Here is a 56,464-nt window from a genome sequence, read left to right as displayed (position 1 = left end):
CGGCGGCGGCCCGGTCGGAGGCCTCGCGCAGCGCCTCCTCGGCGGGGGTCCAGCCGGTGACGAGGAAGGCCTCGTCCTTCAGCGCGTCCTCGGCGGCCGAGGTATCCTCCCGGCTGGCCGGGGTGTAGGCGGAGACGATGACCAGTTTCGCGCCGCTGTCCGCGGCCACCCCGGCTGCGCGCTCGACGGCCGCGAACGACGTCGACGAGCCGTCGGTGCCGACGACGATGGTCTTGTATGCGGACACAGGTGCCTCCCGGGGAACGGTCGCGCGTCGCCGGTCCTGCGGCCGGCGTCACCGCGTGCGACGACGTTACTACGTGGTATCCGATCAACTTGTCCTGAGCCCCTCCCGTCATCGCCCTTTCGAGTGAAATGCGGCGGCTGATCGCAGCATGTGCGCTCGTACGGGTGGCGGAGCGGCCCGGAACACCCCGGCCATCCCGGCGAGGGTGCCGGTCAGGTCGTCGCGGCCGGTGAGGAACGCGCGACCGCTGCGGCCGGCGAAGAACGCGTCGAAGAAGTCCGGCACCAGCCGCGGCGGCATCTCCAGCACGGTGCGCAGACCGTGGCGGCGCAGGCGGTGCACCGCGCGGGCCGACCGGGGCCAGAGCAGCCGGCGGGCCGCCGTCGTCGCGGCGGCCGGGTCGTGCGGCAGGTGCCGGGCCAGCTCGGCGGCCAGCTTCGGGGCCAGCCCGAGCGCGGGGGCGACGCTGAACCCGGTCGCGGGGTGCACCAGCGGGGTCGCCGCCCCGAACCCGACGGGGTGCCGTGGGCCGCGCGGGGTGTCGACCGGGAAGCGGACGCGCTCGACGGGGGCGGTGTCGGGCACGTCGACGCCCGCCCCGGCGAGCCGGGCCGCGAGCCGGTCGCGCAGCTCGGGCAGCCCCAGCCCCGGCCGTCGTGCCAGGGAGGTCTCCTCCAGCAGGACGGTGCCGTCGCCGTAGGGGACGGCGTAGAGGAACGTCGGCCAGTCCGTCCACCCCGGGCGGTGCGGGCCGGGGGAGCGCCAGTCCATGAAGACGGCCTCGCCGGGCCCCACCACCGGCGCGGCCACCCGCTCGTCGACGACGATGCCCCACGCGGTCTGTTCGGTCCCGCCCGCCGGGCCGGGGCGCAGCCGCGACGGTGCCCCGGTGGCATCGACGACCAGGGCGGCGTCGACGACGCGTGCCGTGTCGTCCCGCGGGGCCCCGCCGTCACCGGGGCCGCCGCTCCCGCCCCGGCCGCCCGGAGGGTGCAGCCGCACCCGGTACCGGTGCCCGTCGGGCCGGACGTCGCCGGCGGCGGCGCGCCCGGGCAGCACCGTGACCCCGGCGAGCCGGGCGTCGAGGTGGGCGCGCAGCCCGGCGGTGTCGAGCACCGCGTACGGGCCCAGCGCGCGGGTGCCACCGCCGGGCAGCACGGCCACCGCCTCCGGCCGGGTCGCGACCATCGCCGCGGGCAGGTGCGGGGGGAGCTCCTCGGGCCACGCGCAGTAGGTGGCCGTCCACGCCCGCTCCGGGGCGGGGTCGGCGAGCGTGGTGCGCAGCCCGGCCTCCGCGCACGCCGCCGCGAGCGCCCGCCCGGCCGGACCACCGCCGAGCACCAGCACGTCGGCCACCGTCGTTCCGGGGGCACCCGACCGGCTCGACGACGCCGTCCCGCTCCTCGTCCCCGTCATCGCGGGCCCGGCCGGTGCCGGCCGGCGGACAGGCTGCCGCCGTCGATCCGCAGGGTGGCCCCGGTGACCCAGGACGCGGCGTCGGAGACGAGGAACGCCACCGCCTCGGCGACGTCCGCGGGCTCGCCGAGGCGCCCCAGCGGGTAGCCCGCGACGACGGACGCCTCGTCGTGGGCGTAGAGCGCCTCGGCGAACCTCGTCCGCACCACGGCGGGGGCGACGGCGTTGACCCGGACGCCGGGGCCGAGCTGGCCGGCCAGCTCCTCGGTCAGGGTGAGCAGCGCGGCTTTCGACGCGCCGTAGGCCCCGATGACGCCGGTGGGCCGCAACGCCGCGACCGAGGCGACGTTGACGACGGCGCCGCCGTGCGCGCCCATCCACACCCGGTGCGCCTGCTGGACGAACCCGAGCGCGGCGACCACGTTGACGTCGAGGACCCTGCGGACGGCGTCGAGGTCGGCCTCGACCAGCGGCCCGTGCTGGGGGTTGATCCCGGCGTTGTTGACCAGCACGTCCAGCGAGCCGAACGCGGCCACCGTCGCCTCCGCCGCGGCGGCCCGGTGCGCCGCGTCCCCGACGTTGCCGGCGACGGCGAGCACCCGGCCGGTGCCGACCCCCGCGCCCGCCGCGAGCCCCGACGCCGCCGCGTCGAGCTCCGGGGCGCGCCGGCCGGTGATCGTCACCGACGCGCCGCGCGCCAGCAGCGCGGCGGCGACGCCGTACCCGATGCCCCGCGAGGCGCCGGTGACCAGTGCCGCCCGACCGGCCAGGGAGGTGAGATCGGTCATGGGGCCCGACCCTACGTGGGGAATCCGGTGGACCCGGCCGGTACTGTGGACCCGTGATCCTGATCGAGTAGACCGGCGCACCCGGGCACCGCCGTGCCCGCACCCCGGTCCTCTCAGCGTCACTCCTCGTCCTCCGTCTGGAGCTCCTCCACGTGATCACCACGACCGACCTCGAACTGCGCGCCGGATCCCGCATCCTGCTCTCCGGTGCCACCCTGCGGGTGCAGCCCGGCGACCGGATCGGTCTGGTCGGGCGCAACGGCGCCGGCAAGACCACCTCGATGCGGGTGCTGGCCGGCGAGGGCGAGCCGTACTCCGGGCAGCGGAGCGCGAACTCCCCGGTCGGCTACCTGCCGCAGGACCCGCGCGAGGGCGACCTGTCGGTCACGGCCAAGGACCGGGTGCTCTCGGCCCGCGGCCTGGACGTGCTGCTGGCGAAGATGGAGAAGGCGCAGACGGCGATGGCCGAGCTGGCCGACCCGGCCGCGAACGACAAGGCGGTGCGCGAGTACGGGCGGCTCGAGGAACGGTTCTCCGCCCTCGGCGGCTACGCCGCGGAGTCCGAGGCCGCGCGGATCTGTACCCACCTGGGGCTGCCCGAGCGGGTGCTGGCCCAGCCGATGCGCACGCTCTCGGGCGGTCAGCGCCGGCGCGTGGAGCTGGCCCGGATCCTGTTCGCCGCCTCCGACGGCGGGTCGCAGTCGGCGACCACGCTGCTGCTCGACGAGCCCACCAACCACCTCGACGCCGACTCGATCACCTGGCTGCGCGGGTTCCTGCAGCAGCACGAGGGCGGTCTGGTCGTCATCAGTCACGACACCGACCTGCTGGCCGCGGTGGTGAACAAGGTCTGGTTCCTCGACGCGACCCGCGGCGAGGCCGACCAGTACAACATGGACTGGAAGCGCTACCTGGAGGCGCGCTCCACCGACGAGAAGCGTCGTCGCCGCGAGCGGGCCAACGCCGAGAAGAAGGCGTCCGCGCTGCACGTCCAGGCCGCCAAGATGGGCGCGAAGGCCACCAAGGCCGTCGCCGCCAAGAACATGGCCCGCCGGGCCGACGCCCTGCTCGCCGGTCTCGACGACGAGCGTCAGGCCGACCGCGTCGCGCACATCCGGTTCCCGACCCCGGCGCCCTGCGGGCGCACCCCGCTCACCGCGGAGAACCTGTCCAAGGCCTACGGGTCGCTGGAGGTGTTCACCGGGGTGGACCTCGCGGTGGACCGCGGGTCGAAGGTCGTGGTGCTGGGCTTCAACGGCGCCGGCAAGACCACGCTGCTGCGGATCCTGGCCGGCACCGAGGAGTCCGACTCCGGCGGGGTCGTGCCCGGCCACGGGCTGCGACGGGGCTACTTCGCCCAGGAGCACGACACGCTCGACATGGACGCCTCGGTCTGGGACAACATCCGCCACGCCAGCCCGGACGCCGCCGAGCAGCAGCTGCGGACCCTGCTCGGGTCGTTCATGTTCTCCGGGGAGCAGCTCCAGCAGCCCGCCGGGACGCTGTCCGGCGGTGAGCGGACCCGGCTCGCCCTGGCCGGTCTGGTGTCCTCGGCGGCGAACGTGCTGCTGCTCGACGAGCCGACGAACAACCTGGACCCGGCCAGCCGCGAGCAGGTGCTCGACGCGCTGCGCCGCTTCGAGGGCGCCGTCGTGCTCGTCACCCACGACCCGGGTGCGGTCGAGGCGCTGGAGCCGGACCGGGTGATCGTCCTGCCCGACGGCACCGAGGACCACTGGTCGGCCGACTACCTGGAACTGGTCCAGCTCGCGTGACCGGTCACCGCACGCAGCGGTGATCACCCGACCGGACCACCAAGATCATTGGAAGTGTCCGGGCCGTACCGCGTGTGGCTCCCGGAATCGTGCACTACCCGTTCCGACGGGGTAATCCTCTGCGCTGCTCGACGGATGACGATTCCGAACGGTACGCGCGGTGCTGCGCCGTTCGGGGTAACCGTTCGCCGATCGCATTTTCCGCGTTCTGGTCATAAATGGTCAACTGGATCATCATGGCCTGATCGTCGCGCCAGATGCGGCGGTCCGCGGGGGCATCCGCGGAGGGGATGAGGAGGGCCGATGGCCGAGCTGAAGAAGGGCGCCCGGATCACCGGGACGCAGCGGGGCAAACTCGCCGCCGACCTGAAGAAGAAGTACGAGAAGGGCGCCAGCATCCGTTCGCTGGCCGAGCAGACCGGGCGGTCGTACGGCTTCGTCCACCGGGTCCTGTCCGAGACGGGTGTGACGTTGCGCGGGCGTGGCGGCGCCACCCGTACCAAGAAGAAGTAGTCCTCTCGTCGGCGCCGCCGACCGGGTCGAGCAGCGAGCCCGGGGCGGCGTCGTCGTGTGTCCGGGGTGTGTCGTGGGGCGCCGCGCGCGGGACCACCGCGCCCGCCCGCCGTACGCGCCGTAACGTGAACCCTCGCCGTCCACCACCGGCGAAGGGGAACACCGTTGGATCGCCCGCTCGCTCTGATGCGCGGGGTCATCCGGGGGGCGGACTCGACGTCCATCCGCCGTGGCTCCATCGCGCGGGGCACCTGGCCCCGGATCTGGGGCTTCGTCCGGCCCTACCGCCGCTGGCTGCTGTCCTACCTGGCCCTGACCACCGTCACCGCCGTGATCGGCGTCGCGACGCCGGTGCTGGCCGGGCGCGTGGTCAACACGATCGTCGCGGCGAACGAGCTGCCCGACGCCGCCCGCGTCGTGATGGTGATCGCCGGGGCGATCGCCGGGATGGCCGTCCTGGAGGCGTTGGTCGGGCTCGCCGGCCGCTGGTTCTCCGCGCGGCTCGGCGAGGGACTCATCGAGGACCTGCGGGTGGCGGTGTTCCGTCACGTCCAGTCGATGCCGCTGGCGTTCTTCGCCCGCACCCGGACCGGGGCGCTGGTCAGCAGGCTCAACAACGACGTGATCGGCGCCCAGACCGCCATCACCGGCACCCTGTCCACGGTGCTGTCCAACAGCATCCAGCTCGTGCTGGCCATCGCGGTCATGATCGGTCTGGCCTGGCAGGTCACCGTGCTGGCGATGCTGCTGCTGCCGGTGTTCGTGCTCCCGGCCCGGCGGATGGGGACCTGGCTCGCGGAGCTGCGCCGCGAGGCCGCCGAGCTCAACGCCACCATGGGCAACCAGATGACCGAGCGCTTCTCCGCGCCCGGCGCCACCCTGGTGAAGCTGTTCGGCGACCCCGACTCCGAGGCCGCCGTCTTCCGTGGCCAGGTGTCGCGGGTGCGCGACATCGGTGTCCGGTCGGCGATGGTGTCGCGGTTGTTCGTCACCGCGCTGCAGCTGGTGTCGGCACTGGCCCAGGCGATGATCTACGGCCTCGGCGGCTACCTCGCGGTGACCGGGGCGATCCCGGCGGGCACCGTCGTCGCGCTCGGGCTGCTGCTGACCCGGCTCTACACCCCGATGACGGCGCTGGCCAACGCCCGCGTCGACGTGATGACCGCGCTGGTCGCCTTCGAGCGGGTCTTCGAGGTGCTCGACCTGCGCCCGATGCTGACCGAGCGGCCCGACCCGGCCGTGCTGCCCGACGGCCCCGTCGACGTCGCCCTGCGCGGGGTCCGGTTCACCTACCCCAGCGCCACCGACGTCTCCCTGGCCTCGTTGGAGGAGGTCGCGGTGCTCGACCAGCGGGTCAACACCGAGGTGCTGCACGGCGTCGACCTGCACGTCCACGGCGGCGGGCTGCTGGCCCTGGTCGGGTCGTCCGGGGCCGGGAAGTCCACGCTCGCCTCGCTGGTCCCCCGTCTCTACGACGTCGACGCCGGCTCGGTCGAGTTGTCCGGGGTGGACGTGCGGGACCTGTCGTTCGCCACGCTGCGCGGCGCCGTCGGGATGGTCACCCAGGACGGGCACCTGTTCCACGACACCATCGCCGGCAACCTGCGCTATGCCTCGCCCGACGCCACCGACGACGAGATGATCGACGCACTGCGCCGCGCCCGGCTCGGCGACCTGCTCGACACGCTGCCCGACGGCCTCGACACGGTGGTGGGGGAGCGCGGCTACCGTCTGTCCGGCGGTGAGCGCCAGCGCCTGACCATCGCCCGGCTGCTGCTGGCCCGCCCGCGGGTGGTGATCCTCGACGAGGCCACCGCGCACCTCGACTCCGAGTCCGAGGCCGCGGTGCAGGAGGCGCTGGCCGAGGCGCTGGTCGGGCGGACCGCGATCGTCATCGCGCACCGGCTGTCCACCGTGCGGGCGGCCGACCGGATCGCGGTGCTGGAGGGCGGGCAGGTCGTCGAGTCCGGCACCCACGACGAGCTGCTGGCCGCCGACGGCCGCTACGCCACGCTCTACCGGACCCAGTTCCTCCCGGCGGCGACGACCGCGGGCTGAGCCACGCCGGCTGGCCCGGCGCTCAGGCCAGGCCCGCCAGCGGGTCCGCCACCTCGGCACCGGGCTCGGCCACCGCGGCGACGGCGGCGAACAGCAGCGCGACGCCGACCGCGCCGGGATCCGGCGCGCCCTTCGCGCGCTCGCCGACGTAGGACGCGCGGCCGTGCCGGGCCGCGAGCTCCGCGGTCCGCTCGGCGCCGTCGAGGGCCGCGGCCGCCGCGGCGGCGTACCCCGAACGGTCGAGCGCGGTCACGGCCGGGGCCAGCGCGTCGACCATCGTCCGGTCGCCCACCTCGGCCTCGCCGACCCGCTGGATCGCGGTCAGCCCGGCCCGGGCGCCCGCGGCGAACGCGGCCGCGTCGGCCGAGCCGTAGGACAGCGCGCGGGCGATCTCGGAGAACAGCAGGCCCAGCAGCGGGCCGCTGGTGCCGCCGACCTCGTCGAGGAAGACCTCGCCGAGCGCGCCGAACCCGCGCTGTGGTCCGCGCCCGGCCGACGCGACGGCCAGCCGGACCCCGGCGCGCAGGTTGTCGCCGTAGTCGCCGTCGCCGGAGTGCTGGTCGAGGTCGGTGAGCACGCCGTGGCCGTCCTCGACGGCCCGGGCGAAGCGGGCCAGCACGGCGTCCTGGTCGAGGGGGTGGCCGGTCATGAGGTCTCCGTCCGGGGGAAGGCGGCCGTCTGCGCCGGCGCGGCCCACAGGGCCGTCCACTCCGGGCGCATCCGGGTCAGGGTGAGCGAGAACCCGGCCATGTCCAGGGCGGGGACGAACGTGCCGACGAGCAGGCCCACCCGCTCCAGCCCGCGCGCCTCCAGCCCGGCGGCGGCCAGCTCGGCGAGCACGTAGAGCTCCAGCAGTGCCGTGCCCCCCATGCCGTTGACGACCAGGACGACCTGGTCGGGGCCGTCGGGCAGGCCCGCGACGACCTCGTCGAGCATCCGGTCGACGAGCTCCTCGGTGGGCGGCCGGTCGACCGAGTGCCGGGCCCGCTCGCCGTGGATGCCGACGCCGTAGTCGAGCTGACCGTCGAGGGCGAACGCGGGCTCCCCGGTGCGCATCGAGGTCTGCGCGCGGGAGGCGACGGCGAGGCTGCGCGAGGCGGCGGCGACGTCCGCACCGAGCGTCGCGAGCTCGGCCAGCCCGGCGCCGGTGTCCGCGGCGGCGCCGAGGATCTTCTCGACGACGACGGTCGCCGCGGTCCCGCGCCGCCCGGTCGCGGTGTCGAGCCCGTCGGTGGCGAGGTCGTCGTCGACGAGGACGCGGGCGACGTCGACGCCCTCCATCCGCAGCCGCTCCGCGGCGATGCCGAAGTTGATCCGGTCGCCGGTGTAGTTCTTGACGATGTGGATCACCCCGTCCGGGCCCGCCGCGGCCCGGGACGCGTACAGCACGGCCTTGTTGTGCGGGGAGGTGAACACCGGCCCGGGGGCGACGGCGTCGAGCATCCCGCGGCCGAGGAACCCGGCGTGCAGCGGCTCGTGGCCGGACCCCCCGCCGGAGACCAGCCCGACCCGCCTGCCGGGTGCCCGGTGGCGCGCGAGGAGGTGGATCGGGTCCTCGTGCAGCGCGACGAGGTCGGGGTGGGCCCGGGCGAACCCGCGGACGGCGGCCGGGACGGGGTCGTCGCCCGCCGGGTGGAAGGGGAACGGCATGGCGCCGATCATGCTGGCCGGGGGCGGTCAGCGCATCAACGGCGCGCGGACGGCGTTCTCCACGAGGTCGAGCACCGGGCCGAGGTCGTCGGCGGGCAGCCCCATCGCCAGGTGCGAGACCAGCCCCTCCAGCACCAGCTCCAGGTACTGGGCGAGCACCGGCACCGGCACGTCGTCGCGCAGCGCGCCGGCCGCGGCCTGGCGTTCCAGCCGGGCCCGGGTCGCGGCGGTCAGCGCGCCGGAGTGCTCCTGCCAGCGGGCCCGGAACTCCGGCTCGGTGCGCAGCCGTCGGGAGACCTCCAGGCGGGTGCCCAGCCAGCTGCGGTCCGAGCCGCCGCGCAGCAGGTCGCGCATCACCTGCACCAGGCCCTGCTCGGCGACGACGTCGGCCATCCGGGTGGCGTCCTGCTCGGCCAGGGCCAGGAACAGCGCCTCCTTGTCCCGGAAGTAGTGGAAGATCGCGCCACGGGACAGCCCGGTGTACTCCTCGAGCCGCCGGACGGTGGCGCCCTCGTAGCCGTGGTCGGCGAAGCAGGTCCGGGCACCGGTGAGGATCTGCTGCCGGCGTGCGGCGAGCTGGTCGGTGCTGACACGGGGCATGCCCCCAGTATTCCGTACGCTTGTCCTGCATGTGGGCACGGTCGTGTCGCCGGTCACCGGCGGTGCCGACGACGATGATTTCATCGCGTGCGGGTGTCACACGGCGGGGGTAGCGTCGACGTGGTGACCCTGGACGACCAGAGCACCGACGGTGTGCTCCGCAGCGTGGGGGAGGCCGAGGCCTACGTGGCCTCGGTCTGCTTCAAACACGGCCCCCCGACCCTGGCCGGTGTCGAGATCGAATGGATGCTCCACCGACCCGGTCGTCCGGCCGACCCGGTCGACCTCGACGCCGTGCGTGCCGCGCTCGGCCCGCACTGCCCGGCCTCCCTGGACCCCGCCTCGCACGCGGCCCCGCTCCCCGCGGGCGGCACCGTGACCGTCGAGCCGGGCGGCCAGATCGAGATCTCCAGCGCTCCCGCTGACTCGCTCGAGGCCCTCCTCGGCGCCCTCGGCGCCGACTCGGCCCACCTCCACGGTCTGCTCGCCGCGCACGGCCTGCGCCCGCACGACCGCGCCGCCGACCCGGTCCGGCCCGCCCGGCGGCTGCTGGACCTGCCGCGCTACGCGGCCATGGAGTGCGTGTTCGACGGCGTCGGCCCGCACGGACGCAGCGGGATGTGCTCCACGGCCGCGGTCCAGGTCAGCCTGGACGCCGGCCCGGCCGCCGGGATCGCCGACCGCTGGGCGGTCCTGCACGAGCTGGGCCCGGTGCTGCTCGCAGCGTTCGCGAACTCGCCGGTGCAGCACGGCCGCCGGACCGGCTGGAAGTCCTCCCGGCAGGCGTGCTGGCTCAGCCTCGACCCCGCGCGGACCGCGCCGCCGCCCACCGCGACGCCCGGGACCGACCCGGCCGCCGCCTGGGCGCGCCGGGTGGTCACCACCCCGCTGCTGTGCGTGCGCGGCACCGGGACCTGGTCGGTGCCGGCCGGGGTCACCTTCGCCGACTGGGTGTCCGGCCGCGCCCGCGCCGGGGTCCTCGACCGGCCCCCGACACTGGCCGACCTCGACTACCACGTCTCGACCCTCTTCCCGCCGGTCCGCCCGCACGGCCACCTCGAGGTGCGCTACGTCGACGGTCAGGCCGGCGACGACTGGGCGCTGCCGGCCGCGGTGCTGCTGGCGCTCACCTCCTCCGGTGCGGTCGTCGACCGGGCCAGGGAGCTGTGCGAGCCGGTCCGCGACGAGTGGGTCGCCGCCGCCCGCCACGGGCTGGACCACCCGGGTCTGGCCGCCGCGGCCGCCGGCCTGTTCCCGCTGGCCTGCGACGTGCTGGCCGCCGCGGACCATCCGCTGACCACCGCGCCGGGCCCGGTGCCGGCCCGGCTGCGCGAGGTCACCGAGCGGCGCGTGCTGCAGGGGCGCTGCCCCGCCGATGACACCGACCCCGCCGAGCAGGGTGCGGGCCCGACCGCCGATCCGTTCCCGGCGGGGCTCCATCTGGGTTCCGCCCTGCCCGGCGCGCCGGCCGCACGAGAGGTGACCGGTCGAGAACCCGGCCGGTCCGCCGTCGACACCGCCGACCAAGCTGCCCAGGAGGACGTGGCATGACCGCCGATCCCGCCGTTCCCGCCGGACCGCTGACCGGCCCCGCGACCCCGGGGGAGAGCCCGGAGACGATGCGTACCCGCGTCGCCGCCCTGCTGGGCCGCTCCCGCGATCGCAGCACCGCGCTCACCGCCCTCGACGACGGCGAGCTGGCCGCCCAGCACTCGCCGCTGATGTCGCCGCTGGTCTGGGACCTCGCGCACATCGGGTCGATGGAGGAGCTGTGGCTCGTCCGCGACGTGGGCGGCCGCGAGCCGCTGCGCCCGGAGATCGACGGCCTCTACGACGCGTTCCAGCACTCCCGTTCCTCGCGGGTCGAGCTGCCGCTGCTCACCCCGGCCGAGGCCCGCGGCTACGTCGCCGAGGTGCGGGACAAGGCGCTCGACGCGCTGCACCGCAGCCCGCTGCGCGGTCGCCGGTTGGAGGCCGAGGGCTTCGCGTTCGGGATGATCGTGCAGCACGAGCAGCAGCACGACGAGACCATGCTCGCCACCCACCAGCTGCGCTCCGGGGGGCCGGTGCTCGACGCCGCCCCGCCGCCCCGCCCGGCCGGTGCGGTCGACCCGGCCGCGGAGGTGCTCGTCCCGGCGGGCCCGTTCGAGATGGGGACCTCGGCCGAGCCGTGGGCGCTGGACAACGAGCGGCCCGCGCACGTCGTGGACCTGCCCGCGTTCCGGATCGACGTGCACCCGGTGACCAACGGCGCGTTCGCGGCGTTCGTCGACGCGGGCGGCTACGACGACCCGCGGCTGTGGACCGACGCCGGGTGGGCGCACCGCACCGAGGAGGGACTGGTCGCGCCGCGGTTCTGGTCCCGCGACAGCGACGGCACCTGGTGGCGGCGCCGGTTCGGCGTCGTCGAGCGGGTGCCCGACGACGAGCCCGTCGTGCACGTGTCCTTCCACGAGGCGCAGGCCTACGCCCGCTGGGCCGGCAAGCGCCTGCCCACCGAGGCGGAGTGGGAGAAGGCCGCCCGCCACGACCCGGCGACCGGCCGCTCGCGGCGCTTCCCCTGGGGCGACGACGAGCCGCGCGCCGATCACGCCAACCTCGGACAGCGCCACCTCCAGCCCGCCCCGATCGGCTCCTACCCGGCGGGCGCGTCCGCGTTCGGCGTGCAGCAGATGGTCGGCGACGTCTGGGAGTGGTGCGACTCCGGCTGGCACCCCTACCCGGGGTTCAGTGTGTTCCCGTACCCCGAGTACTCCGAGGTGTTCTTCGGCGGGGACTACGCGGTACTGCGCGGCGGGTCGTTCGGCACCGACCCGGCGGCGATCCGGGCGACGTTCCGCAACTGGGACCACCCGATCCGCCGGCAGATCTTCGCCGGGTTCCGGCTGGTCCGCGACGCCGGTGTGTAGGCACCTCGCGTACCTGGGGGAGCCGGCCACACTGGCGTCGCTGGTCCTGGAGCCGGAGCACGGGCTGCTCGCGCAGTCCTACGCCCCGGCCGACATGCGCGGCGGCGGCACGATCAACGCCGACGGCCACGGCACCGGCTGGTACCCGCCCGGCAGCACGACGCCGGTGCGCGTCCGGTCGGCGTCGCCGCTGTGGGCCGACACCTCCTACGCCGCGCTGGCCGGGGCGACGACGTCGGGCGCCGTGCTCGCCGCCGTCCGCTCGGCGACGGTCGGGATGCCGGTGACGGCGACCGCCGCCGCCCCCTTCACCGACGGGCGGTGGCTGTTCAGCCACAACGGCGTCGTCCGCGGCTGGCCGGACTCCCTCGCGGCCACCGCGGCGGCGCTGCCCGTCACCGACCTGATGACCCTCGACGCCCCCACCGACGCCGCGCTGCTGTGGGCGGTGGTCCGGCGCGGTCTCGCCGACGGCGCCGACCCCGCCGACCTGCTGGCCCGGGTCTGCGCCGACACCGAGCGGAGCGCGCCCGGCTCGCGGCTGAACCTGCTGCTGACCGACGGCACGACGATCTGGGCCACGGCCTGGCGGCACGCACTCGCCGTCCGGGCCGGACCGGCGGGCGTCACCGTCGCCTCCGAACCCACCGATGCGTTCCCCGACTGGACACAGGTGCCCGACCGGCACCTGGTGGTGGCCCGACCGGGCCATCACGAGAGTCATGACCTAGGAGCTCCGTGAGCACTCCCGGCGCCATCCAGCTGGACGTCCACCTCTCCGACACCGATGCCGGCACCGCGCTGCGGTCCGACGTGACGCGCGGGCTCGCCGCGTCGCCGAAGGAGCTGCCGCCGAAGTGGTTCTACGACGCCCGGGGGTCCGAGCTGTTCGAGCGGATCACCGAGCTGCCCGAGTACTACCCGTTCCGCACCGAGCGGGCGCTGCTCACCGACTCCGTGGACGACATCGCCCGGTCCTCGGGGGCCGACACCGTCGTCGAGCTGGGGTCGGGGTCCTCGACCAAGACCCGGCTGCTGCTCGACGCGTTCGCCCGTGCCGGGACGCTGCGCCGCTACGTGCCCCAGGACGTCAGCGAGTCCGCCCTGCGCGGCGCCATCGACGAGCTGCACCGCGACTACCCGGAGCTGGAGCTGCACGGCGTGGTCGGCGACTTCACCCGCGACCTGGACCGGCTGCCCGGCGCCGAGCCCGGCGGGAAGCGGATGATCGCCTTCCTCGGCGGGACCATCGGCAACCTGATGCCCGGCCCGCGCCACGACTTCCTCCGCCACGTCCGCTCGGTGCTCCGGCCCGGTGAGCAGCTCCTGCTCGGCACCGGCCTGGCCACCGACCCGGCCGTGATGGTCCCCGCCTACGACGACGCCGCCGGGGTCACCGCGGAGTTCAACCGCAACGTGCTGCACGTGCTCAACCGCGAGCTCGACGCGACCTTCGACGTCGAGGCGTTCGACCACGTCGCCGTCTGGGACGCGGAGAACTCCTGGATCGAGATGCGGCTGCGCGCCACCCGCGACATGCGGGTGCGGATCGCCGACCTCGACCTCGACGTCGCGTTCGCGGCGGGGGAGGAGCTCGCCACCGAGATCTCGGCGAAGTTCACCCCCGCGACGGTCGACGCGTTCGCCGCCGCCGCCGGGTTCGCCACGACGCGGCGCTGGGTCGATCCCGACGCGCGGTTCGCGCTGACGCTGCTCACCGCCGCCTGAGGTCCGGCGGTGCTGCGCCGGCCGGGCGCAGCACCGCCGAGGGCGTGGTCCCGGTCTCCCGGCGGAACGCCGCGACGAACGCCGAGGGCGTCGCGGGCCGGGCGGAGCCGGTCGAACAGCACCGCCTCGGCCCGGGCCCGCTCGGGCGTCGCGGGCCCCGGCCCGGCCAGGTGTTCCAGCAGGGCGGCGACCCGCGGCTCGACCGCGAGCACGCACGGCGTGGGCCAGTCGATCGGGCAGCGGCCGGGCCACAGGTAGATCCCGCGCATCGCCGCGGTCTCGGTGGCGGCCGTGACGTGCGGGACCCCGGACGGCAGCCACAGCGCCCGTCCGGGGCCGAGGACCCAGCTGGTGTCGGCGACGGTGACCCGCAGGACCCCGGCCGCCGCCCAGGCGAGCTGGTGGGCCGGGTGGGTGTGCTCGGCGAACGCGTGCCCGCGGTCGAGCGGGATGCGGGAGACCAGCACCGCGGCGCCCGGCACGTCGGGGACGTGCGCGGGCAGGCCGGAACGCGACACGATGCGGCAGCTTCACGGCTCCCGGCCACCGCGGGTGGCGCCTAGCGTCGCGGGCATGGCGATGAACGCGCTGCACCGACGGATCTGCCGCTCCGACTCCTGGGCCGACCGGATGCACGGGACGACGCTGCCCTGGGCCGTCCGCGACGTCGACCTCACCGGCGAGGTCCTGGAGATCGGCCCCGGTTACGGCGTCACCACCCGCTGGCTCGCGCCGCGCACGGGGGCGCTGACCGCGCTGGAGGTCGACCCGGAGCTGGCCGCGGACCTGCGTGCGGACCTCGGGGGTGAGCTCGGCGTCGACGTCCGGCACGGCGACGGCGCCGCCCTGCCCTTCCCGGACGGCAGCTTCGACGCCGTCGTCTGCTTCACGATGCTCCACCACGTGCCGACGCCCGGCGAGCAGGACCGGCTCTTCGCCGAGGCCGCGCGGGTACTGCGTCCCGGTGGGACGTTCGCCGGCATCGACTCCCGGATGTCGCTGCGGTTCCGGACGATCCACATCGGGGACACTCTGACCGCGGTCGACCCGGCGACGCTGCCGCGGCGGCTCGGGGCGGCCGGGCTCGCACGGCCGGAGACCGAGACGGGTGCGCGGTCGTTCCGGTTCCGGGCCGGCCGCGGCTAGGGTCGGGTGCATGAGCACCGACTGGCGCCACGACGGCGTCCGGGTCATCCCCGGCGACATGCTCGACGCCAACACCCCGCAGACGCCCGGCATGCACCGCGCCGCCGCCGTCACCGGGGACCGGGCCGGCGCGCAGCGGCTGTGGGCGGGCACGGTGACCATCCACCCCGGCGCCCGCACCGGCGCGCACCACCACGGGGAGCTGGAGAGCGTCATCTACGTCGTCCGTGGCCGGGCCCGGATGACGTGGGGCGAGAACCTGGAGTTCACCGCCGAGGCCGGGCCGGGCGGGTTCATCTTCGTGCCGCCGTTCGTGCCGCACCAGGAGATCAACGCCCTCGACGACGAGCCGCTGGAGTGCGTGCTGACCCGCTCCGGTCAGGAGCCGATCGTGGTCAACCTCGACATCACCGGGGTGCCCGACCCCGAGCACGTCCCCTGGGTCGACCCCCTGCACCCACGGCACTGAGCAGCGTCACCGCGAGGTTGACCGCGAGCAGCGTCCCCAGCACGGCGTCGATCACCGGCCACGCCCGCACCGACGGGTCCAGCCCCAGGGTGAACACGGCCAGCGGATCCACGAGCCGCCCGCGGTAGGCGAGCAGCGTCGCCGGGCCCAGCGCGAGCAGCAGCCCCACGACCCGGCCCACGGTGCCCGCCGGCCCCGGGTGCCGGCGACCCCACAGCGCCGCGAGCGCGAGCAGCACCAGCCCCGCCAGGATCAGCGGGAGCCAGGCCCGCCACAGCCCGACCGGCAGCACCGGCACCGCCGTCCCGTGCCGGAAGACCAGGCCCGGGACCTGTTGGGCGACCACCAGGACGGCGACCACCGCGGCGACGACCGGCGTCCCACGCGACGGCACCCCGGAGGACGGCGGCCCCTCGGACGGCCCCTCGGACGGCACGGCACTCACGGGGGCCGACGATACGGGGCCGTCCCGGCCGTCCGGCCGTCACCGCGTCGGGTGGGCGCCGCGGGGCGGTCCGACCGGTAGCGACGGTGCCGATGCGGCGGCGGACGGACGAGCAGGCGGCCGCCCCGGTTCCGGCCAGGGCAAGCGACTCCGGGGCAACCCCGGGGTGCACCGGCACGATGCAGCACGGCGTCCCGCGCGCGGGTGGCAGGACAGCGCTGCCGGCGGCGCGCGGCGGACGGAGAACACCGGTCGACCCCCGCCGCCGCATCACCCCGCCGTCCGGGGGCCGCCGCACAGCACGGGGCCGCTGATGGCACCGGACCCGGCGGCGATCGCCGCGGCCGCCTGCGCCGGGCGCTGGGGCACGGACCCGCTGACCGAGCGGCTCGCCCGGCTCGGCGGCTGGTCGGGCCCCGACGAGCTGGCCGGCGTCGTGGGCGCCCTCGTCGCCCGGCGGCGCCGCGCCGGCACCGGACGGTCGTCCAGCCCGACCCGGTGTGGCGCCTGCCGGTGCCGCGCTGGACGGACCTGCCCGCCCTGGCCGCCGCCCTGCACCTCGACGACGGCGAGCTCGCCTGGTTCGCCGACCCCGGCGGCTGGCGGCGCCGCGCCCCGGACGGCCCGCTGACCCACTACCGGCGGCACTGGACACCGTCGCGCTCCGGGACGCCGCGCCTGGTCGAGGCACCCGCCCGCGGCTCGCCGAGCTGCAGCGCCGGATCGTGCGCAGCGTGCTCGACCGGATCCCGGTGCACCCGGCCGCGCACGGCCACGTCCGCGGCCGCAGCCCGCACACCCTCGCCGCGGAGCACCGGGCCCGGCCGGATGGTGCTGCGCCTGGACCTGGAGGGCTTCTACTCCCACGTCACCGGCGGCCGGGTCGCCGGACTCCTGCGGGTCGCGGGGTACCCGCCCGCCGTCGCCGCCGCCGTCGCCGGGCTCCTCGTCACCACCACCCCGCCCGGGGTGCTGCGCGCCTGCCCGCACCGGGGCGACCCCGCCCCGCGACGACGGCTGCTCGATCGCCTGGCCGCACCGCACCTGCCGCAGGGGGCGCCGTCGTCGCCGACGGTGGCGAACCTGCTCACCTACGGGCTGGACCGGCGGCTGAGCGGCCTGGCCGCCGCGGTCGGCGCCGTCTACGGCCGCTACGCCGACGACCTCGTGTTCTCCGGCGACGCGACGCTGCCGGTGCAGGGCCTGGCGCAGCGGGTGGCCGCGATCGCCGCGGAGGAGGGCTTCCGCGTCCGCCCGGACAAGACCCGGATCATGCCCGCGCACCACCGGCAGAGGATCGTCGGGCTCGTCGTGAACGGCAGCGAGCCCGCGGCGTCGCGCCGCGACCACGACGAGCTCCGCGCGATCCTGCACAACGCGGCCAGCACCGGCCCGGACGCCCAGAACCGGGCCGGGCACCCCGCGTTCCGCGAGCACCTGTTGGGACGGATCGCCTGGGTGGGGCACGGGCGCCCGGCCCGGGCGGCGCGACTGCGGGAGTTGTTCGACCGCATCGTCTGGTGAGCGGCCCGGGAGCGGAAACGGCGGGCGCCGGGGGAGCGCGGCGGCTACGGTGACGGCCGTGAGCAGCCCGGAGTCGAACAGGCGGTAGCCACCGGTCCCCACCGGTGGCGGCGACCTCCCATGCCCGCTACCGGTGACGAGGCCGGACCGGCGTCCGTTCCACGACCCCGCCACCCACGGAGTTCCACCGTGCTGCTCGTCGTCCTCGCCTGCGCCGTGTTCGCGCAGGCCACCTCGGAGTTCATGCTCGCCGGGCTCGTCCCGGACATCGCCGCCGACCTCGGCGTCACCCCGCTCGCCGCCGGGTCGTTGACCTCGGCGTTCGCCGTCGGGATGGTCGTCGGCGCGCCGCTCGTGGCGCTCGCCGCCCGTCGGCTGCCACCGCGGCTCGCGCTGCGGGGGTTCCTCGCCGCGTTCGTCGCCGTGCACGTCGCCGGGGCGCTGGCCCCCGGACTCGGGGTCCTGCTGGTCACCCGGGTGCTCGCGGCGCTGTGCACCGCCGGGTTCCTCGCCGTGGCCCTGTCGGTCGCGGTCGCCGCCGTGCCGCCGGAGCGCACCGCCCGCGCGACCGCGACCCTGCTGTCCGGCACGACCCTCGCCCTGATCGCCGGCGTGCCGGCCGGGGCGCTGGTGGGGCAGGCGTTCGGCTGGCGGGCGACGTTCTGGTCGGTCGCGGCGGTCGCCGCCGTCGCGCTGGTGGGGGTCGTCGCCGGGGTCCCGGCCGACGACGGCGGCCGGGCACCCGCGCCCGGTCCGCGGGCCGAGCTGACGGTGCTGCGCCGGGGCCCGGTCGTCCGGACACTCGCGCTCGGCGCGCTGGTGAACGGCTCGACGTTCGCCGCGCACACCTACCTGTCCCCGCTGCTGGCGACGGCGGGCGGCCCGCCCGCGGTGCCCGCCGGCCTGTTGCTGTTCGGGGTCGGCGCCGTCGCCGGGGTGGGCGTCGCGGGCCGGTTCGCCGACACCCGCACCCGTCCGCTGCTGCTCGTCGCGGGCGGCGCGCTGCCGCCGGGCTGGGTGGCGCTCGCCGTCGGTGCCGCGCACCCGGTGGCGGTCCTCGCGCTGGTGGGCCTGCTGGGCGCGCTCGGGTTCGCTGTCGGCTCGACGCTGATCGCGCGGGCGCTGACGCTCGCCCGTGAGGCGCCGACCCTCGGCGGCGCGGTCGCCACCGCGTCGCTGAACGCCGGGGCGACGGTGGGCCCGCTGCTGGGCGGTGCGGGACTCGCCGTCGCCGGGCCCACCGGTCCGGTGTGGACGGCGGCGGCGCTGGCCCTGGTCGCTTCGCCAATGCTGGCTTCGGTCGCCCGCCCGGCCGGCGTGCCGGACCCCGTCATCACTTCCGATGAACGGCCGTCCGGACGATAACGACGTGCTCCGTCCGGAGCGATCCACCGGGCGTACGGGCCGTGTCGGGCGGCCCCGAGGTCGACCGGGGAGACCGCGCGATGATCCTGCACCGCCGCGCACGCCGTTCCGTGCCCCGCCTCGTCCTGGCCGCTGTGGTGCCGGCGACGACGGCTGCCGCGCTCTGCGTCGCGTCGTTCGCGTCGGCGGCGCCGGTGATCGCCGGGCCGACGGCCCTGCGGGCGGCGGCGTCGGGGCCGAGCGCGGTGACGCGGGACTTCCCGGCGCCGGTGGTCCCTGACGGGATAGTGCCCGCCGCGCCACTGGAGTCGTTCGTCCCGGAGCCGGTGGTCTACACCTGTGAGCCGTGGGCCGACGCCGAGTTCGGGGACCCGGCACACCCGGACGACATCACCAACAAGGCCTGCCCCGAGCTGAACGCCGCGAAGGAGCAGGCGCAGCGGGAGTACCTCGAGCAGCAGCGACGGCAGAGTGGCGAGTACGTGGACCCGGCCGAGCTGGTCGCTCGCGGCCAGTACGAACCGGGCGCGGGCTACCCGGTGGGCTCGACCGAGCGGGCGAGATGTCTGCAAAACCCTCTCGACCCGATCTGCGGGGGCTGAGCCGTGCACGCGACGCTCCTACGGTGGCTCTCACTGGTCGGGGTCCTCGTCGTACTCACGACCGGCGTGGTCACCGCGTTGGTCGTGATGCCTGCCTCGAATCCGGTCGCCGCACCGCCCGCGCCTCCCGCGGTCGCCGTGGTCGTTCCCCCACCGGTCGCCACCGCGGCGTCGGCGACGGGGGTGGACGCGGTCGAGCAGACCCCGCGTACGACGGCTCCCGCCGCGACCCCGGCGCCCGTCCCACCGTCGGCCGTGGCCGGGACGGACCTCGACGGGCTCTGGGCGCGCTGGCAGCAGCTGAACGACGTCTGCCGCGGCGAGACCGGCCCGGACAGCGACCGGGCCTGCGTCGACCGTGCCGAGGTGCAGGAACGCCATGCGCGACGCAGCGCCGACGAGTTCCTGACCGCGTGGCGGGCCGGTGACGCCACCGGGATGCGCCGGCTCAGCGCCGACGACGCCACGGACAACGTTGGCCGCCCCCTGGTGCCGAACCTGCTCGCGTTCATCCCCGCCGAGTCGCGTGTCGAGCTGAACTACGACGTCGTCGGCTCCGGCCGGGTGTCCGCCTTCATGACGACGACCGGCGGCGGCCCCGCCCTCTATCTGGAGTGGGACATGGACTACGAGCGCGGATGGGTCGTGGCGAGCTACGCACCCGACGTGGGCTGACCACCGAGCCGCTCGTCGCCGTACACCGTCCGCGCAGCTCAACGGGCACTCATCGAACGCATGGTCGAGTAGAATCAGATGCGTGGACGAGCTCTGGAAGACCGACGACGAGGACCTTCTCGTCGCGATCGCGGCCGTCCAGGAACGGATCAACCGCGAGTCCGCGTCCCTGGTCGCCCTCGTCGCCGAGGTCGCCACCCGCGGTCTGGCCGGGGCGAAGGGGTTCCGGGACACCGCGGACCTGCTGCGCACGGTGCAGAACGTCGGGGCGTCCACCGCCCGTGCCCGGGTCGACGCCGCCCGGAAGCTCTCGCCGCTGTTCCTGATCACCGGTGACCAGGTCGACCCCGAGCTGCCGGTGCTGGCGGAGGCGTTCGAGCAGGGCGCGGTGACCCCCGAGCACGTGCGCGTGATCATCCGGGTGCTCGCCTCGCTGCCCCCGCACCTCGGCGAGCACCGGCCGGTGCTGGAGGCCGACCTCGTCGCTCACGCCCGCACCCTGGATCCCGATGCGGTGGACACGCTCGGCAGGCGGGCCGTCGCGCTGCTGGACCCCGACGGGCCGTGCCCGCAGGAACCGAAGCCGACCCGGAACCGGTTCACGCTGCGTCCGCAGGGGTCGGGGTTCGAGGCGCGGGGCTGGCTGGACACCGAGTCCGCCGCGGTCCTGCGCAGCGCGTTGTCCCCGCTGACCGCCCCGGTCCCGGCCGACGGCGCCGGGCAGGCGCGGGACGAACGTTCCACGGCCGAGCGCAACGGGGACGGTCTGGTCGAGCTGGCCCGTCGGTTGCTGGCGGTCGGGGACCTCGGCGTCGAGAACGGGCTGCCGGTGGCGCTGACCGTGACGGTGCCCCTGGAGACCCTGACCTCGGGTGCCGGGGCGGGGTTGCTCGGGTTCGGTACGGGTGGGTCGTCCGCGGCGATCGTCGCGCAGGATGCGTTGCGGTTGGCGTGTGATGCGCGAGTGGTGCCGATCGTGCTGGGGGCGGCGGGTGAGCCGCTGTTCGTCGGGCGCGAGCACCGGCTGGCGACGCGGGCGCAGCGTCGCGCGCTGGCCCAGCGCGACGGCGGGTGCGCCTTCCCCGGGTGCGAGGCGCCGCCGCAGTGGTGCGTGGCCCACCACGTCCGGCACTGGGCCCACGGTGGATGCACCGACCTCACGAACCTGGTGCTGCTGTGTCCGTACCACCATCGCATGATCCACATCGGGGACTGGGCGGTCGAGATCGACGGCGGGTTCCCGGTGTTCCATCCACCACCCTGGGTGCCGGGCGGGCCCCGGCGCAACCCGCTCCACCGGCCCGACCTGCCCGTCCCACGAAGCCCTCGGCACAGTGCTCCGGTGCTGCTCGACGCCGTCCTGGCCTCGTCGTGAGTGGCCTACGCGGGCCGCCGCGGTCACAGCGACTCCCACTCCAGCTCCGGGCCGGGCGGCCACGGCCGCTCCCACCCGCCCAGGCGCAGCACCGCGTCGACGACGTCGCCGGTGAACCCCCACACCACGTCGCCGCCCACCCGGAATCCGGGGCCCCGCCAGGCCCCGCCGCCGGCCCGGAGCCGGAACCGGTGCGCCGGGTCGGCCAGCACCGCCAGCGGCACGTGCAGCACCGCCTCGGTCTCGGCCGGGTCGACCGCGTGCAGCCGGGTCGGCGTCCGCCAGTGCCCGAGCACTGCGGTCACGTGGAACCCGCTCAGCAGGATCAGACGCGGCAGCATCGCGACGACGTCCACACCGGACGGGTCCAGCCCGGTCTCCTCGGTAGCCTCCCGCAGCGCCGTCGCGGCCGGGTCGGTGTCGCTCGGGTCCGCGCGGCCCCCGGGGAAGGAGATCTCCCCGGAGTGGTGGCGCAGTCGTCGGGCCCGCCGCTGCAGCACGACCTCCGGGCCGTCCGGGCCCTGGCCGAGCAGTACCAGAACGGCCGACTGCCGGGGCCCGACGTGGTCGGGGGGCAGGTCGTTCGCGCTGATGTCGCGCGGCCCGGCGTGCTCCAGCCCGCGCAGCAGCGGCCCCATCCAGTCGGGGGCCCGGCCGGGATCGGGCCGGGCCGCGGCGAGCCACCGGCGGGCCGCGGCGACGTCACACATACGGCCGGGTGATCATCTCGAGATAGTGACCGGCCGGGTCGAGGAAGTACACCCCGCGCCCGCCGTGGCCGTAGTTGATCTCCCCGGGACGCGTGCGCTGCGGGTCGGCCCAGTGCTCCGTCCCGGCCTTGACGAGCCGGGCGTACGCGCGGTCGAACAGCGCGTCGTCGACGAGGAACGCGTAGTGCTGCGGCTGGATCTCGGGCACCACGTGGAGCGGCAGGTCGGCGAACTGGACGAGGACACCGCCGTCGAGGGCGATGTTGGTGAACGGCCCCCAGGACGGCGCCTGCGCCGCCTCCAGGACGTGCCGGTAGAACGCGGCGGAGGCCACCCGGTCCCGGGTGGCGATGATCGTGTGGTTGAACGTGCAGGTCATACGGGTCTCCTGACGACAGCGGGGACCACGCGAACGACCTGCGGAAGGAGCTGCGCCCGCGGGCCCGTGCGGGACTGGCGAGAACTCCTTCCGGCTGGGCCCATCGGGGGCGCACCGCGGAGGTTATCAGCGCAGGGCCGCGTTGCCGACGTCCTGCGCCGCCCGCAGCCCCGGGCCGACCGGGACCCGGCCGGCGAACAGCTCGTCGAGCGCGGGCTCCATCGCCGTCGTCGCCGCGCCGACCTTCGGGCCGGACGGGGCAGGGGTCGTCGGGCCGTCCGCGACGAACTCCCGGGTGTCGATGCCGCGGCGCGCCCAGTGGTCGAACCAGCCCCGCTGGGCCGCCGTCACCGCGGGCAGCCCGGCGCCGCTGTCGCCCACCGGGGCGGCTCCCTCGGGAGATCCCAGCCAGCGCAGCACCCGCAGGATCTCCGGGCGCTTCGGGCTGTCGGCGTTGCCGGCGGCCACGATGCTCGACACCACGCTGACCCGGCCCCGCGGGCCCTCGACCATGGGGGCGACGCCCCACTCGAACGTGGCGCCCTCGGCGATGTTGGCGAGGTTGTAGGTGCCGCTCTGGAACAGCGCCATCCGGCCCTGCAGGAACTGGTCGCGGCTGAAGTCCGGGTTCTGGTTCGTGTCCGCCGCGGACGGCGCCACCCGCTCGGTGTTGATCATGTCCACCAGGTAGCCGAACGCCTGCTCGCCCGCGGGGGTCGCGACGTCGAAGGTCTCGTCGGGCGCCTGGAGCCGCCCGCCTGCCGAGCCGAGGAAGTCGAGATAGATCGCCTGCAGGTCCCGGGCGGCGTTGAAGCCGTACTGGCGCACGGTGCCCGGGTCGAATCCGGGCGTGCCGGCGCTGCGTCCGGCGGCGTCGCGGGTCAGCCTCCGGGCCGCGGGGAGCAGGGTGTCGCGGGCCGGGTCGGTGGGGTCCCAGCGCAGCGCGGCCGGGTCGACCCCGGCGGCGCGGACCAGGTCCTTGTTGTAGAACACGGCGATCCGGCCGTCGGTCACCACCGGGACGCCCCACAGGGTCCCGCCGCGGGTGTACTGCTCGGCGGCGGCGTCCACCCAGCCGGCGCGCTGGTCGGCGAGCGCGGCACCGACGTCGATCAGTCTCCCGGCGTCGGCGAACGCCCCGAAGTTCGAGGAGTTGACCCAGTAGATGTCGGTCGCGGTGCCGGACGCGACGTCCAGCGGCAGCGAGGTGAAGTAGTCCGAGAACGGAACCTGCACGAGCTCGACCCGGATGTCCGGGTTGGCCCGCGAGAACGCCGCGAACGAGCGCTCGTAGGCCGCCGCGACCTGGGTGTCCCACAGCCGCAGCGTCACCGTGGTGACGCCGTCGGCGTCGTCGTCGAAACGGGACGCCGGCGAGCACGCCGCCAGCAGCAGCACCCCGACCAGCGCCAGGGCGGCGCCCATCCGCCGTCTCACCGGAACCCCGTGATCGTGATCGAGCGGACCACGCTGCGCTGGAACACCAGGAACAGCACGATCAGCGGGACGATTGCCACCGTCGTCGCCGCCATCACGACCGGCCAGTTCCCGTTGTACTGCGTCTGCAGCCCGGCGGTCGCCACCGTCATCACCTGCCATGTCCGGCCGGAGGTGATGACCAGCGGCCACAGGAAGTTGTTCCAGTGCGTCACCACGGTGATCACCGCCAGCGTCGTGAGGATCGGCCGGCTCACCGGCACGACGACGTGCCGCAGGATCCCGACCGTCCCGGCGCCGTCGAGCCGGGCGGCGTCGATCAGGTCCTGCGGGATGGTCCGGAAGTGCTCACGCAACAGGAAGATCGCGAACGGCGACCCGAGCACGTAGGGCAGCACCAGCGCCCAGAACGTGTTCCGCAGCCCCACCTCGGTCATCATCAGGTACAGCGGGATCACCGTCACCGCCTGCGGGACCATCAGCGTCCCCAGGTACACCCAGAACAGCGCGTCCCGGCCGGGGAACTCCAGCCGCGCGAACGCGTACGCCGCCAGCACCGAGAACAGCAGCTGTCCCACCAGGACGACGACCACCACCTGGGCGGTCACCGCGATCGGGGTCACGAAGTCGTAGTCCCGGCCGAACAGGGTCACGATGTTCTCCACCGTGGGCGGGGCCGGCGGTGACAGCACCGGCGTCGACGCGAACTGCCGGGTCGTCTTCAGCGCCGTCGTCACGCTCAGCACGAACGGCGCCAGCGTCGCCGCCGCGCCCACCAGCAGCGCGACCAGCACGGCCGCGTCGACGAGCCTGCCCCGCCTCACGTGTCGAGCTCGTAGGTCGTGCGACGGCTGAACCACCGCTGCTGGGCCACGGTCACCACCACCAGGATCACGAACAACACCACCGCCATCACCGCGGCCTGCCCGACCGCGCGGTTCTCGAACGCCTCGTAGTAGATCCGCCCCGCGACGACGTCGGTGACACCCTGTGGGCCGCCGTTCGGCGTGAGGGCGTACACCGAGTCGAACACCTGGAAGCTGGAGATCACCCCGGTGACCAGCACGAAGAACAGTGTCGGGCGCAGCAGCGGCAGCCGGATCCGCCAGAGCAGCTGCCACGCCGAGGCCCCGTCGAGCCGGGCCGCCTCCACGATCGTGTCCGGGATGGCGCGCAGCCCGGCCAGGAAGAACAGGGTGACGTAGCCGACCTGGGTCCAGGCGGTCACCGCGGCGACCGACGGCAGCGCCAGCGCCGGGTCGGCCAGCCACTCGACGCGGATCCCGAGCAGCGCGTTGAGCGCGCCGTCGGTGGGGGACAGGATCCACCGCCACACCACGCCCAGCACCAGCGGCGCGCAGATCCACGGCAGCACGAAGACCACCCGGAACACCGTCGTCCCGGGCAGCCCGCGGTCCAGGAGCAGCGCCGCCGCCAGCCCGAGCACGGTCTGCACCGGGATGACGATGAGTACGAAGAACGCCGTCACCAGCAGGGACCGCGCGAACCGGCCGTCCGCGGCGACCGCGGCGACGTTGTCCAGCCCGACGAAGGTCCGCGGCCCGACCAGGTCCCACCGGAACAGCGCCAGCCCCAGCACGATCAGCACCGGGACCAGCAGGAACAGCAGCACGCCCACCAGGCTGGGGGCCAGCAGCAGGTACGCGGTGCGGGTGTCCCGCCGGGACCGGCTCACGTCCCGTGGGCGAAGCCCGCGGCCTCGCTCCCGCGGACGGGACCGGCCTGGCGGCGCAGCCGCTCCAGCAGCCGCGCCAGGTCGTCGAGCAGCAGCGCGGCCAGGTCGTGGCTGAACCCGTTGCGGACCACGATCCGCAGCGCCGCCAGGTCCTCCCGGTTCTTCGGGAACGTGTACGCCGGGACCAGCCATCCCGTCTCGCGCAGACCCGCCGACACGTCGAACACCGAGAACGGCTCGCCGTCGGCGACGGTGAACGCGAACACCGGCAGCTGCGAGCCGTCGGTGAGCAGCCGGAACGCGCCCGTCGCCTCGATCCGCCGGGCCAGTCCGGTCGCGATCTCCCGGCAGGTGCCCTGCACCCGGGCGTAGCCCTCGTGCCCCAGCCGCAGGAAGTTGTAGTACTGGGCGATCACCTGGCCGCCGGGGCGGGAGAAGTTCAGCGCGAACGTCGGCATGTCACCGCCGAGGTAGTTCACCCGGAACACCAGGTCCTCGGGCAGCGCGTCGGTGTCGCGCCACACCGCCCACCCGACGCCCGGGTGCACCAGGCCGTACTTGTGGCCGGAGGTGTTGATCGACGCCACCCGCGGCAGCCGGAAGTCCCACTCCAGGTCCGGGTCGCAGAACGGCGCGATCATCGCCCCGGACGCGCCGTCGACGTGCACCGGCACGTCCAGCCCGGTGCGGGACTGCAGGTCGTCGAGCGCCGCGCACAGCTGCGCGACCGGCTCGTAGCTGCCGTCGAAGGTGGATCCCAGGATCGCGACGACGCCGATGGTGTTCTCGTCGCACAGTGCGACGGCCTCCCCGACGCCCAGGTGCAGCCGGTCGCCCTCCATCGGGACCAGCCGCGGCTCCACGTCCCAGTAGTTCGCGAACTTGTCCCAGCAGATCTGGACGTTCGCGCCCATCACGATGTTCGGGCGGTCGGTCGGGAGATCCGCCGCCTTCCGCCGGTGCTGCCAGCGCCGCTTGAGCGCCAGCCCGCCGAGCATGCACGCCTCCGACGAGCCCGTCGTCGAACAGCCGACGGCCCGCCCCGGGTCGGGGGCGTGCCACAGGTCGGCGAGCATCCGCACGCACCGCTGCTCCAGGTCCGCGGTCCGCGGGTACTCGTCCTTGTCGATCATGTTCTTGTCGAAGGACTCGGCCATCAGCCGCTCGGCCTGGGGCTCCGCCCAGGTCGTGACGAACGTGGCGAGGTTCAGCCGGGCGTTCCCGTCGAGCATCAGCTCGTCGTGCACGACCTGGTAGGCGACCTCCGGGTGCATCCCGGCGCCGGGGATGCGGAAGCGGGGGATGTCGACGGGCTCCGCGGCGAAGACCGGGTTGACCGGGACCGCGCGGTCGTCGCCGCGGTCCTCCGAGGGTGAGTGCGCACCGGGCATGATCCGAACCTAGAACCGGACGGCCCGGTCCGCTCAGGTTCCCAGCAGCTTCTTCTGGACCTTGCCCATCGGGTTGCGGGGCAGGCCGTCGAGGAACACGACCTCGCGCGGCCGCTTGTGCCAGGACAGCTGCCCGGCGACGTGGTCGATGAGGACCTGGGCGTCGTGGCCGTCGCCGACGACGTAGGCGACGATCCTCTGGCCGAGGTCGGGGTCGGGGACGCCGACGACGGCGACCTCGGACACGGCGGGGTGGTCGAGCAGGACGGCCTCGATCTCGCCGGACCCGATGCGGTAGCCGCCGGACTTGATCAGGTCGGTGGACTCGCGGCCGACGATGCGGTGGAACCCGCCCGCGTCGCGGACGGCGAGGTCACCGGTGCGGAACCAGCCCTCGCCGGCCCAGCACTCGTCGTTCGCGTCCGGGCGGTTCAGGTAGCCGTCGAACAGCATGGGGCCGCGGACCTGCAGGCGGCCGACGGTCTCGCCGTCGTCGGGGACGGTGTCGGCGTCGGTCGGGTCGTCGGTGGCGGGGAGCAGGCGGGTCTCGGCGCCGGGGACGGGGAGTCCGACCCAGCCGGCGCGGCGTTCTCCGGAGGCGTGCGCGGACAGGGTGATCATGGTTTCGGTCATGCCGTAGCGCTCCACCGGCGCCTGCCCGGTGAGCGCGGCGATCCGGTCGAACAGCGATGCGGGCAGGGGCGCGCTGCCCGACACCAGCAGCCGGGCGCGGGACAGGGCGCGGGCGGCGTCGGGTTCGTCGACGATGCGGTTCCACACCGTCGGCACCCCGAAGTACATCGACGCCCCGACCGCGGCGTAGCGGGCGGGCTGCGGCTTCACGGTGTGCACGACGCGGGAGCCGCGGCGCAGTGATCCGAGGACGCCGAGGATCAGGCCGTGGACGTGGAACAGGGGCAGGCCGTGGGCGACGGTGTCGTCGGGGGTCCAGTCCCAGACCTCGTAGAGGGCGTCGAGGCCGGCGGCGATCGCGGCGCCGGAGAGCTGGGCGCCCTTGGGGCGTCCGGTGGTGCCGGAGGTGTAGAGCAGCATCGCGGTGGCGGCGGGGTCGACCGGGCGCGGGCCGATCGGCTGCGCCCCCGGTAGGACCACGGGGAGGTCGACGTCGTCGGGGCGTTCCCCGGCCCAGGCGGTGGCGCCGGAGTCGGTGAGGACGTGGCCGCGCTCGGCGGGCCCGGAATCCGGCGGCACGGGCACGACCGGCACGCCGGCGAGGATCGCGCCGGTGACGGCGACGACGGTGTCGATCGAGGCGGTCGCGTGCACGGCGACCGGGCCGTCGCCGGGGATGCCGGCGGCGAACCGGCCCGCCCGGTCGACGAGCTCGGCGCGCGAGAGCACGTCGTCGCCGACGGTGACGGCGCGGTCGAGGTCGTGGCTGTCGGTGAGCGAGGTGAGGAACAACGTCGTTCTCCTGGTGGTGACGGGGTCAGACCGCCATGGCGGGCAGCACGAGGGCTCCCACCAGCGCGATCGGGCCGATGACGACCATGGACAGGCCCCAGCGGGTCAGCAGCGCGGTCATGCGGGGACGTTCCTGCTCGTCGACGGTGGTGGCGACCAGCGTCGCACCCACCGTCGAGAAGGGTGACACGTCCACGATGGACGAGCAGACCCCCAGCGCGCAGATCAGCGCCCAGCCCGGGATCCCGCCCTGCTGGACCAGCGGGATCGCCAGCGGCACCAGTGCGGCGAGGATGCCGGTGGTCGACGCGAACGCCGACACCAGCCCGCACACCGCGCAGACCACCAGGGCGGCGAGCAGCGGGACGGTGAGGCTCGCGGCGAGGTCACCCAGCAGGTCGACCGAGCCGATCTCCTGCAGCACACCGACGTAGGTGATGATCCCGCCGACCAGCAGGACGGTGGACCAGTCGATCTCCTTCAGGGCGCCGCGGCCGCTGTCCGGGTCGATCAGGGTGAGCGCCGCGCCGAAGGCGAAGGCCAGCACCCCGACGTCGGGCTCGGCGCCGAGCACCGCCAGCACGACGACCGCCGCGACCAGGCCGAGCATCGCGACGACGGTGATCCAGTGCGTCACGCGGAACGGCTCGCGGGCCGGGGGCTCCTCGTCACCGGGCACCTCGGGCCCGGCGCCGCCGCCCGTCGTGACCGGGACGCGGCTGCGGGCGGAGAACATCAGGTAGGACGCGCCCAGCAGCACCAGGTTCGCGATGATCGCGACCGCGAACAGGGTCAGCGGGTTGAGGGCGATGCCCGCCGCCGACGCCGTCCCCCAGGTGACGATCCCGAACAGCGACGTCGGCGCGAACCCGCCCGCCGACAGCCCGGTGCCGATCGCCAGCGCCATCAGCATCGGGTCCATCCCGCGCCGGTGCGCCACCGTCATCCCGATCGGCGCCATGACCAGCCCGCCCAGTGGCGAGCCCATCGCCGACACCACACCGGTGAGCAGGAAGAACGTCAGCGGCAGCGCCGCGGTCCGGTCGCCGACGACGACCAGCGCCCGGTCCACCAGCCGGCCGATGGTGCCGTTGGACTTCGCGATCCCGAAGAAGAAGGTCACCCCGACCAGCAGGACCAGGATGTCGACCGGGAAGCCCGCGACGATGTCGTCGAGCGGCAGGCCCGCGACGAGCAGCCCCATGCCGGCGGCGGCCGCGAACATGACGATCCCGATGTGGGACCGGCGGACCTCGGCGATCACGAAGACTGCCGCGAACACCACCAGCGTGATGACCTGCACCGCCATGCCTACCCCCGTTGGTACGCGCTTGTCGTATCGGTCCACCCAGTGGCACAGTGGTGCGCACAGTGGACCGCCTGGAGCGGACACTAGGTCGCCCGAACGGGGAAGGTCAACACCGACGATGGCTCCGACGAACAGCGTGGTGACCGCGGTCCGCGTCCTGGAGGCGGTGGGGGAGCGTCAGCCCGTCGGGCTGTCGGACTTGGCCCGGGCGGTCGCGTTGCCCAAGAGCACCGTGCAGCGCACCCTGCGCACGCTCGCCGAGGTCGGGTGGTGCGTCACCGACGACACCGCACGCTGGCGGCTCACCTACCGTGCGTTCGCCGTCGGCAACCAGGCCCGCGACGCCGGCGGCCTGCGGGCGGTGGCGGTCCCGGTGCTGCACGAGCTGCAGCTCGCGACGGGGGAGACCGTGCACCTGGCCGCCCCGGACGGCCGCGAGCTGGTCCTGCTCGAACGGCTCGACACCGCGCACCGGCTGCGCGCGTTCCTGCCGTTGGGCCACCGCATCCCGCTGCACGCCTCGGCCACCGGCCAGGCCTACCTCGCCGCCTGCACCCCGGCGGAGGTCGACTCCTACCTCGCCGGCCCGCTGGAACCCTCCACCCGGCACACCGTCGTCGACCCCGACCTGCTGCGGGCCCGGATCGCCGAGGTGCGCGAGCGCGGGTGGTCGGTCAATCCCGAGGGGCTCTCCGACGGCATCGCCGCGGTCGGCGCCCCCGTCCTCGGTCCCGACGGCCGTCCGGTCGGGGCGCTGTCGGTGTCCGGCCCCACGGTGCGCATGTCCGAGGAGGTCTTCGACGACCACGGCCGCGCCGCCGCCGACGCCGCCCGGCGCATCTCCCGCGACCTGGGGGCCCGCCCGTAGGAACGACCCGCAGGAACGACGGAGCCCGCCCCCTCGGTGAGGGGACGGGCTCCGTGTGGTGGTGGGTGCTGTGCGCGTCAGCTCTTCAGCATGCCCCGCAGGACGTACTGCAGGATGCCGCCGTTGCGGTAGTAGTCCGCCTCACCGGGGGTGTCGATGCGGACCTTCGCGTCGAACTCGACGGTCTCGCCGGAGTCCTTCGTCGCGGTCACGTGCACCGACTTCGGGGTCTTCCCGTCGTTCAGCTCGGTGATGCCGGCGATGTCGAAGGTCTCGGTGCCGTCGAGCCCGAGGCTCGTCGCCGACTCGCCGTCCGGGAACTGCAGCGGGACGACGCCCATGCCGATCAGGTTCGAGCGGTGGATCCGCTCGAAGGACTCGACGATGACGGCACGCACGCCCAGCAGCGCGGTGCCCTTGGCCGCCCAGTCACGCGAGGAGCCGGAGCCGTACTCCTTGCCGCCCAGCACGACCAGCGGGGTGCCCTGCGCGGCGTAGTTCTGCGCGGCGTCGTAGATGAACGACTGCGGCGCCCCGTCCTGGGTGAAGTCGCGGGTGTAGCCACCCGAGACGTCGTCGAGGAGCTGGTTGCGCAGCCGGATGTTCGCGAACGTGCCGCGGATCATCACCTCGTGGTTGCCGCGCCGCGAACCGAAGGAGTTGTAGTCCTTCTTCTCGATGCCGTGGGAGTCCAGGTACTCCGCGGCCGGGGTGCCCGGCTTGATCGCACCGGCCGGCGAGATGTGGTCGGTGGTGACCGAGTCGCCGAGCAGCGCGAGCACACGGGCGCCGGAGATGTCGGTGACCGGGTCCGGCTCGCCCTTCATGCCCTCGAAGTACGGGGGCTTGCGGACGTAGGTGGACTGCTGGTCCCACTCGAAGGTCCGGCCCTCGGGGGTGGGCAGCGCGCGCCAGCGGTCGTCGCCGCGGAACACGTCGGAGTAGCTCTTGGTGAACATCTCCGAGGTGATGGAGGAGTCGACGACGTCGTTGATGTCCTCGGTCGAGGGCCAGATGTCGCGCAGGAAGACGTCGTTGCCCTCGGAGTCCTGCCCCAGGGGCTGGTTCTCGAAGTCGAAGTCCATCGTCCCGGCCAGCGCGTAGGCGATGACCAGCGGCGGGGACGCCAGGTAGTTCATCTTGACGTCGGGGTTGATCCGGCCCTCGAAGTTCCGGTTGCCCGAGAGCACCGAGACGACGGTGAGGTCGTTGTCGTTGACCGCGGCCGAGATCTCCTCGGGCAGCGGGCCGGAGTTGCCGATGCAGGTGGTGCAGCCGTAGCCGACCAGGTTGTAGCCGAGCTTGTCGAGGTAGGGCCAGAGACCGGCCTTCTCGTAGTAGTCGGTGACGACCTGGCTGCCCGGGGCCATCGAGGTCTTGACCCACGGCTTGGTGGTCAGGCCCTTCTCGACGGCGTTCTTGGCCAGCAGCGCCGCGCCGAGCATGACGCTGGGGTTCGAGGTGTTGGTGCAGGAGGTGATCGAGGCGATCACCACGGCGCCGTGGTCGAGCACGAACTCACCGCGCGAGTCGGACTTCACGGTGACCGGCTTGGACGGGCGGCCCTCGCAGCCGTCCGCGGCCGACATGACGACCGGCGCGGCGTCGTCGTCGGCGAAGGAGAGCGCCGGGGCGTCGCTGGCCGGGAAGGACTCGTTCGACGACTCGTCGACGCCGGCGAGCGGGCTGGGGGCCACGTCGTCGTCGGTGTAGTCGTGCACGGTCTTGCGGAACGCCGGCTTGGCGTCGGTCAGCTCGATGCGGTCCTGCGGGCGCTTCGGGCCGGCGATCGACGGGACGACCGTCGAGAGGTCGAGCTCGAGGGTCTCGGAGAAGACCGGCTCGTGGTCCGGGTCGTGCCAGAGGCCCTGCTCCTTGGCGTAGGCCTCGACCAGCGCGATCTGCTCGGCGGAGCGACCGGTGAGCTTCAGGTAGCGGACGGTCTCCTCGTCGATCGGGAAGATCGCCGCGGTCGAGCCGAACTCCGGGCTCATGTTGCCGATGGTGGCGCGGTTGGCCAGCGGCACCGCGCCGACGCCGGCGCCGTAGAACTCGACGAACTTGCCGACGACGCCCTGGCGACGCAGCATCTCGGTGATCGTGAGCACCACGTCGGTGGCGGTCACACCGGTCGGGATCTCGCCGGTCAGCTTGAAGCCGAGCACCTGCGGGATGAGCATCGAGACCGGCTGGCCGAGCATCGCGGCCTCGGCCTCGATGCCGCCGACGCCCCAGCCCAGCACACCCAGGCCGTTGACCATGGTGGTGTGGGAGTCGGTGCCGACCAGGGTGTCCGGGTAGGCCTGCCCGTTGCGGGGCATGACCACGCGCGCCAGGTTCTCGATGTTGACCTGGTGCACGATGCCGGTACCGGGCGGGACGACCTTGAACTCGTCGAAGGCGCCCTGGCCCCAGCGCAGGAACTGGTAGCGCTCCTTGTTGCGCCCGTACTCGAACTCGATGTTCTTCTCGAACGCGTCCGCGGTGCCGAAGAAGTCGATCATGACCGAGTGGTCGATGACCAGCTCGGCGGGCGCCAGCGGGTTGACCTTGGACGGGTCGCCGCCCATCTCGGTCACGGCCTCGCGCATGGTCGCCAGGTCGACGACGCAAGGGACGCCGGTGAAGTCCTGCATGATCACCCGGGCGGGGGTGAACTGGATCTCGGTGTCCGGGTCGGCCTGCGGGTCCCAGTTCGCCAGGGCCGTGATGTGGTCCGCCGTGACGTTCGCACCGTCCTCGGTGCGGAGCAGGTTCTCGAGCAGGACCTTCAGGCTGAACGGCAGGCGCTTCGAGCCCTCCACCGCGGAGAGCCGGAAGATCTCGTAACCGGTGCCCCCGACGTCGAGCTGTCCTCGGGCGCCGAAGCTGTCGGTGCTGGCCACTTGGTGGTCCTCCCGTGGTGGTGGGCGGTCGCTATGTCCGGTGCGATGAACACGCCCCGCCCCGCGGGCCGGGGGTGCTCACCTGCGTCGTGCCGGAGTCTCGCGCACCGCCGTGCCGGCAGCAGCGCGGACCCTCGTACCGCAAATAGTACGCCTGTCCTATAAGCCTGGCGAGGCGGGTGTGGCCGGGGTCGCGGCGCCGTCGCGCGGGTGGCGTCCCCCGTGCGGTGGACGGGTCCGGTGTGTCGCACGGGGTTCGGGTGACACGAGTGGCACTGTTCCCAGTCGATTCCCCGTCGATCCCGCCCGCCCATGGAAGGACCTCCCCGTGACGCGCCAGCCGTCGGCGACCCTCGTCGTGGTGGCCGTGCTCGTCGCGGTCGCGCTGGCCTCGCCCGGGGTGGGCGCGGCCGCGACCGTCGTCGTGCCCGCCGCCGCGGTGCTCCCGGCCCAGCCGCCGCCCCCGCCGCCGCCGAACCCCGGCGACGACGAGCTGGAGCGCAGCCGCCAGTCGGTGCAGGACCGGGCCGCCGAGGTCGGCCGGCTCACCGCCCGCCTCGCCGAGCTCGACGCGCAGGCCGAGCAGCTGCAGATGGAGGTCGCAGGGCGCAACGAGGAGGCGCTCGCCGCCCGGGACACCGCCGACGCCGCCGGTCGTGAGGCCGAGACCGCCGCGGCCCGGGCCGCCGACGCCCGCGCCGCGACCGAGGCCGCGGGCCGCGCCGTCGACGACGCCCGGACCCGGATCGACGCCTTCGTCGGCGACGTCTACACCCACGGTCTCGACCTGGGTCCGCTCGGGCTGCTCTCGCGGGCGACCGACCCGCAGGACCTGATGGACCGGGCCCGGCTCACCGACGCGCTGAGCGAGGACCAGGCCGCGGTCCTGGAGCAGCTCCAGCAGGCCCGTATCGCCCAGGCCAACGCCGACTCCCTCGCCCGTGCGGCGCAGGAGGAGGCCGACCGGCGCCGCGCCGACGCCGAGCAGGCGTCCGCGGCGGCCGACTCCGCCGTCGACGAGGCCGTCGCGGCCGCCGACGCCCAGCAGATCCGGCTCGACGCGGTGCACACCGAGCGCACCGACGTGCAGTCCCGGCTCGACGCCGCCGAGAACGCCGACGCCGGGCTGCGCGCCCAGCGTCAGCGCTACGAGGCGTGGCGGGCCGAGCAGGCCCGGCTCCAGGCCGAGGCCGACCGGCGGGCCCGGGAGGAGGCGGCGTCGCGGGTCGCGCAGGAGCCCGCGCCGTCGGACGGCCCCGCGCCGCGGCGCACCGGGTCGGCGGCGATCGAGACCGTGATCGACCGGGCGATGGCCCAGCTCGGCACCATCTACGCCTGGGGTGGCGGCAACTCGCGCGGACCGACCCGCGGGATCCGCGACGGCGGCGTCGCCGACGCCCACGGCGACTTCCGCAAGGTCGGCTTCGACTGCTCGGGGCTGATGCAGTTCGCCTTCGCCGGGGTCGGCATCGACCTGCCCCGCTACAGCGGCAACCAGGCGAACGCCGGCCGGCTGGTGCCGATCTCGGACATGCGGCGCGGGGACATGCTGTCCTGGGCCGACGGCGGCCGCACCCACCACATCGCCATCTACCTCGGCGACGGGAAGATGCTCGAGGCCCCGTACTCGGGCGCGAGTGTGCGGGTCACCTCGGTCCGCTATGACGGCCTGAACAAGGTCACCCGGCTGCTCTGACGGCCGCGGCCTCGCCGGTCAGCTCGTCGAGCACCAGCCGCACCGCGGGCCGGGTCACCGCACCGCGGGTCACGGCCCGCACCAGCCGGGCGGCCCGCACCCCGGCGAGCGGGCGCAGTGCGAGCCGGGCGCCGTCGCGGTGGTCGGTCGAGTAGCGGGGCAGCAGCGCGACGCCGTGCCCGTGCGCGACGAGCTCCTCGGTGACCGAGAAGTCGTTGATCCGCTGCACCACCCGCGGCACGGTGCCGGTGACCAGTGCGAGCGAGTTGAGCACGTCGTCGACCGGCCACCCGACGGCGACCGAGATCCAGTCGGCGTCGACCAGGTCGGACAGGTGCACCTCGGCGCGGTGGGCCAGCGGGTGGTCCGGGGGCAGGGCGACGTCGAGGGGCTCGCGCAGGAGCGGGTGCACGGTGAGCCGGCCCGTGCGCAGCGGGTCGAGCCGTTCGTCGTGGTGGGTGACGACGACGTCGGCGTCGGCCGCGGCGGCCGGGACCTCCTCCGGGCGCAGGTCGAGGTCGCGACAGGACAGCGCCAGCCCGGGGTGGGCCGACGCCCGGCGCAGCAGCCCGGGCAGCAGCAGCCGGGCCGCCGACGGGAAGAACACCACCCGGACCGTGCCCAGCGGCTGCTCGCGCAGGCCCGCGGTGGTCTCCTCCAGCCGGCCCAGCGCGTCGAGCACCTCCTGCGCCCCGTCGACGACGGCCCGCCCGGCCGCGGTGAGCCGCAGCCCGCGCCCGTCCGGCGCGGTCAGCTCCAGGCCCGCCTCCCGGGACAGTGCCTTGAGCTGCTGGGACACCGCGGACGGGGTGAAGTTCAGCGCCGCGGCGACAGCGGTGACCGAGCCGCGGTCGGCGAGCTCGCGCAGGATCCGGAGCCGCCGCACATCCATGCAGGAACGCTACAACATCGCTTCAGTTGTTGTCGCTGGTCTGCACGGTCTCGGGACGGCAGCGTGGACGCCGTGACCGTTCGTGACCGCCTGCTCGCCGTCGTCGTCGCCGTGTTGTGGGGCGCCAACTTCATCGCCATCCACGTCGGGCTCCAGCACTTCCAGCCGCTGTTCCTGGCCGGGCTGCGGATGCTCGTGCTGGCGGTCCCGACGGTGCTCCTCGTGCCGCGGCCGCGGGTTCCGCTGCGCTGGCTCGTCGGCTACGGGCTCGGGTTCGGCACGGTGCAGTTCCTCTTCCTGTTCCTGGGGATGTACGCCGGGATGCCGACCGGGCTCGCGTCGCTGGTCCTGCAGGCGTCGGGACCGTTCACGCTCGTGCTGGGTGCGCTGCTACTGCGCGAGAGGGTGACGCCGCGGCAGTGGGCCGGGATCGGCGTCGCCGTGCTCGGGCTGGGGTGCATCGCGCTGGCCCGCGCCCAGTCCGCGGCGCTGCTGCCGGTCGTGCTGACCCTGCTCGGCGCGCTCGGCTGGGCGGCCGGGAACCTGTGCAGCCGCCTGGCCCAGCGCGACGGCGAGGCGGTCGACCCGCTGCACCTGACGCTGTGGATGACCGTCGTGCCGCCGGTGCCGCTGCTGGCCGCCTCGGCGGTGGTGGAGGGTCCGGGCGCCTGGGGCGACATCGTCGCGATGGTGACCCCCGACGGCGTCGCCGGGCTGGTCGCGCTCGTGTACCTGTCGCTGGTCGCGACGGTGCTCGCCGCCGGGATCTGGACCGGGCTGATGCGCCGCTACCCGGCCGGGCTCGTCGCGCCGCACTCGCTGCTCGTACCGGTGGTCGGGATGAGCCTGGCGATGGTGCTCCTGGGGGAGCGGCCGTCGGTGACCGAGCTGGTCGCCGGGGCGGTCGTCGTCGGCGGGGTGCTGGTGGCCTCCGCGCCCGCCCGGCGTCGCGTACCGGTGGCGGCATGAGACTGCGCTGCACCGCGCTCGTGGTCGACGACTACGACGCCGCCGCGGAGTACGAGCGGCTCGTGGCGCTCGGGGTGGAGTTCGAGGGACCGCCGCGGGTGGCGGCCCACGGCACGGTCGCGGTGTTCCGCGACGTCGCCGGGAACCGGTGGGACCTGCTCTCCGGGCCGTGAGTCAGGCGCGCCGGCGCCGTCGGCGGTTGCGGCGACGGCGGCTCGGGACGAGGAACGCCGCCGCGGTCCCGACCAGGGCGACGACCCCGAGCGCGACGAGGGCCGTCACGAACGCGCCCGTCGGCTCCGTGGTGGCCGGAGGCTCGGGCGGTGCCGCGGGCGCGGCCGCGACCTTGTGGGTGGCGGTGCAGATGTTGTCCTCGTACGGGCTCGCCGGGTTCAGCGGGTGGAACTCGTAGCGGGTCCCGGTGGCGTACGACCGGTCGACCGAGGTCGCGGTGTCCGGTCGGGGGGTGGGGGAGCCGACGACCTGGACGTCGCGGCCGTCGTCGGTACGGACCTGCGCGACGCGGCCGTCGGCGGAGGTCGAGGCGACGGTGCCGGTGAACGCGTGGGCGGAGCGGGGTGGGTCGGCGATGCACGAGGCCCTGGCCGCCGGGCTCGTCGTCCCGCTCGCCGCGGTCGCCGCACCCGTCGCGCTCGTCGGGGCGAGGAGCGCCAGGGCGGCGAGCAGCGGGACGGCGAGACGGGGCACGGGGTCATCCTCGCGCGTGCGGGGGTCGCGCGCCTCCGCCGTCCAGCCGAGTGGTCGGGTCAGGGACGCCGTCGTCGGAGCGGAGCTCGAGTCGTGGCGGGACGGCCTGGCCGTCGAGGCGCGACCGCTGTGCTCCGGCGGGCGCGTCGGTCGGGGGCTCGGGGAGTGGCCGCGGAGGCGCGAGGCCCAGGCGTGATGAGGTCGGGGAGGTGGCGGCGCGAGCCGGTGCGCGGGGATCGTCCGCTGCCGGGCTGCGGCGGACGGGCGGATGCGAGCGCCGAACGACCTGGAAAGGTCCAGCTAGGAGACCTATAATCGAACATATGATCGATCAGGTGGAGGTGCTGGACGTGCTGAGCCACACCGATCCCGCCGACGACCCGGCCTGGCTCGAACACCGGCGCCGCCGTGAGGCGGTGGAGGAGGCGACCCGGTGCCCGCACGGTCTCGCGATCGACCTGTGCGGCGAGATGTGTGGTCCCGAGCCCCCGCCCGACCCCTCCGGCGGGATCGACGACGTCGCCTGGGAGGCGCTGCGGTGCCTGGTCGCCGGAGCCCCGCCCGACCGGCTCACCGACCTGCAGGTGCTCGACGTCCTGGAGGGCGCCGAGCACTGGGTGCGCCGTGCGAGTGCCCTGCGGATGCGGTCGGTCGCGCTGATCGCGGAGCGCCACCCGGCCGGGAGCGGGGCCGCACCGCCGGGCGCGGACTCGCGTGCGGTGCAGCCCGTCTCCCGGTGGTTGCCGGACCAGGTGGCGATCGTGCTGCGGGTCCCGCGCGACCACGCGCGGTCGCTGATCGGGCAGGCGCAGCGGTTCGCCCAGGTGCTGCCGGAGACCCTGGCCGCGTGGGAGTCGGGGGCGATCGACCAGGGCGCCGCCGAGGCGATCTCGTCGTCGACACTCGTCCTCGACGACGAGCGCGCCCGCCAGGTGCAGGCCGCGGTCCTCCCGGGGGCTCCGGAGGCGCACCGCCGGTTGCTGCGGGACCGGCTGCGCCGCCACATCGCCCGCGTCGACCCGGACGGCGCCCGCGAGCGCCACGAACGGGCCCGGTCGGAGCGGCGGATGTCGCTCTCCCCGGGGGACGACGGCATGGGCTCGCTCTGGCTGGGCGGCACCGCCGCGCAGGTGGAGGCGTCGTGGCAGTGCGTCGACCGGCTCGCGCGCTCCCTGGACGACCCGTGCGACGACCGCACCCTGGACCAGAAGCGCGTCGACCTCGCCCACCAGCTGCTGCAGGGCACGCTGACGCTGACCGACGTCGGCACGGTCCGGGACGCGCTCGGCGCGGACGGGGCGGGCACCGACGAGGACGGCCTGCTCGCAGCGGTCGCGCGGGTGCTCGCCGCGAAGCCGGACCCGGAGGAGGCGGTGGGGCGCCGCCCGCTGATCCAGGTCGTCGTCCCGCTCAGCACGCTGATGGGTGGTGCGGCACCGGCCGAGCTGGTCGGGCACGGCCCGATCCCCGCCGACCTCGCCCGGGCCCTCGCCGCCGGCGGTGTGTGGCAGCGGCTGGTGACCGACCCGCTGTCGGGCACGGTGCTCGACGTCGGACGCACCCGCTACCGGCCGCCGGTCGCGATGGCCGACCACGTCCGGGCGCGGGACTGCACCTGTCGCGGCCCCGCGTGCAGCCGACGGGTCCGCGACCTCGACCACCACCGCCCCTGGGCGGGCGGGGACGGGCGGACCAGCGCGGAGAACCTGTTCGGGCTGTGCCGGGCCGACCACGCGCTGAAGGACGCGCCGGGCTGGCAGGTGCTCGCCGGGACCGACGGCAGCCTGACCTGGGTGGCACCGTGCGGCCGCCGGGCGACGACGCGGCCGTTCGACCACCGGGTCTTCACCGATCCGCTGCCGGACGCGGCCGACCACGACACCGCCGAGGCGCCCTTCTGAGCGCTGCTCAGGCCGCCGGGGCGGCGAGCTGCCAGGACACGCCGAAGCGGTCCTCGACCCAGGCGAAGGGGCCGAAGCCGTAGTCGTCGAGCGGCATGAACTCCCGCCCACCGGTCGCGAGGGCCGCCAGCAGCCGCTCCTGCTCGTCGCCGGACTCGCAGTCCACCCACAGCGAGACGGCGGGGGAGAAGTCCCACTGGTGCACCGGCGGGCTGTCGCTGCACCGCAGGCGCTGCCCGGCGACGACGAACTCGGCGAGGACCACCGCCGTCGGGTCGTCGGGGCGGTGGGTGACCGAGACGATCTCGCCGTCGTCGAACAGGGAGGTCCAGAACTCCATCGCCTCGCTCGCGCTCGGGCCACGCGGCGGCTGGAAGGTCAGGAACGGCAGGGCGCGGGCGGGCATCGGTCCTCCGGTGGGACGGGGCGGGTGGGGCGTGTCCGAAACCGGACGACACGGACACCTGCCGGTGGGTAGGCTCGACACCATGGCACGAGGCATCTGGTCGCAGAAGGTCCGCACCGCCCGCTGACGGCGGCGCCCTTCACCCCTTCCGAACCGCGTCCGCCGTCCCGGTCCCCGCCGGGCGGCGCATCCCGTGCTGCCCGGCTCCGATCTCGGATGCCGCGGAGCCCTCTCGTGCACACCACCCCCGAACCGTCCTCACCCCTGCCCGCCCTCGACGCCGGCGCGGCCGCCCACGTGCGTGCCGAGGACGTCGTCGTCACCCGCGGGTCGCACCGCGTCCTCACCGGCGTGACGCTGACCGTCTCCGCCCGCTCGCGGCTCGCCGTCGTCGGGGAGAACGGGCGCGGCAAGTCCACGCTCCTGCACGTCCTCGCGGGCCTGCTCGCGCCGGACGCCGGGGTCGTGCACCGCGCCGGCACCGTCGCGCTGGCCCGCCAGGAGGTGCCCGCCCGCGACGGCGAGACCGTCGGCACCCTGACCGCGGAGTCGCTCGCCGGCTCGCGGACGGCGCTGCGCGAGCTCGACGCGGCGACCGCGGCGCTCACCGACGGCGCGCCCGGCGCCGACGACCGGTTCGCCGCGGCCCTGGACACCGCGACCCGGCTCGACGCCTGGGACGCCGAACGCCGCGTCGACGTCGCCCTCGGTGCGCTCGGCGCCTGCACCGACCGCACCCGGCCACTGGAGACGCTGTCGGTGGGACAGCGCCACCGCGTGCGGCTGGCGTGCCTGCTCGGTGCCCGCCACGACGTCCTGCTCCTCGACGAGCCCACCAACCACCTCGACGCGGCCGGGCTCGACTTCCTGACCCGCACCCTGCGCGCCCACCCGGGCGGGCTCGCCGTGGTCAGCCACGACCGGGCCCTGCTGCGCGACGTCGCCGACGAGTTCTGCGACCTCGATCCGACCCGCGACGGCGCGCCCCGGCTCACCGCGGGCGGCTACGACGGCTGGCGGACCGCGCGGGACCGGGCCCGCGCCGCCTGGGAGGCCGAGCACGCCGAACAGCAGGCCGAGCACCGTCGCCTCGCCGACGCCGTCGCCACCGCGCGGGACCGGCTCTCGACCGGCTGGCGTCCGGACAAGGGGACCGGCAAGCACGCCCGCCAGTCCCGGGCCCCGGGGGTGGTGCAGGCGCTGCACCGGCGCCGGGCCGAGCTCGACGCGCACCGGATCGACGTCCCGGTACCGCCGTCGTCGCTGCGCCGTCCCGACCTCGACGTGCGCCCCGGCGCGCCCCAGCTGCGCGCGCACGGGGTCGGCGTGCGGGGACGGCTCGCCCGTCCGGTCGACCTGGTCCTCGACGCGGGCGACCGGCTGCTCGTGACCGGCCCGAACGGGGCCGGGAAGTCGACGCTGCTCGCCGTGCTGGCCGGGGCGCTCGCTCCGGACGCCGGGTCGGTGCGCACCGCGAGCGGCGCCCGGGTCGTCCGGCTGGGGCAGGAGACCGCGGTGCTCGACCCGCGGCGGCCCGCGCGTGCCGTGCTGGAGCACGTCGGTGGTGGCGCCCACGGCCTGCTCGACGCGGCGGCGTTGCGGACCCCGGTGGGTCGGCTGTCGGAGGGCCGGCGCCGCAGGCTCGACCTGGCCCGCGCCCTGGCGGAGCGCCCGACGACGCTGCTGCTCGACGAGCCGACCAACCACCTGTCCGCGCGGCTCGTGGACGAGCTCACCGCGATGGTCAGGGACACCTCGGCGGCCGTCGTCGTCGCCACCCACGACCGGCAGCTGCTGCGCGACCTGGCCGACTGGCCGCGGCTGGAGCTCGACCCGGCCGGGTGATCAGGGCCGGAGCCCGGACTCGACGGCGTCGAGGGTGCGGCGCAGCCCGGAGTCGAACAGCGGCTCACCGCCGCCGGGCCCGCGCACGACGGCGCCGCCGAGCAGCCGGGACAGCACCGGCAGGCGCTCCGCCCGGCCGGAGCGGCGGACGTCGTCGAGGGTGGGCAGGCGGTCCCCGGCCAGGGCCGCCGCGCCCCGGACGTAGCCGTGCAGCAGGTGCAGCACCTCGACGCCCGCGTGCAGCGGGTGCCCCGCCCCGACGACGTGCGCCAGCAGGGCCTCCGACCACGCGCACTCGGCGGGGCCGGTGGCGCGGGGACCGGCGAGCAGCCCGACGGTCCACGGGTGCTCGTCGAGCACGTCGCGCAGGGCGGCCGCCCAGATCTCGCAGCCCAGCCGCAGCCCGCAGCCTGACAGGTCCGGCGGCTCGCCCAGTGCGAGGTCCAGGACGAGGTCGACCAGCGCGTCCTTGCCGGGCACGTGCCGGTACAGCGACATCGGCGCGGACCCCAGCTCGCGGGCCAGTCGCGGCATCGACACCGCGCTCAGGCCGTCGGCGTCGGCGAGGTGCAGCGCCGTGGCGACGATCGACCCGCGGTCCAGCGTCCGGCGCACCGGGGCCGGGGGAGCGGCCCATCGGGGGTCGTCGACGGCGGTCACGCGTCGATCATGCCACGCACGCCGTAGGGAGCCCTACGCACGCTGCGTAAGCCCTACGCGTGCCGCACCGGGAGGAGTGCCGGTGTCCGGTTCGTAGGGTGTCCCGATGGAGTTGTGGGAGGTCGGGGTCATCGCGCTGGCCGGGCTCTGGGCGGGGTTGATCAACACCGTCGTCGGGTCGGGGACGCTGGTGACCTTCCCGGTGCTCGTGGCGTTGGGCTTCCCCCCGGTGACGGCGACGACGTCGAACGCCATCGGGCTGATCACCGGCTCGATCACCGGCGCCGTCGGCTACCGCAAGGAGTGGGCCGGGCACGGTCGCCGCCTGGCGAAGTACGGCGTCGCGTCGTTCCTGGGGGCCGTGGTCGGTGCGGCACTGCTGCTGTCGCTGCCGCCGGACGCGTTCGAGACGATCGTGCCGGTCCTGGTCGGCACCTCGGTGCTGCTGGTCGCCGTGCAGCCCCTGCTGGCCCGCCGGCTGCGCGACCGCCCGCGTCCGGACCGGACCGGCTCGCCGGTGCTCTACGTGCTGGTCTTCCTGGTGGGCGTCTACGGCGGCTACTTCACCGCCGCCCAGGGGATCATGCTGGTGGGGGTGATGGGGCTGCTCGTCGCGGACCCGCTCCAGCGGCTCAACGCCTTCAAGAACACCCTCGCCTCGGTCGTGAACATCGTCGCCGGGGCGATCTACGCCGTCGTCGCGCCGGTCGACTGGACGGTCGTCGGCATCATCGCGGTCAGCTCGATCGTCGGCGGGCTGCTCGGTGCGAAGGTCGGCCGCAGGCTGCCGCCCGCGGTGCTGCGGACCGTGATCGTCGTGATCGGGGTCGCGGCGATCGTGTTCCTGCTGGTGGAGTGAGCGCCCGGAACTGTCGGGGGTGTCTGCTCTCCTGGGGTCGTGGACGACGACCGCGCCGCCGAGCTGGCCGTGGCCCTCGCCGCGCTGGCCGGTCGTGAGATCGGTCCGGCCGAGGCGCGGGCCGTCGTCGCGCACGCACACGACCTGACCCCGGCCCGGGCGAACACGGTCTGGACCCGGCACCGGGCGGCGCCGCGGACCGTGTCGCTGCGCGACTACCTGGCGATGACGATCCGGTTCACCGCGCAGGACCCCACCGCGGGCGGGCCCGACCGCCCGGAGTCGCACGCCTCACCGGATCCACACGGCCGACACGGTGGGATGGGACCGTGAGCACGACTGCCTCGACCGGTCCGGACCCGATCACCCCCGCCCGCGACGCCGAGCGGCTCGAGCGTGCGGTGCTCGAGGTGAAGCGGGTGATCGTCGGCCAGGACCGCCTCGTCGAGCGGATGCTGGTGGGGCTCCTCGCGAAGGGGCACCTGCTGCTGGAGGGCGTCCCCGGCGTCGCGAAGACCCTCGCCGTGGAGACGTTCGCGACGGTCGTGGGCGGCAGCTTCTCCCGGCTGCAGTTCACCCCCGACCTGGTGCCCGCCGACATCCTCGGCACCCGCATCTACCGGCAGGGCCGCGAGGAGTTCGACGTCGAGCTCGGTCCGGTCGTCGCGAACTTCGTGCTCGCCGACGAGATCAACCGCGCGCCGGCCAAGGTGCAGTCGGCGATGCTCGAGGTGATGGCCGAGCGCAAGCTCTCCCTCGCCGGCCGCGACCACCCGATGCCCGACCCGTTCCTCGTGCTCGCCACCCAGAACCCGATCGAGAACGAGGGCGTCTACCCGCTGCCCGAGGCGCAGCGCGACCGCTTCCTGTTCAAGCTGATCATCGAGTACCCGGGCGTCGAGGAGGAGCGGGAGATCATCTACCGGATGGGGTCCACCCCGCCGGTGCCCTCCCAGGTCCTCACCCCCGAGGAGCTGGTCCGGCTGCAGCGCACCGCGGCGGACGTGTTCGTGCACCACGCCCTGGTCGACTACGTCGTGCGGCTGGTCGTCGCGACCCGGCTGCCGTCCGAGCACGGTCTGTCCGACGTCGCGTCCTGGATCGCCTACGGCGCCTCGCCGCGTGCGTCGCTCGGCATCGTGTCCGCCGCCCGCGCGCTGGCTCTGGTCCGCGGCCGGGACTACGTCCTCCCGCAGGACGTGCTGGAGGTCGCCCCGGACGTGCTGCGCCACCGCCTGGTGCTGTCCTACGACGCGATCGCCGACCAGGTGCCGGTCGACCACATCGTCACCCGGGTCCTGCAGACCGTGCCGTTGCCGCAGGTCAGCGCCCGGCCCGGGGGAGGGCCCGAGAGCGCGTCGACGGCGTGGCCGCCCGCACCGGGTGCCGGCCAGGGCCCGGCGTGACGGCGGGGTCCGCCGACCTCGTCCGGCTCGAGGCCTCCCTGCGGACCCTGGAGCTCACCGTCCGGCGCCGGCTGGACGGGCTGCTCCAGGGCAACCACATCGGCCTGCTGCCCGGGCCCGGCACCGAGCCGGGTGACGCGCGGCCCTACCAGCCCGGCGACGACGTCCGCCGGATGGACTGGTCGGTCACCGCCCGCACCACCGCACCGCACGTGCGCGAGACCGTCGCCGACCGCGAGCTGGAGACCTGGGCGGTGGTCGACCTGTCGCGCAGCATCGACTACGGCACCGCCCGCACCGACAAGCGGCACCTGGCGCTGGCCGGGCTCACCGCGGTCGCCCAGCTGACGACCGGCGGCGGGAACCGGCTCGGCGCCGTCGTCGCGAACGGGGAGTCGACGCTGCGGCTGCCCGCCCGCGGCGGCCTGGCGCACGCCCGCGGCCTGGTCCGCCGGGTCGCGACGATGCCGCCGGCACCCGAGGGCACCCGGGGCGACCTGTCCGGTGCGCTCGACGAGCTGCGCCGCCCGCCGCGCCGGCGCGGGCTGGTCGTCGTGGTGTCGGACTTCCTCGGCGAGCCCACCTGGGAGCGGTCCCTGCGGGCGCTGTCGGCCCGCCACGAGCTGCTCGCGATCGAGGTCGTCGACCCGCGGGAGCTGGAGCTGCCCGACGTCGGGACCGTCGTGCTCGCCGACCCCGAGACCGGGCGCCAGCGCGAGGTCGACACCACGCCGCTGCTGCGCCGCGAGTTCGCGGCCGCCGCCTCCGAGCACCGCGACCGGGTGGCCACCGCGCTGCGCCGCTGCGGGGCCGGGCACCTGACCCTGCGCACCGACACCGACTGGGTGGCCGACATCGTGCGGTTCGCCGTCGCCCGCAAGCACGCCGCTGCTCCGCGGAGGCTCGCGTGACGTTCACCGCCCCCTGGTGGCTGCTCGGGTTGCTCGTCGTCGCCGCGCTCGCGGCGGCCTACGTGTGGCTGCTGCGGCGGCGCCGTCGCGACGTCGTGCGGTTCACCAACCTGGAGCTGCTGGAGTCGGTCGCCCCGAAGCGGCCGGGCCGGTGGCGGCACCTCCCGGCGATCGCGCTGATCGCGGCGCTGGCGGTGCTCACCGTGGCGCTCGCCGGGCCGCAGGCCATGGCGAAGGTGCCGCGCAACCGGGCCACGGTGATGCTGGTGATCGACGTGTCGCTGTCGATGAAGGCCACCGACGTCGCCCCGACCCGGCTCGCCGCCGCGCAGGCCGCGGCCAAGCAGTTCGCCGACCAGCTGACCCCCGGCGTCAACCTGGGGCTGGTGTCCTTCGCCGGGACGGCGGCGGTGCTCGTCTCGCCCACGACCGACCGCAGCGCGGTCAAGAACGGCGTCGACAACCTGCAGCTCGCCGAGTCCACCGCGACCGGTGAGGCGATCTTCACGGCGATGCAGTCGATCGACACCTTCTCCCGCTCGCTGCAGGGCGGCCCGGACGCGGCGGGCGTGCCGCCACCGGCGCGGATCGTGCTGCTCTCCGACGGCACCCAGACCGTCCCGGGACCGGACGGGGAGAACGAGCCGCGCGGCTCGTTCACCGCGGCCGCCGAGGCGAAGAACCGCGGCGTCCCGGTGTCCACGATCTCCTTCGGCACCAGCTACGGCACGATCGAGCTCGACGGCGGGCGTACCCCCGTCGCCGTCGACGACGCCTCCATGGAGCGCATCGCGCAGCTCTCGGGCGGCCGGTTCTTCACCGCCGCCACCGAGTCCGAGCTGCGCGCGGTCTACTCCGACCTGTCCGAGGAGCTCGGCTACGAGGAACGCGAGGTCGACGCGAGCAGGCCCTGGATGATCGGCGGGTTCGTGCTCCTGATCGGCGGGCTCGGCGCGGGCATCCTGCTCGGCAGGCGACTGCCGTGAGGGTGATCTCCGCTCGCGGGTACCGGCCGGTAGTGCGTTAGGTTCACCCCCCGTGGGACGTAGCGTGCTCGTGACCGGAGGAAACCGCGGCATCGGCCTGGCGATCGCACAGGCGTTCGCGGCGGAGGGCGACCAGGTGGCGGTGACCTACCGCTCCGGGAAGGACGACATCCCCGACGGGCTGTTGCCGGTGCACTGCGACGTCACCGACGCCGAGTCCGTCGACGCCGCGTTCACCGAGGTCGAGGCCGCACACGGCCCGGTCGAGGTGCTGGTGTCCAACGCCGGCATCACCGACGACGGCCTGCTCATGCGGATGGCCGAGGAGTCCTTCACCAAGGTCGTCGACGCCAACCTCACCGCGGCCTACCGGGTCGCGAAGCGGGCCTCGCGCGGGATGCTGAAGGCCAAGAAGGGCCGGATGATCTTCGTATCGTCGGTCGTGGGCCTCTCCGGCTCGGCCGGGCAGGTCAACTACGCCGCCTCGAAGTCCGGGCTCGTCGGCCTGGCCCGCTCGGTCGCCCGCGAGCTGGGCAGCCGCGGCATCACCGCGAACGTGGTCGCCCCCGGGTTCGTCGACACCGACATGACCCGTGCGCTGCCCGAGAAGCGGCGCGAGGAGATCCTGGGGACCATCCCGCTCTCGCGCTACGCCGACACCGGCGAGATCGCCTCGGTCGTCGCCTTCCTCGCCTCGCCCGGCGCCGGTTACGTCACCGGAGCGGTCGTCCCGGTCGACGGCGGCCTGGGCATGGGGCACTGAGCGAGGTCCGCGGAGCGGACATCGGCACCGTGCCCACCGGCCCGGGCATGCAGAACTCTCGAAAGGACGTCATGGGACTGCTCGACGGCAAGCGGCTGCTGATCACCGGTGTGATCACCGACGCCTCGCTGGCCTTCCACTCCGCCAAGATCGCCCAGGAGCAGGGCGCCGAGGTCGTGCTCACCGGTTTCGGCCGGATGCGGCTGGTCGAGCGGATCGCGATGCGGCTGCCGAAGCCCGCACCGGTCGTCGAGCTGGACGTGTCGGACCAGGAGCAGCTGGACTCGCTCGTCGAGCGGATCACCCCGCACCTGGGCGACGAGCCGCGCCTCGACGGCGTGCTGCACTCCATCGGGTTCGCCCCGCCCGGCGCGCTCGGCGAGGGCGCGTTCCTCAACGCGCAGTGGGAGGACGTCGCCACCACGATCCAGGTGTCGGCGTACTCGTTCAAGTCCCTGGCGATGGCGTGCAAGCCGCTGCTCGGCCCGGGCAGCTCGATCGTCGGCATGGACTTCGACAACCGGCAGGCGTGGCCCGCCTACGACTGGATGGGCGTCGCGAAGTCCGCGCTGGAGTCGGTCACCCGATACCTGGCCCGCGACCTGGGCCGCGACGGCATCCGGGTCAACCTGGTCGCCGCCGGCCCGGTGAAGACGATGGCCGCCAAGTCGATCCCGGGCTTCTCCGCGTTCGAGGACGTGTGGGACAAGCGCGCCCCGCTCGGCTGGGACATGAACGACCCGGTGCCGGTCGCCAAGACCGTGTGCGCCGCGCTGTCGGACTGGATGCCGACCACCACCGGTTCGATGATCATGGCCGACGGCGGGGTGCACGCCGTCGGCGTGTGAGCCGGTACCGGCCCGCGCGCGTCGGCGCTGGCCGGGGTCGATAATCGGGGTCGTGCCCGAACAGTTCGACGCGATTCTGCTGCTCAGCTTCGGCGGCCCCGAGGCCCCCGACGAGGTTCGCCCGTTCCTGGAGAACGTGACCCGGGGGCGCGGGGTCCCACCGGAGCGCCTCGATGCCGTCGAGGAGCACTACCAGCACTTCGGCGGGGTCTCGCCGATCAACGCCCGCAACCGCGAGCTGGTCGCGGCGATCGCCGCGCGCACCGAGCTGCCGGTGTACTTCGGCAACCGCAACTGGGGACCCTTCGCCGAGGACACCGTGCGCGAGATGGCCGAGGACGGCGTCGCGCGGGCGCTGGTGTTCGCGACCAGCGCCTACGGCGGCTACTCCGCCTGCCGCCAGTACCACGAGGACATCTCCCGGGCCCGGGACGCGGTCGGCGACGCGGCCCCCGAGCTGGTCAAGCTGCGCCACTTCTACGACCACCCGGACTTCGTGCGCGCCAACGCCGACGCCGTGCGGACCGCGTGGGCACAGCTGCCCGAGGGCCGTCGCGAGGCGGCACGGCTGGTGTTCACCGCGCACTCCATCCCGACCTCGGCCGACGCGGCCGCCGGGACCCCGGCCGACGGCGGGCACCGCTACTCCCGCCAGGTCGCCGAGGCCGCGGCGCTGGTCGCCGCCGAGGTGGGCGTCGACGAGTTCGACGTCGTCTGGCAGTCCCGCTCCGGTCCACCGCAGGTGCCGTGGCTGGAGCCCGACATCGTCGACCACATCGACGACCTGCACGCCAAGGGTGTGCCCGCGGTCGTCGTCGCGCCGGTCGGGTTCGTGTCCGACCACGTCGAGGTCGTGTGGGACCTCGACAACGAGGCGGCCGAGCGTGCCGCCGAGCACGGCATGGGCTTCGCCCGCGCCGCCACCGCCGGACCCGACCCACGCTTCGCCGACATGGTGGTCGAGCTCGTGCGGGAGCACTCCGACGGCGTACCCGCCCGGCGGCTGGGCACCGGCCCGTCCGCCGGGTGCACCCGCAACGGGGCGCCCTGCGCGGTCGACTGCTGCGTGCCGCAGCGGCGGCCCGCCCGGCCGAGCTGATCAGCGCCGACGCACCCGGGCCAGATGGGCGGGGACCTCGACCCTGGTCCCGGCCGGCTCGCCGTAGGACCCGGCCAGGCCGGCGGTCACGATCCCCCGGTAGGACGCCGGTCCGACGGTCTCCACCGTCCAGTCCGGTCCGGTGAACGCGGCCCGGATGTCGGCCGCGTCGATCACCGGGCCGAACTCGGCGGCGGCGCCGGTCCGGGCCAGGGCGAGCACGTGCACCACACCGCCGGGACGCACGACCCCGGCCAGCGCGCGGGCGTAGCGGGCCTGGTCACCGGGGCCGAACAGGTGGAACAGGGCACTGTCCACCACCGTGTCGAACGGGCCGAGGCCGTCCGGGGCGAGCGCGTCGGCGACGACGAACCGGGCGTCCACGCCCGCGGCCGCGGCCCGCTCCCGGGCCCGCCGGACCGCGGTCGGGGCCGCGTCGGCGCCGAGCACGTCGTACCCGAGCCCGGCGAGCAGGATCGTGTGCTCGCCGGTGCCGCAACCCGGGTCGAGGACGGTGCCGGTGACCGCCCCCGAGCCGACGAGTGCGACGACCGCCGGCTGCGGCTCGTCGATCACCCAGGGCGGGTCGCCGTCGCGGTAGGCCTGGTCGAACCGGGAGACGGGCGGGGTCAGCTCCATCGGATGCTCCTCTCGGGGGACGTCCCGGGAGCATCCGACCTCCACCTCGGTCGAGGTCAAGGTCCCGGCCGATATCGACGATCCGGTAACCGTTCGTCCGTATTCTTGTGGTTCGTGTCCACATGGGGTGAAGTTCCGCCCCATGACCTCCGTACCGACCACGGCACCGCCGCAACCCGGCGTGCTCGAGAGCATCGAGCTGTCCATCAACTCGGTGTTCGACCCGATCTCGACCGGGCTGTCGAACATCGTCTTCTACGAGGTGACCGTCCTCGGAGCGGACTTCCCGCTGATCGTGGGCTGGCTGATCCTGGCCGGGGTGCTGTTCACCCTCTACTTCGGGTTCGTCCAGTTCCGCAGCATCGGGCTCGCCCTGCGGATCGTCCGTGGCCGCTACACCCGGCGCGACGAGCCGGGGGAGATCACCCACTTCCAGGCCCTGGCCTCCGCGTTGTCGGGCACCGTCGGTCTGGGCAACATCGCCGGCGTCGGTGTGGCGGTCACGATCGGTGGTCCCGGCGCGACGTTCTGGATGATCGTCGCCGGGCTGCTCAGCATGGCGACCAAGTTCGTCGAGTGCACCCTCGGCGTGAAGTACCGCGAAGTGCACCCCGACGGCACGGTGTCCGGCGGTCCGATGCACTACCTGCGGATCGGTGTCGCCGAGCGGATCCCCAACGCGTTCGGCCGCGGCCTGGGCAAGGTCCTGGCCGCCGGTGCGGCGGTGATGATCCTCTTCTTCGGCGTCGCCGGCGGGAACATGTTCCAGGCCAACCAGACCTTCGCCCAGCTCCGCAACGTCACCGGGGGCGAGACCGGTCTGCTCGGCAGCGGCGGCGCCGCGTTCGTCTTCGGTCTGCTGCTGGCCGCGCTCGTCGGTGCGGTCGTGTTCGGTGGCATCAAGTCCGTCGGTGCGGTCACCGGTCGTCTCGTCCCGGCGATGGCGATCGTCTACGTGACCGCCTGCCTCGTCGTGATCGCCGTGAACATCGCGCAGGTCCCCACGGCGGTCGGGCTCATCCTCTCGGGAGCGTTCTCCGCCGAGGGCGTGGTGGGCGGTGCGCTCGGCGCCATGATCGTCGGTTTCCAGCGGGCGGCCTTCTCGAACGAGGCGGGCCTGGGCTCCTCGCCGATCGCGCACTCGGCGGTGCGGACGAGGAACCCGGCCACCGAGGGGTACGTGGCCCTGATCGAGCCGTTCGTCGACACCGTGGTCATCTGCACGATGACCGCGCTGACCATCGTGATCGCCGGTACGCCCTTCTGGAAGCAGGCCCAGGCGACCGCCTTCGCCAGCGGCGGCTCCGACGTGGCCGACGGCGTGCTCATCACCTCCGACGCGTTCGCCACGGTGCTGCCGTGGTTCCCCTACGTGCTCGCGGTCGCGGTGTTCCTGTTCGCCGTCTCCACGATCATCACGTGGGGCTACTACGGGCAGAAGGCCTGGACCTACCTGTTCGGCAAGAACGTGGTGTCCGAGCGCGTCTACCAGACGGTCTTCTGCTTCTTCGTGGTCGTCGGCTCGGTGCTGACCCTGGGCAGCGTCCTCGACTTCGCCGACGCGGTGCTCTTCCTGCTCGCCTTCTTCAACATCCTGGGCCTGTACGTGCTGGCCCCGGTGGTCAAGAAGGAGGTCCGGGCGTTCCGCGCGAAGCTCGCCTCCGGCGAGGTCACCGAGGTGGAACCGTCCGAGCGGGCGATGCTCTGACCCGTCGCGTGGGCCCGGTCAGATCCGGGCCCACGCCCGGGCGAGCAGCTCGTAGGACCGCAGACGGTCGTCGAGGGTCGGGGCGACGGTCTCGACGACGAGCTCGTCGGCCTCCGCGGCCTCGACGATCGCGGCGAGCCGGCTCGCCACCGCGTCCGCCCGGCCGACGACGCGGGTCCGCAGGCGGTCGTCCAGCGCGACCTGCTCGTCCGGGTCCAGCGGAGGGAGACCGGCCCGCTCGTCGGCGGTGGGGTAGTGGTGCGCGCCGGCGTCGAGGGCGAGCCCGCGCAGCCAGACGTCGTAGCCGGAGCCCAGTGCGGCGGCCTCGTCCTCGGTGTCCGCGGCCAGCGCCGACACCGCGATCGCGACGTGCGGGCGGTCCCGGTAGGGGCCCGGTACGAACCGCTCGCGGTACAGGTCGACCGCCTCGAGCACGGTGGTCGGCCGGGAGAAGTAGGCGACGCCCATCGGCAGCCCGTTGCGCGCGGCGTACTCGGCGCTCTCGCCCGCGCCCGCTGCATGCACCCAGACCTGCGGGGTCACGGCGTCGAGCAGGTCGACCGGCGTGCCCTGCAGTCCCGGCTCCTTGCCTGCGAGCAGGCGCAGGAGCTGGTCGCAGCGCCCGCTGAAGGTGCCCAGGCCGCGTTCGAGCAGCCGGGCCTCGACGTGCGGGCGGTCGTGGTCGAACCCGACGGTGCGCGGCGTGCGGGCGGCGACCGACCGGCCCAGCCCGAGGTCGGTGCGGCCACCGGACAGGGCGGACAGCAGCGTCGCGTCCTCGGCCAGGCGCAGCGGTGGGTGGTAGGCGACCAGGGTGGCGGCGACGCCCAGCCGGATGCGCTCGGTCCGGGCCGCGAGGTGCGAGAGCAGCACCATCGGGCTGGTCGACCCGAGCAGCGGGTTGAGGTGGTGCTCGCCGACCCAGTAGCGCAGCATGCCGAGCGACTCGGCCTGGCGTGCGAGCACGATCGCGTCGGAGACGACGTCGGTGGCGGTTCCGCCGGGCCGGACCGGGTTCAGGTCCAGGCACGACAGCGGGATCGTGGACAGGGTGCACTCCTGCGACAGGCGGGGTGCACGGAGTCGGCACCGGGGCTCGTCCGAATCTAGAGCCGCCGCGGGCAGGGGGTCAACGCGCCGGGAGCCGGAGCGCCGGGACTCACGTTGTCAAGGAATCATTGACGCCTACGCGCGGTCAACCGAGCGGCGACACCCGCCGGCCGCGGAGACGGGGGAGGGGAGGCCGGCCCGCGCTGTCGGCCGGAACGACCGTGGCCGGGCCGGTCGTGCCGGCGGTACCCCGGCCGGCGCGGATCATCAGGCGGTCCGGTGCGAGGCCGGGGGTCGGTCCGGCCTCGGCTCCCCGGCCCGGCCGGTCGTCGACGCCCCGTGCCCGTGCGTCGACAGGACACGTGGGCGGGCCGCCGGGGTGGACGGGTTCTCGCGCCGATCGCGTCCAGGGCGGGGGCGCGGTCCGGGCGGCCGTGCGGACGAGGGGCCGCCGGCGACTCCTACGCCGTAGCCCTTCTCTGTCAATGAAGCATTGACGCCGGCGAATCGTCGACGAAACGACGACAACCGAACCGCCAGGACCGGGAGGGGCCGGTGCCGGCCGGGGAGATCCGGTGGCCGGGGCCGGCGACCGGTGTGCGGTGCGGGTGCGGATCCCGGGTCAGCGGGGTCGGTCGGTGGCCCGGTCGAGCGCGTCGACGACGGCGTCGGTGAACGCCCCGGCGCCGCCGTGCCCGGCGTCGTCGATGATCCGCAGCTCGCTGCCCGGCCAGCGCCGGTGCAGGTCCCAGGCGATGTCCGGAGGGCCGGAGACGTCGTACCGGCCGTGGACCAGGGTCCCGGGGATCCCGGCGAGCCGGGTCACGCCGCGGAGCAGGGCGTCGTGGGGGAGGAACGCGGCGTGCCGCCAGTAGTGCGTGACCAGCCGGGCGAGGACGAGCCGGAACGCCGGGTCCTCGTAGCGTCGGCTCGGCCGGTGGCCCGGTGCGAGGGAGACGTGGGTGTCCTCCCAGCGGCACCACTCGCGGGCGGCGTCCTCACGGACGGCCGGGTCGGGGTCGGCGAGCAGGGTCGCGTAGGCGTCCACGAGGCGGATGTCACGCAGGTGGGCGGGCACGGCGCCGGCGAAGCGGTCCCACACGGCGGGGAAGATCCGGCGCATGTCCTCGGTGATCCAGCGGACCTCCCGCTCGGCCGTCGTGGTGACCGCGGCGAGGACGAGCGCGTCGACGCGCCGCGGGTGGGCCTGGGCGTAGGCGAGGGCGGGGGTGCTGCCCCAGGAGCCGCCCCGCACGACCCAGGAGGGGACGGCCAGCAGCTCGCGGAGCCGCTCGATGTCGTCGACGAGCAGCTGTGTGGTCTGGGTGCGCCCCAGGTCGACGGCGGGGTCGGAGGCGAGCGGCCTGCTGCGGCCGCAGCCGCGCTGGTCGAGCAGCACGATCCGGTACCGCTCGGGGTCGTAGTACCGGCGGGCCCCGGCCGAGGCGCCCGAACCGGGGCCGCCGTGCAGGTCCAGCGCGGGCCGCCCGTCGGGGTTGCCGCAGGTCTCCCAGTGGAGGGTCTGGCCGTCGTCGGTGGTGAGGGTGCCGGCGTCGTAGGGCTCGATCGGCGGGTGAAGGGGCACGGCTACAGACCTGCCAGCAGGGCGGCGGAGTTGTCCTCCCAGGCGTTGTCGATGCGGATGTAGGCGCCGACGGTGGCCAGGGAGCGGTGCCGGGTCTGGTGGGCGATGGCCCGGTCGGAGGCGCCGCGCTGGTGGGCGTAGGTGACGTGGCCCGCGCGCAGGGAGTGCGCCGACCAGGGGCCGGGGCCGATGTCGGCACGGGCCACCGCGCGCTGGACGATCTCGTTGACCGACTCCGGGTGCAGCGGCCGGTCGGTCACCCGGTTGCCGCGGGTGACCTTGCGCAGCACCGGGCCCTCGGTGATCCCGGCTGCGTCGAGCCAGGTCCGCAGCGCGGTGACCGGGCAGCGCGCGGCCCGGTGCGCGTGCGGGAGGACGACGAGCTCGGGCTCGGTGCCGTACGGGTTGGTCTTGGACCGGGGGATCGACAGGACGCGGCCGCGCGGGTGGTCGGCGACGTCGGCGACGGTGAGCGCGGCCAGCTCGGAGCGGCGCAGCGCGGAGAAGAACCCGACCAGCAGCAGGGCCCGGTCGCGCAGGCCGGCGAGGTCGTCCTCACCCGGGCGGGTCGCGTAGCTGCGGGTGGTGGGACAGGCGTCGACGACGTCGTCGAGGTCGGGGGGCATCAGCGGCCGGGCCTGGACCGGCGGGGCACCGTGGGTGCGGCGGATGCCTTCCCAGACGGCGGTGACGCGGCGGGCGTCGGTGGGATCGGGCAGGTCGCGCATGACGTGCACGAACCGGATCGAGGACAGCCGGCGGCTGATGGTCCCGACCTTCGCCCCGGCCCCGGCGAGCTCGGTGATGTAGCCGGACAGCGCCTCGGGGGCGGCGGGCAGCGCCTCGTGCCCGTGCCGGGTGCACCAGCCGCTGAACTCCCGCCAGTCCGAGGCGTAGCCGCGACGGGTGTTGGCCGACCGGGCGGCCGCGACGTAGGCGGCCTCCTGCTCGGTCAGTGGGAGGTCCACCTGCGGCGCGAGCAGCTCGGCGCCGGGGACGCCGGTGGGGGCGGGGTCGGTCACGGGGTCATCCTGCCGGTCCCGGTGCCCGCGCCACGATCACCACGCCCGGGCCGGTCCGTTCGTCGGGGTGCAGGAGGAGCTCGGCCTCGGGGTGCAGCCCGGCCCGCCCGAGGAGGTCGCGCAGCTGCTCGGGCCGCCACAGGTGGGTGGTCCAGCGGACGGGCACCCCGCCGTAGCACTCGGTGCGTTCGAGCTCGCCGTCGCCGACGTGGGTCGCCAGGATCAGCCGCCCACCGGGGACGAGGGCGCGGGTGAAGGAGGCCAGGACGTACGGCAGGACGTCGCGGGGCAGGTGGAACAGCGACCACCAGCCCAGGACCCCGGCGAGCGAGGCGTCGGGGACCGCGAGCTCGGTGGCCGAGCCGACCGAGAACCGGCAGTGCGGATACAGCCGCCGGGCGTGGGCGACCATGGCGGGGGAGAGGTCCATCCCGGACGCGTCGACACCGCGCTCCACGAGGTGGGCGGTGACCTGCCCCGGCCCGCAGCCGACGTCGAGGACCGGCCCGCGGCCCACGACGGCATCGGCGAAGGTGTCCATGGCGGCCCGGAGCCAGGGGTGGGTGCGGACGTCACCGAGGCCGGTGGTGACGACCATGTCGACGTAGTTGTCGGCGACGCGGTCGTAGGAGTCGCGGACGGCGTCGAGGTCGGCGGGGCGCGGGACCGGGGGCACGGTCAGTGCACGACCGCGGCGACGAGGAGCAGTGCGGCGGCCAACGCCGCCGTCAGCACCCGGCCCTGCCGGGTCTGCGGGCGCAGTCCCCACCCGACCCGCTTCGGCCCGAACCACGGTGACCTGCCCATCGCCGCTCCTCCCGCCCGCTTCCCGGCCAGGCTATCGCCGGTGATCGGGGCCCGGGGCCGCGCGGCCACGCTCGACCGTTCACGGCGGCGGCGTGGCGGGGCGACCTGGGAGGGCTCCCGACACCGATGGCCCGAGGATCCGCAGCACTGCCGCAGGACCCGGTGGGATGGCGGCAGCCGACACCGATGTCCAGCAATGAGGAGGATCTCGTGGTGAACAGAAGGCAGTCCATCCGTCGGACGGCGACCCTCGCCGTCGCATCCGTGGCGAGCGTCGGCGCGCTCGGCTTCGCCGGTGCCGGCGTTGCTCAGGCCGGCG

The 56,464-nt window shown here is 74.7% G+C and carries 56 protein-coding genes and 1 pseudogene (2 of these 57 only partly in view); 30 read left to right on the top strand and 27 right to left on the bottom strand.

Features of this window, described 5'->3' with window-relative positions; all coding sequences use genetic code 11:
* The 3 genes from MTO91_RS14910 to MTO91_RS14900 form a co-directional block, all read right to left on the bottom strand.
* Nucleotides 1-247: the 5' portion of a universal stress protein gene (locus MTO91_RS14910; RefSeq protein WP_476651566.1), read on the bottom strand. Its footprint begins 203 nt before the window's first position; only the first 247 of its 450 coding nucleotides appear in the window; it begins with the start codon at nt 245-247; its stop codon lies off the left edge, out of view.
* Nucleotides 248-355: 108 nt separating this feature from the next.
* Entirely contained in the window at nt 356-1,603 is a 1,248-nt protein-coding gene (locus tag MTO91_RS14905; RefSeq protein ID WP_476651565.1) for a lycopene cyclase family protein, read from the bottom strand.
* Between the two features lie 56 nt (nt 1,604-1,659).
* Complete coding sequence (locus MTO91_RS14900) at nt 1,660-2,451, bottom strand: SDR family oxidoreductase (protein ID WP_405416894.1); 792 nt, start codon at nt 2,449-2,451, stop codon at nt 1,660-1,662.
* A gap of 152 nt (nt 2,452-2,603) precedes the next feature.
* Here MTO91_RS14900 and MTO91_RS14895 point away from each other — a divergent pair, with 152 nt between their 5' ends.
* From MTO91_RS14895 to MTO91_RS14885, 3 genes are all read left to right on the top strand, one after another.
* Nucleotides 2,604-4,226: an ABC-F family ATP-binding cassette domain-containing protein gene (locus MTO91_RS14895; RefSeq protein WP_062395368.1), complete on the top strand. Its 1,623-nt coding sequence runs from the start codon at nt 2,604-2,606 to the stop codon at nt 4,224-4,226.
* 303 nt (nt 4,227-4,529) lie between these two features.
* On the top strand, nt 4,530-4,739 hold the full coding sequence (locus MTO91_RS14890; RefSeq protein WP_010240451.1) for a helix-turn-helix domain-containing protein: 210 nt from the start codon (nt 4,530-4,532) through the stop codon (nt 4,737-4,739).
* 186 nt (nt 4,740-4,925) lie between these two features.
* Nucleotides 4,926-6,797, top strand: a complete 1,872-nt coding sequence (locus MTO91_RS14885; protein WP_476651562.1) for an ABC transporter ATP-binding protein — start codon at nt 4,926-4,928, stop codon at nt 6,795-6,797.
* 22 nt (nt 6,798-6,819) lie between these two features.
* Here the strand turns inward: MTO91_RS14885 and MTO91_RS14880 are convergent, their stop codons facing one another.
* The 3 genes from MTO91_RS14880 to MTO91_RS14870 are packed head-to-tail and all read right to left on the bottom strand — an operon-like array spanning nt 6,820 to nt 9,047.
* Nucleotides 6,820-7,446, bottom strand: coding sequence for a DAK2 domain-containing protein (locus tag MTO91_RS14880; protein ID WP_346103675.1), 627 nt, complete (start codon nt 7,444-7,446; stop codon nt 6,820-6,822).
* On the bottom strand, nt 7,443-8,447 hold the full coding sequence (locus MTO91_RS14875) for a dihydroxyacetone kinase subunit DhaK (RefSeq protein WP_405416898.1): 1,005 nt from the start codon (nt 8,445-8,447) through the stop codon (nt 7,443-7,445). Before MTO91_RS14875 ends, MTO91_RS14880 begins: the two co-directional genes overlap by 4 nt.
* A gap of 27 nt (nt 8,448-8,474) precedes the next feature.
* Nucleotides 8,475-9,047: a TetR/AcrR family transcriptional regulator gene (locus MTO91_RS14870; protein WP_226357288.1), complete on the bottom strand. Its 573-nt coding sequence runs from the start codon at nt 9,045-9,047 to the stop codon at nt 8,475-8,477.
* Between the two features lie 123 nt (nt 9,048-9,170).
* Here MTO91_RS14870 and egtA point away from each other — a divergent pair, with 123 nt between their 5' ends.
* From egtA to egtD, 4 genes are all read left to right on the top strand, one after another.
* Nucleotides 9,171-10,598 (top strand): ergothioneine biosynthesis glutamate--cysteine ligase EgtA, encoded by a 1,428-nt coding sequence (gene egtA, locus MTO91_RS14865; RefSeq protein ID WP_476651560.1) that lies wholly within the window; start codon nt 9,171-9,173, stop codon nt 10,596-10,598.
* Between the two features lie 68 nt (nt 10,599-10,666).
* On the top strand, nt 10,667-11,956 hold the full coding sequence (gene egtB, locus MTO91_RS14860; protein WP_476654889.1) for an ergothioneine biosynthesis protein EgtB: 1,290 nt from the start codon (nt 10,667-10,669) through the stop codon (nt 11,954-11,956).
* Nucleotides 11,949-12,698 carry an ergothioneine biosynthesis protein EgtC gene (egtC, locus tag MTO91_RS14855; RefSeq protein ID WP_476651559.1) on the top strand — a complete coding sequence of 250 codons (750 nt, stop codon included), beginning with the start codon at nt 11,949-11,951 and terminating at the stop codon, nt 12,696-12,698. Before egtB ends, egtC begins: the two co-directional genes overlap by 8 nt.
* Entirely contained in the window at nt 12,695-13,684 is a 990-nt protein-coding gene (egtD, locus tag MTO91_RS14850) for an L-histidine N(alpha)-methyltransferase (protein ID WP_251782414.1), read from the top strand. Before egtC ends, egtD begins: the two co-directional genes overlap by 4 nt.
* 257 nt (nt 13,685-13,941) lie before the next feature.
* On the opposite strand, the pseudogene MTO91_RS14845 reads toward egtD, so the two are convergent.
* A pseudogene (locus MTO91_RS14845) lies at nt 13,942-14,151 on the bottom strand (AraC family ligand binding domain-containing protein); the annotation flags it as partial.
* Between the two features lie 106 nt (nt 14,152-14,257).
* Between MTO91_RS14845 and MTO91_RS14840 the strand changes: the two are divergent.
* Nucleotides 14,258-14,830 (top strand): class I SAM-dependent methyltransferase, encoded by a 573-nt coding sequence (locus MTO91_RS14840; RefSeq protein ID WP_476651557.1) that lies wholly within the window; start codon nt 14,258-14,260, stop codon nt 14,828-14,830.
* Nucleotides 14,831-14,840: 10 nt separating this feature from the next.
* A complete protein-coding gene (locus MTO91_RS14835; RefSeq protein ID WP_251782416.1) occupies nt 14,841-15,299 on the top strand; it encodes a cupin domain-containing protein in 459 nt (152 codons plus the stop codon).
* Here MTO91_RS14835 and MTO91_RS14830 read toward each other — a convergent pair.
* The gene (locus MTO91_RS14830; RefSeq protein WP_476651556.1) at nt 15,238-15,744 is read right to left on the bottom strand and encodes a hypothetical protein; all 507 of its coding nucleotides are present in this window, start codon (nt 15,742-15,744) and stop codon (nt 15,238-15,240) included. The two genes, MTO91_RS14835 and MTO91_RS14830, sit on opposite strands and share 62 nt — an antisense overlap.
* A gap of 498 nt (nt 15,745-16,242) precedes the next feature.
* Between MTO91_RS14830 and MTO91_RS14825 the strand changes: the two genes are divergently transcribed.
* From MTO91_RS14825 to MTO91_RS14805, 5 genes are all read left to right on the top strand, one after another.
* Nucleotides 16,243-17,268, top strand: coding sequence for a reverse transcriptase family protein (locus tag MTO91_RS14825; protein ID WP_476651554.1), 1,026 nt, complete (start codon nt 16,243-16,245; stop codon nt 17,266-17,268).
* 189 nt (nt 17,269-17,457) lie between these two features.
* Nucleotides 17,458-18,633: a Cmx/CmrA family chloramphenicol efflux MFS transporter gene (locus tag MTO91_RS14820; RefSeq protein WP_476651553.1), complete on the top strand. Its 1,176-nt coding sequence runs from the start codon at nt 17,458-17,460 to the stop codon at nt 18,631-18,633.
* 80 nt (nt 18,634-18,713) lie between these two features.
* Nucleotides 18,714-19,235 (top strand): hypothetical protein, encoded by a 522-nt coding sequence (locus MTO91_RS14815; RefSeq protein ID WP_476651552.1) that lies wholly within the window; start codon nt 18,714-18,716, stop codon nt 19,233-19,235.
* Between the two features lie 87 nt (nt 19,236-19,322).
* On the top strand, nt 19,323-19,910 hold the full coding sequence (locus MTO91_RS14810) for a hypothetical protein (RefSeq protein ID WP_476651550.1): 588 nt from the start codon (nt 19,323-19,325) through the stop codon (nt 19,908-19,910).
* Nucleotides 19,911-19,992: 82 nt separating this feature from the next.
* The gene (locus tag MTO91_RS14805) at nt 19,993-21,285 is read left to right on the top strand and encodes an HNH endonuclease signature motif containing protein (protein WP_476651549.1); all 1,293 of its coding nucleotides are present in this window, start codon (nt 19,993-19,995) and stop codon (nt 21,283-21,285) included.
* A gap of 23 nt (nt 21,286-21,308) precedes the next feature.
* On the opposite strand, the gene MTO91_RS14800 is transcribed toward MTO91_RS14805, so the two are convergent.
* The 8 genes from MTO91_RS14800 to MTO91_RS14765 form a co-directional block, all read right to left on the bottom strand.
* Nucleotides 21,309-21,995 carry an NUDIX hydrolase gene (locus MTO91_RS14800; protein WP_476651548.1) on the bottom strand — a complete coding sequence of 229 codons (687 nt, stop codon included), beginning with the start codon at nt 21,993-21,995 and terminating at the stop codon, nt 21,309-21,311.
* Nucleotides 21,988-22,374, bottom strand: coding sequence for a VOC family protein (locus tag MTO91_RS14795; protein ID WP_253068144.1), 387 nt, complete (start codon nt 22,372-22,374; stop codon nt 21,988-21,990). Before MTO91_RS14795 ends, MTO91_RS14800 begins: the two co-directional genes overlap by 8 nt.
* 126 nt (nt 22,375-22,500) lie before the next feature.
* Nucleotides 22,501-23,799, bottom strand: coding sequence for an extracellular solute-binding protein (locus tag MTO91_RS14790; protein ID WP_253068143.1), 1,299 nt, complete (start codon nt 23,797-23,799; stop codon nt 22,501-22,503).
* A gap of 8 nt (nt 23,800-23,807) precedes the next feature.
* Entirely contained in the window at nt 23,808-24,635 is an 828-nt protein-coding gene (locus tag MTO91_RS14785) for a carbohydrate ABC transporter permease (protein ID WP_253068142.1), read from the bottom strand.
* Nucleotides 24,632-25,507 carry a carbohydrate ABC transporter permease gene (locus tag MTO91_RS14780; protein WP_476651547.1) on the bottom strand — a complete coding sequence of 292 codons (876 nt, stop codon included), beginning with the start codon at nt 25,505-25,507 and terminating at the stop codon, nt 24,632-24,634. The genes MTO91_RS14785 and MTO91_RS14780 overlap by 4 nt, the downstream gene beginning before the upstream one ends.
* Nucleotides 25,504-26,898 (bottom strand): glutamate decarboxylase, encoded by a 1,395-nt coding sequence (gad, locus tag MTO91_RS14775; protein WP_476651546.1) that lies wholly within the window; start codon nt 26,896-26,898, stop codon nt 25,504-25,506. The genes MTO91_RS14780 and gad overlap by 4 nt, the downstream gene beginning before the upstream one ends.
* 33 nt (nt 26,899-26,931) lie before the next feature.
* Nucleotides 26,932-28,323: an acyl-CoA synthetase gene (locus MTO91_RS14770; RefSeq protein WP_253068141.1), complete on the bottom strand. Its 1,392-nt coding sequence runs from the start codon at nt 28,321-28,323 to the stop codon at nt 26,932-26,934.
* A gap of 25 nt (nt 28,324-28,348) precedes the next feature.
* Nucleotides 28,349-29,632 (bottom strand): SLC13 family permease, encoded by a 1,284-nt coding sequence (locus MTO91_RS14765; protein WP_100877670.1) that lies wholly within the window; start codon nt 29,630-29,632, stop codon nt 28,349-28,351.
* Nucleotides 29,633-29,750: 118 nt separating this feature from the next.
* Here MTO91_RS14765 and MTO91_RS14760 point away from each other — a divergent pair, with 118 nt between their 5' ends.
* The gene (locus MTO91_RS14760) at nt 29,751-30,500 is read left to right on the top strand and encodes an IclR family transcriptional regulator (RefSeq protein ID WP_100877671.1); all 750 of its coding nucleotides are present in this window, start codon (nt 29,751-29,753) and stop codon (nt 30,498-30,500) included.
* A gap of 77 nt (nt 30,501-30,577) precedes the next feature.
* Here the strand turns inward: MTO91_RS14760 and MTO91_RS14755 are convergent, their stop codons facing one another.
* Nucleotides 30,578-33,385, bottom strand: coding sequence for an aconitate hydratase (locus tag MTO91_RS14755; protein ID WP_073574758.1), 2,808 nt, complete (start codon nt 33,383-33,385; stop codon nt 30,578-30,580).
* A 328-nt stretch (nt 33,386-33,713) separates the two neighbouring features.
* Between MTO91_RS14755 and MTO91_RS14750 the strand changes: the two genes are divergently transcribed.
* Nucleotides 33,714-35,081, top strand: a complete 1,368-nt coding sequence (locus MTO91_RS14750) for a C40 family peptidase (RefSeq protein WP_476651543.1) — start codon at nt 33,714-33,716, stop codon at nt 35,079-35,081.
* On the opposite strand, the gene MTO91_RS14745 is transcribed toward MTO91_RS14750, so the two are convergent.
* A complete protein-coding gene (locus MTO91_RS14745) occupies nt 35,065-35,973 on the bottom strand; it encodes a LysR family transcriptional regulator (protein ID WP_224402348.1) in 909 nt (302 codons plus the stop codon). The genes MTO91_RS14750 and MTO91_RS14745 overlap by 17 nt on opposite strands.
* A 72-nt stretch (nt 35,974-36,045) precedes the next feature.
* Here MTO91_RS14745 and MTO91_RS14740 point away from each other — a divergent pair, with 72 nt between their 5' ends.
* Nucleotides 36,046-36,942, top strand: a complete 897-nt coding sequence (locus MTO91_RS14740; RefSeq protein ID WP_476651541.1) for an EamA family transporter — start codon at nt 36,046-36,048, stop codon at nt 36,940-36,942.
* The gene (locus MTO91_RS14735; RefSeq protein ID WP_405416929.1) at nt 36,939-37,115 is read left to right on the top strand and encodes a VOC family protein; all 177 of its coding nucleotides are present in this window, start codon (nt 36,939-36,941) and stop codon (nt 37,113-37,115) included. The genes MTO91_RS14740 and MTO91_RS14735 overlap by 4 nt, the downstream gene beginning before the upstream one ends.
* 1 nt (nt 37,116) lies before the next feature.
* Here the strand turns inward: MTO91_RS14735 and MTO91_RS14730 are convergent, their stop codons facing one another.
* Nucleotides 37,117-37,650, bottom strand: coding sequence for a hypothetical protein (locus MTO91_RS14730; protein ID WP_476651539.1), 534 nt, complete (start codon nt 37,648-37,650; stop codon nt 37,117-37,119).
* Nucleotides 37,651-37,973: 323 nt separating this feature from the next.
* Here MTO91_RS14730 and MTO91_RS14725 point away from each other — a divergent pair, with 323 nt between their 5' ends.
* On the top strand, nt 37,974-39,551 hold the full coding sequence (locus MTO91_RS14725) for an HNH endonuclease signature motif containing protein (protein WP_476651537.1): 1,578 nt from the start codon (nt 37,974-37,976) through the stop codon (nt 39,549-39,551).
* A gap of 7 nt (nt 39,552-39,558) precedes the next feature.
* On the opposite strand, the gene MTO91_RS14720 is transcribed toward MTO91_RS14725, so the two are convergent.
* Complete coding sequence (locus tag MTO91_RS14720) at nt 39,559-39,957, bottom strand: VOC family protein (protein ID WP_208827007.1); 399 nt, start codon at nt 39,955-39,957, stop codon at nt 39,559-39,561.
* Between the two features lie 234 nt (nt 39,958-40,191).
* Here MTO91_RS14720 and MTO91_RS14715 point away from each other — a divergent pair, with 234 nt between their 5' ends.
* Entirely contained in the window at nt 40,192-41,802 is a 1,611-nt protein-coding gene (locus MTO91_RS14715) for an ATP-binding cassette domain-containing protein (RefSeq protein WP_476651536.1), read from the top strand.
* Here the strand turns inward: MTO91_RS14715 and MTO91_RS14710 are convergent, their stop codons facing one another.
* Nucleotides 41,803-42,462: a TetR/AcrR family transcriptional regulator gene (locus MTO91_RS14710; RefSeq protein ID WP_476651534.1), complete on the bottom strand. Its 660-nt coding sequence runs from the start codon at nt 42,460-42,462 to the stop codon at nt 41,803-41,805.
* Between the two features lie 106 nt (nt 42,463-42,568).
* Here MTO91_RS14710 and MTO91_RS14705 point away from each other — a divergent pair, with 106 nt between their 5' ends.
* From MTO91_RS14705 to MTO91_RS14670, 8 genes are all read left to right on the top strand, one after another.
* Nucleotides 42,569-43,321: a sulfite exporter TauE/SafE family protein gene (locus tag MTO91_RS14705; protein WP_208820818.1), complete on the top strand. Its 753-nt coding sequence runs from the start codon at nt 42,569-42,571 to the stop codon at nt 43,319-43,321.
* A gap of 39 nt (nt 43,322-43,360) precedes the next feature.
* Entirely contained in the window at nt 43,361-43,654 is a 294-nt protein-coding gene (locus MTO91_RS14700; protein ID WP_476651532.1) for a hypothetical protein, read from the top strand.
* Nucleotides 43,651-44,727, top strand: a complete 1,077-nt coding sequence (locus tag MTO91_RS14695) for an AAA family ATPase (protein ID WP_476651530.1) — start codon at nt 43,651-43,653, stop codon at nt 44,725-44,727. The genes MTO91_RS14700 and MTO91_RS14695 overlap by 4 nt, the downstream gene beginning before the upstream one ends.
* On the top strand, nt 44,724-45,638 hold the full coding sequence (locus tag MTO91_RS14690) for a DUF58 domain-containing protein (protein WP_226357256.1): 915 nt from the start codon (nt 44,724-44,726) through the stop codon (nt 45,636-45,638). The genes MTO91_RS14695 and MTO91_RS14690 overlap by 4 nt, the downstream gene beginning before the upstream one ends.
* Nucleotides 45,635-46,624 carry a VWA domain-containing protein gene (locus MTO91_RS14685; protein ID WP_208820826.1) on the top strand — a complete coding sequence of 330 codons (990 nt, stop codon included), beginning with the start codon at nt 45,635-45,637 and terminating at the stop codon, nt 46,622-46,624. Before MTO91_RS14690 ends, MTO91_RS14685 begins: the two co-directional genes overlap by 4 nt.
* A 52-nt stretch (nt 46,625-46,676) precedes the next feature.
* A complete protein-coding gene (gene fabG / locus MTO91_RS14680; RefSeq protein ID WP_208820828.1) occupies nt 46,677-47,387 on the top strand; it encodes a 3-oxoacyl-ACP reductase FabG in 711 nt (236 codons plus the stop codon).
* Nucleotides 47,388-47,458: 71 nt separating this feature from the next.
* Nucleotides 47,459-48,235 carry an enoyl-ACP reductase FabI gene (fabI, locus tag MTO91_RS14675; protein ID WP_476654888.1) on the top strand — a complete coding sequence of 259 codons (777 nt, stop codon included), beginning with the start codon at nt 47,459-47,461 and terminating at the stop codon, nt 48,233-48,235.
* 52 nt (nt 48,236-48,287) lie between these two features.
* On the top strand, nt 48,288-49,334 hold the full coding sequence (locus tag MTO91_RS14670) for a ferrochelatase (protein WP_476651528.1): 1,047 nt from the start codon (nt 48,288-48,290) through the stop codon (nt 49,332-49,334).
* Here the strand turns inward: MTO91_RS14670 and MTO91_RS14665 are convergent, their stop codons facing one another.
* Nucleotides 49,335-49,973: a class I SAM-dependent methyltransferase gene (locus MTO91_RS14665; protein ID WP_476651527.1), complete on the bottom strand. Its 639-nt coding sequence runs from the start codon at nt 49,971-49,973 to the stop codon at nt 49,335-49,337.
* A gap of 142 nt (nt 49,974-50,115) precedes the next feature.
* Between MTO91_RS14665 and MTO91_RS14660 the strand changes: the two genes are divergently transcribed.
* Complete coding sequence (locus MTO91_RS14660) at nt 50,116-51,681, top strand: alanine/glycine:cation symporter family protein (protein WP_476651525.1); 1,566 nt, start codon at nt 50,116-50,118, stop codon at nt 51,679-51,681.
* Nucleotides 51,682-51,699: 18 nt separating this feature from the next.
* Here the strand turns inward: MTO91_RS14660 and MTO91_RS14655 are convergent, their stop codons facing one another.
* From MTO91_RS14655 to MTO91_RS14635, 5 genes are all read right to left on the bottom strand, one after another.
* On the bottom strand, nt 51,700-52,707 hold the full coding sequence (locus tag MTO91_RS14655) for an MsnO8 family LLM class oxidoreductase (protein ID WP_476654886.1): 1,008 nt from the start codon (nt 52,705-52,707) through the stop codon (nt 51,700-51,702).
* Nucleotides 52,708-53,353: 646 nt separating this feature from the next.
* The gene (pip, locus tag MTO91_RS14650) at nt 53,354-54,316 is read right to left on the bottom strand and encodes a prolyl aminopeptidase (RefSeq protein WP_476651524.1); all 963 of its coding nucleotides are present in this window, start codon (nt 54,314-54,316) and stop codon (nt 53,354-53,356) included.
* Between the two features lie 2 nt (nt 54,317-54,318).
* Nucleotides 54,319-55,338, bottom strand: coding sequence for a site-specific integrase (locus MTO91_RS14645; protein WP_476651523.1), 1,020 nt, complete (start codon nt 55,336-55,338; stop codon nt 54,319-54,321).
* Between the two features lie 4 nt (nt 55,339-55,342).
* Nucleotides 55,343-56,014, bottom strand: a complete 672-nt coding sequence (locus MTO91_RS14640; RefSeq protein WP_476651521.1) for a class I SAM-dependent DNA methyltransferase — start codon at nt 56,012-56,014, stop codon at nt 55,343-55,345.
* Between the two features lie 2 nt (nt 56,015-56,016).
* Nucleotides 56,017-56,145: a hypothetical protein gene (locus tag MTO91_RS14635; protein ID WP_285898058.1), complete on the bottom strand. Its 129-nt coding sequence runs from the start codon at nt 56,143-56,145 to the stop codon at nt 56,017-56,019.
* 186 nt (nt 56,146-56,331) lie between these two features.
* Between MTO91_RS14635 and MTO91_RS14630 the strand changes: the two genes are divergently transcribed.
* Nucleotides 56,332-56,464, top strand: the beginning of a protein-coding gene (locus MTO91_RS14630) for a hypothetical protein (protein WP_476651520.1). It continues 167 nt past the right edge of the window; only the first 133 of its 300 coding nucleotides appear in the window; its start codon is at nt 56,332-56,334; its stop codon lies off the right edge, out of view.

This window comes from Pseudonocardia sp. 2-7 (genome assembly GCF_056341085.1).
This window is presented reverse-complemented; position numbering and strand designations above follow the sequence as displayed.

Bases quoted from the DNA above. Each gene is read 5' to 3' on its own strand.
- MTO91_RS14900 (WP_405416894.1), bottom strand. From the start codon at position 2,451: ATGACCGATCTCACCTCCCTGGCCGGTCGGGCGGCACTGGTCACCGGC.
- MTO91_RS14890 (WP_010240451.1), top strand. From the start codon at position 4,530: ATGGCCGAGCTGAAGAAGGGCGCCCGGATCACCGGGACGCAGCGGGGC.
- MTO91_RS14885 (WP_476651562.1), top strand. From the start codon at position 4,926: ATGCGCGGGGTCATCCGGGGGGCGGACTCGACGTCCATCCGCCGTGGC.
- MTO91_RS14880 (WP_346103675.1), bottom strand. From the start codon at position 7,446: ATGACCGGCCACCCCCTCGACCAGGACGCCGTGCTGGCCCGCTTCGCC.
- MTO91_RS14875 (WP_405416898.1), bottom strand. From the start codon at position 8,447: ATGCCGTTCCCCTTCCACCCGGCGGGCGACGACCCCGTCCCGGCCGCC.
- MTO91_RS14870 (WP_226357288.1), bottom strand. From the start codon at position 9,047: ATGCCCCGTGTCAGCACCGACCAGCTCGCCGCACGCCGGCAGCAGATC.
- egtB (WP_476654889.1), top strand. From the start codon at position 10,667: ATGCGTACCCGCGTCGCCGCCCTGCTGGGCCGCTCCCGCGATCGCAGC.
- MTO91_RS14840 (WP_476651557.1), top strand. From the start codon at position 14,258: ATGGCGATGAACGCGCTGCACCGACGGATCTGCCGCTCCGACTCCTGG.
- MTO91_RS14835 (WP_251782416.1), top strand. From the start codon at position 14,841: ATGAGCACCGACTGGCGCCACGACGGCGTCCGGGTCATCCCCGGCGAC.
- MTO91_RS14815 (WP_476651552.1), top strand. From the start codon at position 18,714: ATGATCCTGCACCGCCGCGCACGCCGTTCCGTGCCCCGCCTCGTCCTG.
- MTO91_RS14810 (WP_476651550.1), top strand. From the start codon at position 19,323: ATGCCTGCCTCGAATCCGGTCGCCGCACCGCCCGCGCCTCCCGCGGTC.
- MTO91_RS14800 (WP_476651548.1), bottom strand. From the start codon at position 21,995: ATGTGTGACGTCGCCGCGGCCCGCCGGTGGCTCGCCGCGGCCCGGCCC.
- MTO91_RS14795 (WP_253068144.1), bottom strand. From the start codon at position 22,374: ATGACCTGCACGTTCAACCACACGATCATCGCCACCCGGGACCGGGTG.
- MTO91_RS14790 (WP_253068143.1), bottom strand. From the start codon at position 23,799: ATGGGCGCCGCCCTGGCGCTGGTCGGGGTGCTGCTGCTGGCGGCGTGC.
- gad (WP_476651546.1), bottom strand. From the start codon at position 26,898: ATGCCCGGTGCGCACTCACCCTCGGAGGACCGCGGCGACGACCGCGCG.
- MTO91_RS14765 (WP_100877670.1), bottom strand. From the start codon at position 29,632: ATGGCGGTGCAGGTCATCACGCTGGTGGTGTTCGCGGCAGTCTTCGTG.
- MTO91_RS14760 (WP_100877671.1), top strand. From the start codon at position 29,751: ATGGCTCCGACGAACAGCGTGGTGACCGCGGTCCGCGTCCTGGAGGCG.
- MTO91_RS14745 (WP_224402348.1), bottom strand. From the start codon at position 35,973: ATGGATGTGCGGCGGCTCCGGATCCTGCGCGAGCTCGCCGACCGCGGC.
- MTO91_RS14735 (WP_405416929.1), top strand. From the start codon at position 36,939: ATGAGACTGCGCTGCACCGCGCTCGTGGTCGACGACTACGACGCCGCC.
- MTO91_RS14725 (WP_476651537.1), top strand. From the start codon at position 37,974: ATGATCGATCAGGTGGAGGTGCTGGACGTGCTGAGCCACACCGATCCC.
- MTO91_RS14720 (WP_208827007.1), bottom strand. From the start codon at position 39,957: ATGCCCGCCCGCGCCCTGCCGTTCCTGACCTTCCAGCCGCCGCGTGGC.
- MTO91_RS14705 (WP_208820818.1), top strand. From the start codon at position 42,569: ATGGAGTTGTGGGAGGTCGGGGTCATCGCGCTGGCCGGGCTCTGGGCG.
- fabI (WP_476654888.1), top strand. From the start codon at position 47,459: ATGGGACTGCTCGACGGCAAGCGGCTGCTGATCACCGGTGTGATCACC.
- MTO91_RS14665 (WP_476651527.1), bottom strand. From the start codon at position 49,973: ATGGAGCTGACCCCGCCCGTCTCCCGGTTCGACCAGGCCTACCGCGAC.
- MTO91_RS14660 (WP_476651525.1), top strand. From the start codon at position 50,116: ATGACCTCCGTACCGACCACGGCACCGCCGCAACCCGGCGTGCTCGAG.
- MTO91_RS14635 (WP_285898058.1), bottom strand. From the start codon at position 56,145: ATGGGCAGGTCACCGTGGTTCGGGCCGAAGCGGGTCGGGTGGGGACTG.